Below are 56768 nucleotides of genomic sequence, written 5' to 3' on the forward strand. Positions count from 1 at the left end.
GGCCTGCTGAACCCGGCGTTCGGCAACGAGTGCGAGAACGACTGACGTCGTTCCGGATCCCCGACCGGCCGCCGTCCCGTGGGACTTCCCGCGGGAGGGCGGCCGGTTCGCGTTGCCCCGGACGGGGGCGGGGCTGCGGCCCGGCGGGCCGACCCGTGCACGCCGCCTCACCAGGGGGACACCGACGGCGCACGGATCCGGGCCTGACCTGGTGCGTTGCTCCGGTTGCGGGGCGTTCCGGTCACTCGCACGGTGGGCTCAGGATCAGGCCCACCACCGAAAGGAACCCCCTGCCCGCACGGCGAATCGCGACCTCCGCGCTCTGCGCCACGCTGCTGCTCGGGGCCGCCGGGGCCGCCGGGCCCGTGGCCCTGGCCGTCGCCGGCGACTCGGCCCCGGAGCGCGCCCACGCGGCGTCCCGGGCTCCCCTCCCCGACGCGGACGCGACCCTCGCTCAGGTCGAGAGCCTGGGCGGCCTCGGAGGCGCGCTCACGCCGGTCGCCGACCTGCTGACCGTCGTGCTCAAGGCGGACGACGGCCAACTGCCCCCCTCTCAGGCGGCCAAGCTCCACGCGCAGGTGCAGGACGCCGTCGACCAGGCGGCGAAGACGGCCCCGGCGACGGTTCCGGCGACGGGTACATCAGTCCCCAACGACCCCCTGCCGCAAGCCGGCACCCTGCCCGCGCCCCTGGAGGGCCAGGCCCGGCAGACCGAGGTGTCGGAGGGACTCACGGCCGAGGCGCTCGCCGCCCTGGAGGAGTCCGCCGGCGATCTGTTCACGGCCGTCACCTCCGGCGAGGCGGCCCGGGTCACCCCGGCCGTCGACGCGGTCATGTCCGGTGTCGTCAACACCGTCGCCGCGACGCTGGTCGGCAGCAAGCTGCCCGCCCCCGACCTGGCCGGGCTGTCCTCCCTGCCGAAGGCGCCCTGAGACCCCGGCGACCCGCCACCCCTGCCCTGCCGGTCCGCACGGACCGGCACGACGTCTGTTCAGCGACTCATATGAGGTTCTGCCGACGGGGTTTCCGCTCCGCGGGGGCATCGTTAGGCACGGCGTCGGACATTCCCCCCACAGGGTGACAGCGCTCTCCCAGGAAAGGACCACGATGACCACGATGAAGTCCCTCAAGGCCGTCGCCGTCTTTGCCGGTTCCCTCGTCGTCGCCGGCGCCGCAGGCCCCGCGTACGCCGGCTACGACCCGGCGCACGTCACGCCCACCAGCCTCAACGGCGCCGTCAACTCGCTCACCCGCGAGCCCGTCAACCCCATGCCGCTCAAGCACCAGTCGAACGCCCTCGACACCGAGAACGAGGACTCCGCCCTCAGCACCGTCAAGCGCGCCACCACCGACCTGAACCGCAACGGCGGGCTGCTCGGCGGTCTTCCGCTGGCGAAGTGACCCACCCGGCAAGGACACACCGCACCGAGTGCGGCGGGTGCCGGACGGGCGTTCGCCCTGCCGCCCGTCGTCACGGGAACGGCCGGGCTGCCGGCGTCCCGCGTCATCACCCTCGACGAGGTCAGCGGCTCGTGCCGACGCGCTGGAGGGCCTTCCGGGCGAGGTGACGGACCCGGCCGGCGGCCGGGGCGGTCGGTCGTATCACCGCGGCAGCCGGGGGAGTTGTGCGCTGGCGCGGTTCCCCGGCTCGTTACCCGGTACGCACGCCGAGCCCGACACGCGAGGGGGACCCGGTCACCAGGGGGGGACCGGATCCGCGTGGGCGCGGAACCCGGCAGGTCGGCATACCCCCGATGAAGTCGACCACTCGAGGAACCCTCGCCGCAGTGATGACGTGCGTGGCGGCCGCGACCCAGGCCGCCGCGGTCGGCACGGTCCCCGACCCCGTTCCGCCGGGCGGCGCCGACGAGGCCCTCGACGTGGAACTGCCCCAGGCGGCCGGGGAACTCCCCGTGCCGCTGCCGGGTTCCCCCGAGGAGCCCCGCTACGTCGAGGGCCGGATGATCCCCGAGGGGGCCGTCCCGCAGCGGCCGGTGCACGGCGGACTACCCGGCGTGGACGAGCGGGCGCCCCTGCCGCACCCCCTGGGCAGCGGCTTCGACCACGTCGGCGTCGACGCCCCCGCCTCCGGCCTGCGCACGCTGGCACCGGGCGTCTCCGTCGACGCCCCGCTCACCGCACCCGACGCGGACGGCTTCGGCATGCCCCGGGCGAAGCTCCCGCAGGCGGGCGTGCCGACCCCCGCGGTGCGGACCGTGCCGGCGGCGGACCTGGGCGTCGGCCCCGGTCTGCAGGCGGCCGGCGGGCACCTGATCGTGCCGGGAGTTCTCGTGTGGCCCTCGTGGTGGTGACCGCGAGGGCCTTCGCGCTGTTACCGCTGTGACAGACCGAGCGGAACGAGGAGCACAGGATGGTCGTAGGGGCAGGCGGAGTACCGGTGGGGGCCGAGCGGGGTCCGGCCGGGGACGGGGACGTGCGGCGCACGCGGCGGGGCGTGATGCGCGGACTCGCGGTCGCGGCGCTCGGCGCCGCGATCACCCCCGTCGTCGTGGCCACCCGGTCGCAGGAGTCCGGGCAGTCCGGCGCCAAGAACACGGACGTGCGGGCCGGGGACGGCATGTTCGAGGAGACCTATCGGGGCCGGCGCATCCGCGGCGTCCCGGTCCCCGCCCCGGACCGGGCCGCCGCGGGCGCGGAGTGGCACGTCACCGTCGACGGCCGGCCGCTGCACCTGATGCGCCGCGCCGACGGCAGCTGGCTGAGCATGGTCGACCACTACCGCTCCTACCCCACGCCCCTGGCGGCGACCCGCGCGGCCGTCGACGAACTGGGCCCCGGGCGGCACCTGCGCGACCTGCCCCACCGGGACCCGGTCCGGTACCCGCAGGAGGGTCCGCATGGCGTACATGCGTAAGGACGTCAGCACCCTGACGCGCAGCGAGAAGCGCCGGTTCGTGAAGGCGCTGCTGGAGGTCAAACGGCGCGGCGAGTACGACGAGTTCGTGCGCACGCACATCGAGTACTACACCTCCGACGGCGAGGACGGCCTGCGCACCGCCCACATGGCGCCCTCCTTCCTGCCCTGGCACCGGCAGTTCCTGCTGGACCTGGAGAAGGCGCTGCGCCGGGTCGACTCCTCGGTGTCCGTGCCGTACTGGGACTGGACCCGCAGCCGTTCGGCCACCTCGACGCCCTGGACCGCCGACCTGCTCGGCGGCAACGGGCGGCGCTCGGACCGCCAGGTGATGACCGGTCCGTTCGCCTACGCGGAAGGCGACTGGACCATCAAGGAGGGCGTGACCGACGAGGAGTTCCTCACCCGCGACCTCGGCCGCGCCCGCGACCCGATCCGGCTGCCCACCAAGAGCGAGCTGGAGCGGGCCCTGAAGGACCCGCTCTACGACGCCTCCCCCTGGGACTCGACGGTCCGCAAGGGCTTCCGCAACAAGCTGGAGGGGTGGGGGAGCGGGCGGGGCAGCGCCTCCTGGCTCAACCACAACCGGGTGCACCGCTGGGTCGGCGGGGCCATGGTCGGCGGCGCCTCCGTCAACGACCCGGTCTTCTGGATGCACCACGCCTTCATCGACCTCGTGTGGTCCCGCTGGCAGCGCCGCCACCGCGAGCACCGCTACCTCCCGGCGAAGCCGCCCGGGCGCGGCAGCGCGCGGCACGGGCGGGTCGTGGCACGCCACGAGAAGCTGCCGCCGTGGGACGTGACACCCCAGCAGTTGGAGGACCACAGCCGGATCTACCGGTACGCGTGAGACTCCGGGCGTGCCATGAGGAGAGCCCCGGCGCTCGAGGTGCCGGGGCTCTCCGCGACTGCACGGATGTGCGGACGATCAGCGGCCGTAGCCGTGACCACCCCGGTGTTCCTCGTGGTGGCCGCCCTTGTTTTCGCAGTGGTTGCCGAAGGCAGGGTTGAGCAGACCGGCCGCGCCGACGGTGTTGCCGCACACGTTGACCGGGATGTGGACCGGCACCTGGACGACGTTGCCCGACAGGACGCCCGGCGACCCGACGGCCGCGCCGTGGGCACCCGCGTCGGCCATGGCCAGACCGGCCCCGCTGAGCACCACGGCACCCGTGCCGAGCGCGACACCGGCCGCCTTCGCGATGCGAGACATCACGTTCTCCTTCTGACTCGATGAGCACGACGACAGGAGGCGCCGCCGCACTTCCCGTTCAACGCGCCGTGCCGGTCCGGGTCACGGGGATAACGGCCGGATCACCCGCTTATCACCCGGTTATCACTCGGCTGTGACCGGTCCGGAGCGCGCGTCAGCCGGGTGGCCGGTCGCGTGAGCCGCCACGCCGGCCGCGACGGCAGCCGTCGGGGGAGCCGCGCTGGCAGTCGGCAGGGAAGCCGAGCGGGCTTCCAGCAGGGGAGGCGCCAGCGAAGCCGTCAGGGAAGGCGTCAGGGAAGGCGACGTACCGGCGCGCCGTCGAGGAAGGCACGGATGGCCTCCACGGCGTGCCCGTAGTAGGTCGCGTAGTTGGCGCGCGAGACGTAGCCGAGGTGGGGAGTGGCGAGAAGACGCGGTGCCGTGCGCATCGGATGGCCGGCGGGCAGGGGCTCGACGTCGAAGACGTCGATGCCGGCTCCGGCGATACGTCCGGCACGCAGGGCGTCGAGGAGGGCGTCCTGGTCGACGATCGCCGCGCGGGAGGTGTTGACGAGGTAGGCCGTCGGCTTGAGCAGAGCGAGTTCGGCGGGCCCGAGCAGCCCCCGGGTGCGGTCGCCGAGCGCGAGATGGATGGAGACGAAGTCGCCGTCCGCGAGCAGTTCCTCCTTGGACGCGGCGAGTTCGACGCCGACCTCGTCGGTGCGCTCCCGCGTGAGGTTCTGGCTCCAGGCGGCGACCCGCATGCCGAAGGCGAGACCGACCCGGGCGACCCGGCTGCCGATCTTCCCGAGCCCCAGGAGCCCGAGGCGCCGCCCGTGCAGATCGGCACCGACGGTGCTCTGCCAGGGGCCGCCGGAGCGCAGGGCCGTGCTCTCCTCGACGACCCCGCGGGCGAGGCCGAGCAGCAGTGCCCAGGTCAGTTCGACGGGCGGGGTGGGGGAACTGGCGGTACCGCACACGGTGACGCCGTGGGCCTCGGCGGCGGTGTAGTCGATGGCGGAGTTGCGCGTACCGGAGGCGACGAGCAGCTTCAGACGGGGCAGCCGGGCGATCAGCGACCCGGGGAACGGCACGCGCTCGCGCAGCGTCACCGCGATGTCGAAGCCGGCCAGGGCGGCGACGAGGGCGTCCTCACCGTCGATGTGCGTGTCGAAGAACACGACGTCGACGTCGTCCGCGACCACCGACCAGTCGGCGGCCTCGGCCGCCACCCTCTGGAAATCGTCCAGCACAGCGCAGCGCAGCCGCACGTCACACCTCACTCACGGCACGGGGTCGTCCTGGTCGGGATCATGATCGCCTGTGGGTGGGTCGTGAGGAAAGGCCGCAGGGAGCCGGTGGCAGGGGCGTAGGGCTCCCGACTCGTCGACGACTGGACCGGCTGCCGTCAGCCAGGAACTCGCACCACGTCCTGACGCACAGGTCGCCCCCGGCGATGCCCGGCCCAGCGGCAGTTGCGTACAAGCAAGCGGGACCGGGCTGCCGCCCGCGAAGACGCGTCGCCCGGCCGCCCGGCCCCTCACCAGTGACCCACTCGCTCGACATGCGTGGTTGTGGACGCCGTGGGAACACGGCGTCCACAACGGCGATCAAAAGCGAAGGATCTCGACGCCCCGCTGTTCCAGCGGCGGCAGGACGGCGTTCAGGAACTCGGCCCTGTCCGCCGCTCCTCCGCCGACCACAGCGGCCGGAATGATCATCGGGTGGCCCTCCGGGGCTATGTGCACGCCCTCGGTCGAGAAGACGATGATCTGGACTACCTGGTCCCAGCGGATCGCCCTGATGCCGCGCCGGGCCGTGCCGACCAAGCCGTACTCGTAGACGTACACCGCCATCCGGGCCCGTACCAGCCCACGCACCGCACGGATCAGGCCTATCAGCACGCCGGCGACGAGGACGATGAGCAGGCCACGCACTATCTGCAACCAGCCCGAATCCCGGAACGGTGACAGGGCCATGTTGATCACGACCAGGGCGACCGCCGAACCGACCGCGAGAGCGATGCCACGCAGGCTCTCGCCCGGTCCGCCGGGCTCCCGCCGGGCCAGCCGCAACACCCCGAGGTCGGCAGCCGCCGAGCGAACGCGGTCGGTCTCGATCGCCGGCTGCCAGGTCGTCGGGTCGCTCCCGGCCCGCTGCGGCGCGTGCCGCGTCGCGGGCTGTTCTACTTGGTCTCTCGGACCCTGCTCTGCCATGAGTGTCCTCCCGGACATCGGAGTCGCGCGGCGATGCACCCCGAGGGTTCGGGTGCGCCCGCCATCGTGCGGCACCGGAGCTTAGCGTCGGCCATCAATGAGGGCCCATCAGTTTGTCGACGAACGAGGCGCGTTGACAGTGGGCGCGGCTGGCGGAGCCCGGGCTGGATGAGCGCCCCGGGTGTCACCTTGGATGGGCGCCGGCGCGAAACCGTATCCCGGCCCGCCGCTTCTGCATCCACGGCCGGCCCGATCCAGTGGTACAGCGGATTGCCGTTCACCCGACGCGGACAGCATCCTTGACGTGACCATGAAGTCGCTCTGGACAAGCCGGGAGATCTGCTGTCCGGCGAGTGACGGGGCGTTGCCGTCAGACACACGAAACGCCCTGGAGGAAGATCCCCTCTGGGGCGTTTTTGCTGGTAGGAGGTGGCGCCCCCGGCAGGACTCGAACCTGCGGCCAAGCGCTTAGAAGGCGCCTGCTCTATCCACTGAGCTACGGGGGCCGGTGTGGTGGCCTCGGTCGTGGTGCCCTGGTGCGGGCCGTTCCGTGACGTCGACGGGGACAAGGATAGGGCTCCCGCGTCCTTGCCCCTGTTGCCTCCCCTCCGTGGTTCGATGTGGAGGTTCGGTGAAGCGGTCCTGATAATCGCAGGCAGGTGCGAATCGTGCATCGCTTTTGGCGTCTGTCGCATCGGGTGTTGTGCACTCGTTATGCCTGGACTGTGCCCGTGTCCCAGTCGCCCCTTCCGTCCCTTGTGTTCAATCGGCGCGCAGACATGCTCATATGCTTCAGAATTCCCCTAAAATTGGGCATTCTTCACACGTGGTGACCTTGGACGTACGGCCTCAGCTACTCGACGCACTCTCCGCCCTGCGCGACCGTGTCGCCGCCGCACGCTTCCCGCTGCCCCTGGCGGGGGCCCCACGTGCGCGTGCCAACCGCGACGAACTGCTCGCGCAGCTCGACGACTACTTGGTGCCCCGTCTGCGGGATCCCGAAGCGCCGCTTCTGGCCGTCGTGGGCGGTTCCACCGGCGCCGGGAAGTCCACGCTGGTGAACTCCCTCGTGGGCCGGCGGGTCAGCGAGGCGGGCGTGCTGCGGCCGACGACACGGACGCCCGTGCTGGTCTGCCATCCGGAGGACCATCACTGGTTCAGCGGCATGCGGGTGCTGCCCGACCTCACCCGCGTGTGGGTCCCCCACCAGGAGTCCGCCGAGGACCTGCTGCTCCCCGGCGAGGACCCCGCGCGCGTGCTCCGCGTCGAGACCGCCGAGACGCTGCCCCCCGGCCTCGCCCTCCTCGACGCGCCCGACATCGACTCCCTGGTCTCCGACAACCGCGTCCTGGCCGCCGAACTCATCTGCGCCGCCGACATCTGGGTGATGGTCACCACCGCCGCCCGCTACGCCGACGCCGTGCCCTGGCACATGCTGCGCACCGCCAAGGAGTACGACGTCACTCTCGTGACCGTCCTGGACCGTGTGCCCCACCAGGTCGTCAACGAGGTGTCACGGCAGTACGGAGCTCTGCTCACCAAGGCCGGCCTCGGCCACGTGCCCCGCTTCACCGTGCCCGAACTGCCCGAGTCCGCCTGGGGCGGAGGCCTCCTGCCCGCCAGCGCCGTCGCCCAGCTGCGCACCTGGCTCATCCACCAGGCGCAGGACCCGGCCGCCCGTCAGCAGGTCCTCGCGCGCACGGCGTTCGGCGTCCTCGACTCCCTCAAGTCCCGGATGCCCGAGCTGGCCGGTGCCGCAGCGGCCCAGTACGCCGCCGCCCTGCGGCTCACCACCGCAGTCGACAGCGCCTACGACAGCGAGCACGCGCGCGTGCGGGGCCGGTTGCAGGCCGGAGGCGTGCTCGCCGGGGACGCCCTCAAGCGCTGGCGCGCCTTCCCCCTGGACTGCACCGCAGGTGAACTCCTCGACGCGCTCGTGGAGAGCCTGAGCACCGTGCTGCTGTGTGCCGTCACCGCCGCCGACGAACGCGTCGACGACGCCTGGCGGCGCGAACCGGCGGCCACCGCACCCGAGCTCACGGCGCGCGAGCCCGCGGCGGACAGCGCCGAACACCGGATCGGTCTCGCCGTACGGCGCTGGCGGCGCGAGCTCGAGGAGCACGCCGAGGACGAGGTGCGCGAACTCGACCGCAACCTCGCGCCCGACCCCGAAGTGGTCGCCGCCCTGGTCGCCACCTCCCTGCTCGGCGGCCGTCGCGGACGGATGGCCGGGGAGGGCCTCGCCGAGCGGATCGGCGCCCACGGCGCACTGCGGCTGCGCGACCGGGCCGGCCGGCTCCTCACCGAGCACGTGGACGGCGTCCTGCACGCCGAACGCGAGCGCCGGCTCGCCCCCCTGGACGCCCTCGACGTCCACCCCGAGCCGCAGGCCGAACTCATCGCCGCGCTGTCCGTACTGCAGAAGGAGAGGTGACCCGGTGACCGCCATCACTGACCAGGACCACACCGAGCACGCCGACCAGCCGGACGACGCGGACGGGGCAGGAGCGGGAGCCGAGGCCGGCCCGCAGAGGGAGACCGGTCGGCAGAGGGAGACCGGTCCGCAGCACGAGACCGGATCCCAGCAGGGGAACGGCCCGGGCGCCGGGGACCGCCCCGGCGACTCCACGCGCCCGCCCGGCTCCACCGATTCCGGCGGTTCCACCGGCTCGACCAGCTCCGCGTCTTCCGCCGGTTCCACGGACCGTCCCGGAAGCTGGGACGACGGGCTGATCGCCCGGCGGGTCGACGAGACCACCGAGGCCACCCGGTACTCCACGCAGGACCTCCGCTCCACCGCCCCGGCGGCCGTGACACCCCTCGTCTACGACGGACCGCTGGGCTCCCGGCTGGAGGCCCTGCGCGAGCTCGTCGGGCTCTCCCGCACCCGGCTCGACAACCGCACCCTCTCGGAGGCCGGCCGGGTGCTCGAGGAGGCGTCTGCGCGGCGCAGGCTCTCCGGGCAGCACACGGTCGTGGCCATCGCGGGCGCCACCGGCAGCGGAAAGTCGCAGCTGTTCAACGCGCTCGCCGGGGTCGCCATCTCCGAGACCGGCGTACGACGCCCCACCACCGCCGCGCCCATCGCGTGCAGTTGGAGTGACGGGGCCGCGAGCCTCATCGAGCGGCTCGGCATCCCGCCCCGGCTGCGCCGCCGTCCGCTGCCCACCGGGGACGGCGAGTCCCAGCTGCGCGGACTCGTGCTGGTCGACCTGCCCGACCACGACTCCGCCGCCGTGCAGCACCGCGAGCACGTCGACCGCATCCTCGGGCTCGTCGACGCGGTCATCTGGGTGGTCGACCCGGAGAAGTACGCCGACGCCGTCCTGCACGAGCGCTACCTGCGGCCGATGGCCGCGCACGCCGAGGTCATGTTCGTCGTCCTCAACCAGATCGACCGGCTCCCCGGAGAGGCCGCCGAACAGGTCCTCGACGACCTGCGACGGCTCCTCGACGAGGACGGCATCGCCCTCGGTGAGTACGGCGAACCGGGCACGACCGTGCTCGCCCTGTCCGCCCTGACGGGGGACGGCGTCGGGGAACTGCGCGAGGCGCTCGGACAGTTCGTGGCCGAGCGCGGGGCACCGGCCCGGCGGGTGGCGGCCGACGTCGACATCGCCGCGGCACGGCTGCGGCCCGTCTACGCCACCCAGCGCCGTACCGGGCTCAGCGAACAGGCGCGGGAGGAGTTCTCGGACCGGCTCGCGGACGCCGTCGGTGCCACGGCGGCGGGCGAGGCGGCCGAACGCGCCTGGCTGCGCAACGCCAACCGGGCCTGCGGCACGCCCTGGCTGCGGCTGTGGCGCTGGTACCACGACCGCGGCGAGCCCGCCACGGGGCGGCTCTCGCGCGCCCAGGCCGACGAGGAGGCCACCGCCCGTCAGCGGGTCGAGCAGGCGGTGCGGACGGTGGCGGACCGGGCCTCGGCCGGGCTGCCCGTGCCCTGGGCGCAGGCGGTGCGCGAGGCGGCCGCCCGCGGCGCGCAGGGGCTGCCCGAGGCGCTGGACGAGCTGTCCTCGCGCGCGGGAGTGCCGGCCGGGCGGCCCCCGCGACCGGGCTGGTGGCCGGTGGCCGTCCTGTCCCAGGCGTGCATGACGATCCTTCAGTTCGTGGGCGGGCTGTGGCTGCTGGGCCAGATCATCGGGTTCCTGTCACCGAACCTGGGCGTGCCGGTGCTGCTCATGGTGATCGGCATCGTCGGCGGTCCGCTCATCGAGTGGAGCTGCCGCATGGCGGCCCGCGGCCCGGCCCGGCGCTACGGCCTGGAGGCGGAGAGAGGGCTGCGGGAGGCGGCGGCCGGGTGCGGGAGGGCACGGGTACTGGATCCGGTGGCGGCGGAGCTGCTGCGGTACCGGGAGGTCCGGGAGCAGTACGGGAGGGTGGTGGGGGCGAGGCGGTGAGGCGCCCGGAGCCCTTCCTGGCCTTCCTCCCAGCGCTGCCACTCCTGTGAGTGACGGAGTTGTCCACAGGCTGGGGGCGATCCACAGCGATCGGCGGGCCCGGCCCGGCGGCGGCAGTCTGATGGGACGCAGCCGTACGGGACGGGCCCGTACGCGTGTCGGCCCGGTGTCGCAGTCCGGGCGAGGGAGGGGTAGACGATGAACGAGACGATGGTGTGCGCGATCGGCAGGGTGGCGACGCGGCCGGTGTACCGGGAGATGGCGTCCGGCCCGTCGGCGCGGTTCCGGATGGCGGTCACCGCGCGCTACTGGGACCGGGAGAAGAACACGTGGACGGACGGGCACACCAACTTCTTCACGGTGTGGGCCAACCGCCAGCTCGCGACGAACACGGCGGCGTCCCTGACCGTGGGTGAGCCGGTGATCGTCCAGGGCCGGCTGAAGGTGCGTACGGACGTGCGCGAGGGGCAGAGCTGGACCTCGGCCGACATCGACGCGGTGGCGATCGGACACGATCTGGCGTGGGGCACGTCGGCCTTCCGGCGCGGAGGCAGGCCGGAGACGGTGGCGGCGGCCCCTGCCGGACCTGAGCCCAACTGGGATACACCGTCCGAGGGTTCACCCCATCTGCAGAGTCCCGCTGCTCAAGTAGAGCCTCAAGAAGCAGCGTTGACGTAACGGCGATCACCCGACGGGCTTCGACGAACTGCGGCTTATCGGCGGCTGCGCACCGAACGACCGGCGGTAAAGCGCCGATAAGCCCTGCTCACAAAGGTCCTTGGCGATAACGATTCCGATTCGGATCACCCGTCGGACCGCCTGACCGGCGGGCGGGCTCTGTCGCCTACCTAGGATGCCGGACATGGCTCTCGAGGCTCCTGGGGCCTGAGAAGCGTCTGATTCTGCTGGTGGGACCGTCCCCCCACATCATGCCGGTCCTGCTCGGAAGGGAATGTGGTGTTTGCTTCGCTCTCGGCGGTGTACGTCCGCAGGCGAGGGGCGGCCCGCTCCGTCGCCACGACGCTGGTGGCCGGGCTCGTCGCCGCGGGCCTGCTGGCCGGTGCCGGCCCGGCGTCCGCCGACGAGGACGGGGCGACGCGGAGCCAGGGCGGTGCGACCGCGACGATAGCCGGGCTCAAGACGTACGGCAGTGCCGTCATACACGGCGACACCGGCGAGCAGCAGGTGTCGGCGGGCCTGTTCGAGATGTCCGTCGAGGGCGGCGGCATGCTGCAGACGTACTGCGTCGACCCGCACAACCCCACGCAACGGGACGCCAAGTACCAGGAGACGCCCTGGAGCGGCACGTCCCTCGGCGCCAACCGGGACGCCGGCAAGATCCGCTGGATCCTGCAGAACTCGTACCCCCAGGTCAACAACCTCGTGGCACTCGCCCGGGAGGCGGGCGTCCGCGGTGCGCTGACCGAGCAGGACGCGGCGGCGGGCACACAGGTGGCGATCTGGCGCTACGCGGACGACATGGCGGTCGACGCCCTCGACCCGCAGGCCGAGCAGCTCGCGGACTACCTGCAGAAGAACGCCCGCGACCTGCCCGAGCCCCGGGCCTCGCTCACCCTCGACCCACCCGCCGTCTCCGGCAGGCCGGGCGAGCGGCTCGGCCCCGTGACGGTGCGCACCAACGCCGGCAGCGCGACGATCACGCCGCCCGCGGACGCCGCCACCAGCGGAGTGCGGATCGTCGACAAGCAGGGCAAGGCCGTCACCTCCACGTCCGACGGCGGGCAGGTGTTCTTCGAGGTCCCGGAGGACGCGGCGGCCGGCTCGGCCGACGTGACCGTGCAGGCCTCGACGACCGTGCCGGTGGGACGCGCCTTCGCCTCCGAGAGCCGCAGCCAGACGCAGATCCTGGCGGGGTCCAGCGAGTCGACGGTGTCGGCGACGGCCGAGGCGACCTGGGCGGAGGAGGGCCCTGTCCCGGCCCTGTCTGCGGCGAAGAACTGCGCCGAGGGGGGCGTCGACATCATCGCGTCCCACAAGGGCGACGCGCCCTTCACCTTCGACGTGACCGGCCTGGAGCACACCATCGCCGCGGGCGAGACCCGGACGATCACTATCCCCCTGCAGGAGGACCAGGCCTACGACCTCACGATCCACGGCCCCGACGGCTTCAGCAGGCGCTTCACCGGCATGCTCGACTGCCGGACCCAGGCGGGCGCCCCGGACACCACGACCCAGACCCTCAGCGAGCCGACGCCCCTCGCGGGCGGCACCACGGTCGTCGACACCAACCTCGCCGAAACGGGCGACTCCGGCACGACGCCGCTGATAGCGGGCATCGCCATCGGCCTGGTCGTCATCGGCGGAGCGACCCTGATCGTGCTGCGGCGCCGGGAGACGCCGACACAGGGCTGACCCGGGGCGGACCGCCTTCCCGGCCTAACTCACACGATCTCGGGCTCGTGCCGCAGATGCACGAGCCCGCCGGCGGCCTCCAGCCGCGCCCGCAGGGCGGGGTCCCGGGACGGAGTGGCGGTCAGGACGAGCACGAGGTACTCCGGGTGTGAGTCCTCGTAGAGATCGTCCCCGTCCTCCCCGGGGATCGCGTGGGGCTGGACCTGCACCCGCAGGTCGCCGGTGTCGGCGAGGTGGTAGGCGCCCAGGAAGCCGCTCTCCCGCTCCACGAAGTCCACTCCCAGACGAGCGCCGAGGAGCCGTACGAGGTCATCGGCGGAGTGGCTGCGGGAGCCGTACGTGTTGTGGTCGGGCATGGTACGAGGATCCAGCCTTCCTGGGACATCCGGGGGTCGGTGCGGCTCTGCCCCCGGTTCGTGACCCGTCGGTTCGTGACACATCCGCTGGACCGGCGAGATGACGCCGGTGCGTGCGATTCCCGAGTTCACACGGCGAGCCGGGCATCCCGGCATCCGGCGAGTTCTCGGCCCGGATGATCGACCAGGTTCCCCGTACCCGTGTGGCGCAGCAGTACGCGAGGGCCTCTGCGCGGTGTGCCTAGCCTTGGCCTGGAAAGGAGGCCCCATGATGAACTCGTACCGCACGGCGGCCTTGTGTGTCGGCGCATCGCTCACCTTACTGGCCGGCTGCGGGGGAAACAGCACCGATACCGCTTCACCCGAGCGGGCCACTCCCGCGGCGGAACGGCGAGGAGTCGCCGTGTCGGCCGCCGACCTGGCGGCCGCCTTGCTCACTCCCCAAGAGGTGTCGAAAGCGGTCGACGGCCTCGACGGCCTGAAGGTCGACAGCAAGGAAAGCGCGGACGATCCGAACTCTCCCGGCGGCTGGCCCTTCCTGAGCTTCGTCGAGGGGGACCCGGTGTGCGAGAAGGTGGTGAGCGTGCATCCTTAGCCCACCGAGGCATGGGCGTGGGTCGTCATGACTCGTCAGAAGTCCGCTCTGGTGGGCGAGGAGATCGACGCGTTCGGGGACGAGACCCTCGCCCGGAACGTCATGAGGGAGAACAGCGAGCAGTCGAAGGACTGCCAACGGTTCGTGGGGGAGGACGCGAGTGGCACTCGCTACAACTTCACCTACGAGCCGATCGATCTGCCCTCGACGCTGGGCGACGAGAGCAGTGGCTACAAACTGGACGGTACGGCAGTCGACGACTCGTCCTTGACCTGGGACTTCCACCAGGTCGAGATCCGTCAGGGGTCCGATGTCATCTTCCTGAGCACAGGTGGGCCCAGCACGGATGAGGTGGAAACCTTCGACCTGGGCGAAGCGGCGCTCGAGAAGTTCTCGGCCACCACCACGTGACACGGCCGGACGCGCCGGCGGGGGGCCACCCCGGGGCCGTACCCGGATCGCGGGGGACCGAGGCCGGCCGACGGCGTCCGGCACTGGCGGGCGAGGCAGCGTCGGGAACCACAAACGCCCAGGTCACAGCCGCCCGCTTCCACGCGTTTCCACCCAGGGGTGGCCGTACGGCAAGATGGGGTGTATCTGCCCACTGCCAGTTTCAAGCTGCCGGACGGTTTCTCTTGGCTGAGTTCATTTACACCATGCGCAAGGCGCGCAAAGCGCACGGCGACAAGGTGATCCTCGACGACGTGACGACGAGCTTCCTTCCGGGGGCGAAGATCGGCGTCGTCGGCCCGAACGGCGCCGGAAAGTCGACGATCCTGAAGATCATGGCCGGGATCGAGCAGCCGTCCAACGGTGACGCCTTCCTCACCCCCGGCTACACGGTCGGCATCCTGCTTCAGGAGCCCCCGCTGACCGAGGACAAGACCGTCCTGGAGAACGTCCAGGAGGGGGTCGCCGAGATCAAGGGCAAGCTCGACCGGTTCAACGAGATCGCCGAGCAGATGGCGACCGACTACACCGACGAGCTCATGGACGAGATGGGCAAGCTGCAGGAGCAGCTCGACCACGCCAACGCCTGGGACCTCGACGCGCAGCTGGAGCAGGCCATGGACGCCCTGGGCTGCCCGCCCGGCGACTGGCCCGTCACCAACCTGTCCGGTGGTGAGCGCCGCCGCGTCGCGCTGTGCAAGCTGCTGCTGGAGCAGCCCGACCTGCTGCTGCTCGACGAGCCCACCAACCACCTCGACGCCGAGTCGGTGAACTGGCTGGAGCAGCACCTGGCCAAGTACCCGGGCACCGTCGTCGCGGTCACCCACGACCGGTACTTCCTCGACAACGTCGCCCAGTGGATCTGCGAGGTCGACCGCGGCCGCCTCTACCCCTACGAGGGCAACTACTCGAAGTACCTGGAGACCAAGGCCGCCCGCCTCAAGGTCGAGGGCCAGAAGGACGCCAAGCGGCAGAAGCGGCTGAAGGAGGAGCTCGAATGGGTTCGCTCCAACGCCAAGGGACGGCAGGCCAAGTCCAAGGCGCGTCTGGCCCGCTACGAGGAGATGGCCGCCGAGGCCGACAAGATGCGGAAGCTGGACTTCGAGGAGATCCAGATCCCGCCGGGTCCGCGGCTGGGCAACGTCGTCGTCGAGGTCAGCAACATCAGCAAGGCCTTCGGTGAGAAGGTCCTGATCGACGACCTCTCCTTCACGCTGCCGCGCAACGGCATCGTGGGCGTCATCGGCCCCAACGGCGCCGGCAAGACCACCCTGTTCAAGATGATCCAGGGCATCGAGGAGCCGGACTCCGGCGCCATCAAGGTCGGCGACACCGTCAAGATCTCCTACGTCGACCAGAGCCGCGAGAACATCGACCCCAAGAAGACCCTGTGGGCCGTCGTCTCCGACGAGCTGGACTACATCAACGTGGGCCAGGTCGAGATGCCCTCGCGCGCCTACGTCTCCGCCTTCGGGTTCAAGGGCCCGGACCAGCAGAAGCCGGCCGGCGTGCTCTCCGGCGGTGAGCGCAACCGCCTGAACCTCGCGCTCACCCTGAAGCAGGGCGGCAACCTGCTGCTGCTCGACGAGCCGACCAACGACCTCGACGTCGAGACCCTCTCCAGCCTGGAGAACGCGCTGCTGGAGTTCCCCGGCTGCGCCGTCGTCGTCTCCCACGACCGGTGGTTCCTGGACCGCATCGCCACGCACATCCTCGCCTACGAGGGCGAGTCCAAGTGGTTCTGGTTCGAGGGCAACTTCGAGTCGTACGAGAAGAACAAGGTCGAGCGGCTCGGCGCGGACGCCGCCCGTCCGCACCGCGCCACCTACAAGAAGCTGACCCGGGGCTGATCTTGCGGCACATCTACCGCTGCCCGCTGCGCTGGGCGGACATGGACGCGTACGGCCACGTCAACAACGTGGTGTTCCTCCGCTACCTGGAGGAGGCCCGTATCGACTTCCTGTTCCGCCCGGAGAAGGACTTCCAGCAGGGGTCCGTGGTGGCACGCCATGAGATCGACTACAAGCGGCAGCTCGTCCACCGGCACCACCCGGTGGACATCGAGCTGTGGGTCACGGAGATCAGGGCGGCGTCCTTCACCCTCACCTACGAGGTCAAGGACGGCGACGTCGTCTACGTCCGCGCCTCCACGGTGATCGTGCCGTTCGACTTCGAGGCCCAGCGCCCGCGCCGGATCACCGCGCAGGAGCGGGAGTTCCTCGGGGAGTACACGGACGACGCCGAGGAGGAGGCCGTCGCCGCATGACGGTGCTCCACCTCGCCGACGAGGGGGAGGCGGCGGATCTCGCCGCCTTCCTCTCCCGGCTGCTCCACTACGACCGCGGGGCGGCGGTGCGCCTGCAGGCCGCGGGTACCGCGCTCGCCGTCTTCGGGCGGCCGCCGTCCTTCGAGGTCCTGGCGATCCGCGCGGTACGGCTGGCGAAGCCGTACGAGAAGGGGCTCGAGGTCACGCTGGACGTGACCGTCTCCGCCGGTGAGTTCCTGGAGTCGGTGGACGAGAGGGCGGCCACGGTCGTCGTGCCGGAGACCGTGACGGGGCCGCCGTGGGCCGGTGTGCTGCCGCCGCGTGGCGGCTGGGCGCCCGAGCCGGGGCTGCCCGCGCCCGACGCGCTGCGCTCGCTCGTGGCCGCCGCCGTCGCCGAGTTCCGCACGCGCACCCGGGAGTTGTCGGAGGAGCGGCGCACCCGGGCCGAGCTGGACCGGATCGGCCGGGACATCTGGTCCCGCACGGTCGGGGACACCCGCCTGCCCGTCCGGGCCGTGCACGCCGCGCAGTCGCTGGGCTTCCTGCGGCCCGGAGCGCCCCTGGCCCTGTTCTCGTCGGGCGCCTGGCTGCGGCTGCGTACCCCGTACGGCTCGATCGCCGTACGGCACGCCGGGCTGGGGACGCTGGGCGTCAGCGTCCGCTGAGCCCGCCCCGGGCCGGTGTCAGCCCGGGGTGTTCACCATCGACGCCGCCGCGTACGTCAGGTAGTTCCACAGCGTGTGCTCGTGCTCCTCGGACAGCCCGAGCTCCTCGACGGCGACCCGCATGTGCTTCAGCCACGCGTCGTGCGCGGCCCGGTCGACCTTGAAGGGCACGTGCCGCATGCGCAGCCGCGGATGGCCGCGGGTCTCGCTGTACGTCGTGGGGCCGCCCCAGTACTGGACGAGGAACAGCGTGAGGCGCTCCTCGGCCGGGCCCAGGTCCTCCTCGGGGTACATGGGCCGCAGCAGCGGGTCCTCGGCGACCCCCTCGTAGAAACGGTGCACGAGCCGGCGGAAGGTCTCCTCCCCGCCGACCTGCTCGTAGAAGGTCTGCTGCTGAAGCGTGCCGCGCCGAATCTCTTTCACGCGCTCCATCGTCTCAGACGCACCGGCATAGGCCTCAAGACCTAGGACCCGCCCATGCCTCCCCCTACTGTGGAGGCATGGGCGGTCACGCACCCGGCAGGGACCTCGACGGCCTCGCCGCCTCCGCGCGGGCGGCGCTGGTGCGGCGTATCGACGCCGGCGGGGCCCGGACCGCGGACCCGCGGTGGCGGGAGGCCTTCGCGGCGGTCCCGCGCCACCTCTTCGTGCCGTACTACTACGTCGGTGTCGCCGGCGGCTACGAACGCCGCTGGGGCGGGAGCCCCGACCCGCTGGCGCGGGAGCGGTGGATGCGGGGCGCCTACGAGGACATCCCGCTGGCGACCCGGCTGCGGGACGGGGAACCGCTGTCCTCCAGCGATCAGCCGTCCCTGATGGCGGACATGCTGGCCGTGCTGGAGGTGGCGGATGGGCACACGGTCCTGGAGATCGGCGCCGGCACCGGCTACAACGCCGCGCTGCTCGCCCACCGGCTGGGCGACGACCGGGTCACCACCGTCGACCTCGACCCGGAGATCACCGAGTCGGCCCGCCGGCACCTGGCCGCGGCCGGGTACCACCCGGCCGTCGTCACCGGCGACGGCGCCCGGGGAGTGCCCGACCGCGCGCCGTTCGACCGGATCATCGCCACGTGCGCCCTGAGTACCGTGCCGCAGGCCTGGCTCGCGCAGAGCCGCCCCGGCGGCCGGATCCTCGTGCCGATCGCCACCGGCCTGATCCTGCTCACGGTGAGCGGCCCCGGGCACGCCGAGGGGCGTTTCCTGCCCACGCCGGCCTGCTTCGTGCCGCTGCGCGGCGGAGGCGGGCCCGGCCGTGAGCCGCTGAGGCTGGGCGGGGTGCCGGTGCGGGCCAGGGAGGACGACCTGTTCCGCTTCCTGCTGGCCCTGACCCGCGGCACGCTCGATCCGCAGGAGGCACACGCGCTGTGGGAGCACGAGGGCAGACCGCGCCGCGAGCGCTACGGCATCACGGTCAGCGGCGAGCGGGAGTGGGCCTGGCTGGACGACCCGGAGGGGCCGTACGCCTGGCCCCTCCCCGGCTGAGCGGGCCGCACCCGACGGAGGTCAGCTCCGGCGGACCGTGATCGTCGTCCAGGCGCCCACGTGCACCCGGTCGCCGTCCTGCAGCGGCACGGGGACGAACGGCTGGATGGGCTCCTCCGAGCCGTTGACCGTCGTGCCGTTCGTCGAGTTCTGGTCGACGACCGCCCAGCTGCCGTCGGGCTGCTGGACCAGCACCGCGTGCTGGTGCGAGACGCCCGGGTCCTCCGGCGGCACCGACAGGTCGATGTCGGGGGTGTCGCCGGTGGAGTGCCGGCGGCGGCCGATGGTGAGCTGGTTGCCGGTGAGCGTGCGCTGCTGCTCGGGCGAGTACGCGGGCAGGTTCAGGCCCGCGGCCTCTGGGCCGGAGCGCTGCATCATCGCCATGAAGTACTCGCGGTCCGGGCCGATCGTCACCGTCCACGTCGCCGGTCCCTGTGGCTGCTGCGGCTGCTGCGGGAAGCCGCCGTGGCCGGGCGGGGCCTGGGTCGCGCCGGGCTGCGGATAGCCGTAGCCGCCCCCCTGGCCGGGGCCGGGACCACCGGGGCCGGTGGATGGCGGGGAGATCACCCAGTCGTCGTCACCGCCGCCGAAGGGCGGACCGCCCTGCGGCTGCGGACGCCGCGTCTCCTGCGGGTATCCGGGCGGGGCCGGCGGACCGGACTGCTGGAAGGCCTGGGGACCACCGGGACCTCCGGGGCCGCCGTGACCACCGGGGCCGGGCGGCGGCGGGGCCGGACGTGACGGGTCGCCGAACGCGGGAGGGCCGGACGGACCACCGGGGCCGCCGAAACCGCCGGGGCCGCCGAAACCACCGGGCCCACCAGGGTCTGGGTTGCCGGGGCCGGGGTGGCCTGACGGGTCGCCGAAGGGCGGGATCGTCTCGGCCGGGCGGTTCATCTGGGAGGGACGCGAGCTGTGGTAGTCGTACGCGTCACCGCCGCCGTACGACGGGCCCCCGGGGCCGGGCGGCCCGCCCCGCGGCTGGAAGCGCACACCCGGGCCGGGTCCCTGCGGCGGGGCGGCGGGGGTGTACGAGGTCGCCGTGTTGGTCAGGAAGTTCCACCGGCACTCCTCGCAGAACGGCGCGCCGCCCTCGCGGGGCGTACGGCACTGCGGGCAGAGCTCCGGCTCGGCGTTCGGCACGGCGGACAGGTGGGGCGGACGCGCACCGGGTCCGCCCTGGCCGCCGGAACCGGCGGGGGGCGGGAAGCCGTAGCCGCCGGGCGGGGGCGGCGGGGGAGGAGGCGGAGGCACGGCACCCGCCATGCGGTGACCGCAGACCTCGCACCAGTCGTCGGAACCCGACTGGTGTCCGTTCGGGCAGGTCGGCATGTCGGCGCGTCCCTCCTTCGATTCCTTCTGGGTCACTTCTGCACGCGGACGGTCTTGGTGGACCGGGTCTCGAGCGTCATCTCGTCGGCCTCCGCGACCTTCGCCTTCAGTCGCACAGTACCGGTCGCGGCGTCGACCACGTCCACCACCTTCGCAAGCAGTTTCGCAGTACCGGCGTTGCCGGATGCACTCGCGAGCTGAACGGCCCGGCCCAGTTTGGCCGTCGCTCCATCCGTATCGCCCGCTTTGCGGAGGTCCAGCCCTTGCTGGATGACCTGTGCCAGTTCCGCCTGCCCGGTGTAGTGGGCGACCTGGGGGTTGATCGACGTGGAGGCGACCACGTCGTCCGTCCACACGGCCCGTACCAGGCCCTGCGCGCCCAGGCCCCGCACGCTGCCGTCGGGCTGCGGGACGACCAGCGAGACGCGGGCGGCCAGCATCTCCTGGCCGATGTGCGCGGCCGGGACCTCCACGCAAAGGTGGTAGTCACGCGACTCGTCCCCCCAGGAACCCAGGGGGTAGTCGCCCGCCCGGGGGCCCGCCTCGGTGCGCCGGCCGGTCAGTTCCTCGACGGTCGGGGCGACCTGCTTGACGAACCTCACCGTCGTGCCGACCGGGGTCCACAGCCGTAGGGAGACGTCCGCGACCTCCTTGCCCATGGCCGTCGCCATCATGTGCGTGAAGTCCGCGGCGAGGCCGGCCGGATCGGCCACGATGTCGGCGGTGCCGAGCAGGGCGGAGGCGATGCCTGTGACTTCTTTCACTTCCCAGTCGGTGCCCACGCCGCGCGCGTCACAGGTGAAACGCCCGGCGTACGCGTCGAGGGCGGCCTTCAGGTCCTGGGGCGACTCGTGCTCGTTGCGGCCGTCGGTGAGCAGGATGCCGTGCCGGATCGCGACGTCCGCGGAGGACAGCAGGCGGTCGGCCAGCCCCAGCCAGGTGCCGATGGCCGTGCCCCCGCCCGCACCGAGCGAGCGCAGCGCCTGCTTGGCCTGCTCGCGGGTGCCGGCGTCGGCGACCGCGAGCCGGCCGCCGCCCGGGTAGACCTCCTTCGCGACGTGCGTGCCGCCGATCACCGCGAAGTGCACGCCGTCGCGCAGGGTGTCGATCGCAGCGGCCGTGGCGTCGCGGGCGTTGCGCATCTTGGTCGGCGGGTAGTCCATCGACCCGGAGCAGTCGACCATGATCGCCACGGCCGCCGACGGGCCGGGGCCGGGCGTGTAGAGGTGGGGCGCCGCGACCGCGCCGCCGATCGTGCCGCCGCCGGTCGCCGTCACCGTGACGATCGCGCTGACCTCGCCTGCGCCCTCCGGCAGGTACTCGTTCTGGTAGACGTCCACCGAGAACCGGGGCACGTTCGACTTCGAGAAATTGGCCATGCCTGCTTCGATCCCCCTTCAAAGCCCCCGCCGCGGCGGGGTGATGACGATGGGCGGACCGGTCCCCTCCGGTCCGCCGAGGCGTCCCCGTACGTGGCCTCAGGCCGATCCTGCCCCCTGGGGGACGGCGGGGAACGGCACGAGGGCCACTGTTACGTTGTCGTGGCCCCCGCCGTCCAGGGCGTGGCCCACGAGAACCCGGGCGCTGTGCAGGGGATGCGTGGCCGCGTCGAGCGGGACGACCCGTGCCATCTCCTCGGCCGCCTCCGCGTAGTTCCACAGGCCGTCCGTGCAGACGACCACCACGCCCGGCCGGTCCGGCTTGAACGCGGCGGTGTGCGGCTCCAGTTCGTAGGCGTCCGCGCCGAGCCAGCCGGTGATCGCGTGGGCGCGCTCGTCGGCGTAGGCCTCGGCCTCGTTCATCAGGCCCGCGGCGACCATCTGCGCGGCCCACGAGTCGTCCTCGGTCAGCCGGGCGGGGGGAGCGCCGCGGTCGACCGGGACCCAGTAGGCGCGGCTGTCGCCGACCCAGCCCACGATCAGCAGCCCCGACGTCACCACCGCGCCGACGATCGTGCAGGCCGGGGCGTTCTGGTGCGGGGCCTGCTCACGGGCCGTCGCGGGCTCCTCGGCGAGCGCGTTGACCGCGTGCGAGGCGGCGACGATCGCGTCGTGCATCGCCTGCTGCGGGTGGGTGCCGCGCGGCAGGGCGGCCAGCAGCGACTCGCTCGCCGCCCGCGACGCGGCCAGCGAGGCGTCGTCGGGGCGGGTCGCCGAGGAGACGCCGTCGCAGACGATCGCCACGGAGGCGGGGGATCCGTCGGGCAGCGCGGTGGTGCCGACGGCGAACGCGTCCTCGTTGCGGTGGTGGCGCAGACCGCGGTCGCTGACCGCGGCCACCGGGCCGGACTCCTGCTCCATGTGGTCCCGTTCGCGCGGCTGGGCGTGGCCGCAGTTCTCGCAGTAGCCGTCGTCGTCCACGCGGCCGGCCCGGCAGGCGACGCAGACCTTGCCGCCGGCGCCCGCGGCCCGTGCCGCGGGGTCGGCGGACACCCGTGGGTCCGGTGCCTGGAGGACATACTCGTCGGGCTGTGTCGGATGAGCCTCCGGCGCGGCGTGGTCGCCGGGCTGCGGGGGCCGGTCGAACCGCACTCCCGCGGCCGGGGCCGGGGGGCTGCTCGGGGGCGGGGGCGCGTGCGGCGGCGGGGCCGAGCCGTCGGAGTCCGTGCCCGGCAGGTGCGCCGGGGCCGGGGCGTCCGGCCCGGGGGAGAGCCAGGCCGCGCCGGCGGGGGGCGCCGGCGGGGGCTCGGGGTACGCGCCGGCGGGCGCGCACTGGGCGGGCACCGCACCGTTCATGGCGATGGTCGGGTTGTCCTGAGGCCGTGCCGGCACGGCGGACAGGTCGTATCCGCACGCGCCGCAGAAACGGTCACCCGACTCGAGGGGTTCCTCGCAGCTCGGGCAGGCGGACAACTGGGGCATCTGCGACATCAACTACACCCACGTCCGGGGGCGGTAACGATTGGCACGTTCCACCAGGTCGATCCTCTCCTCGCCGCCGCGCGCCAGCCGGGCCAGCGTGCGGTACGAGCGTTCCAGTCCGAAACGCAGACCCCGCTCGTCCAGGCCGCTGCCGAGCAGCGTCCGTCCTCCTGCGGCGGGAGGAGCGGAACCCTGGCCCCCGGAGAGTACCCAGTCCAGGGCGCAGCCGAGGACTTCGGCGGACAACTGCTCGCGCCGCGCCGGATCCAGGCCGTACGCCTCCAGCGCCTCCACCTGCGCCGCGGCGGCCGACAGGTCCTGCAGGAACGGTACGTCGGACGCCGTCGGCGTGCGCCGGCGCAGCCGCGCCCGTACGGCCGCCACCCGCGCCGCCGTGTAGTGGATGGAGGACTCCGGCACGGACTCCAGCGTCCGTACGGCGCCGTGCCGGTCCCCGGTCGCCAGCTGCACACGGGCCAGCCCGAAGGCGGCGCTCACATGGCTCGGGTCGGTCGACCACACCAGCCGGTAGTACTCGGCGGCGTTGTCCAGCTGGCCCAGCACCTCCGCGCACAGGCCCAGCGCCAGCTTGGGCGCGATCTCGCCCGGGAAGGCGTCGTAGACCGCGTCGAAGGCCAGGGCCGCGCCCTCGTCGTCGCCCGTCACCAGCGAGGCCAGCCCCCGGTACCAGACCACGCGCCAGTCGTCGGGCCGTTCGCCCTTTAGCGCGGCCAGGGCCTCCAGCGCGGCGCCCGGCTCACCCGTCTGCAGCCGCGCCCGGACCTGCCGCAGCCGCGTCTCGGTCGAGGGGGCCGGGGCGGCGGCGAGCGCGCCGAGCAGCTCGGCGGGCGCCGAGGTCATCAGACCGGCCAGGAAACCGGCGTTGCGGTCGGTCGGGTCGACCCGGGGGACCGGCAGGGCGAGCGCGGCGGCCGCGGTGTCGACGGGCCTGACCAGGCCGCCGGTGGCCCCGGGGCGCTGCGCGCCGCCGGGTCCCGGCGCGGCCGTGCTGCCCGGCTGGCCGGTCCCCGCGGGGCCCGCTGGGGCCGGGACGGCGGCGCTGCCGGGGCGGCGCCGGCCGCGCACCACCCGCGCCCCCAGCCGGGACACCTCCCCGTCCAGCTTCGGGAACAACTCCGTCTCCGTGAGGCGCAGTTCGGGTCCGAACAGCGTGGACAGGGCCGGCCTGGCACGGCCCGTCTGCAGCGAGACGACCTCGCGCAGGACGCCCGTCAGCTGCTCGGTCATCTCCTGTGCGGAGGCGAACCGGCGGGCCGGGTCGGGATCCGTCGCACGCACCAGGAGGCGGTAGAACGACTCGTACTGCCGGAAGACCTCGATGTGGTCCGGGTCGGGCAGGGAGTCGGCGTAGACGTTCGTGTAGCCCTGGAAGTCGAAGCTCAGCACCGCCAGGGTGCGGGCGACGGTGTACAGGTCGCTCGCCACCGACGGGCCGGTGTCGGCCACCTCGGGCGCCTGGTAGCCGACCGTGCCGTAGATGGCCGACTCCTCGTCGTCCATCCGGCGCACCGCGCCCATGTCGATCAGCTTCAGCTGGTCCTCGGTCTGGATCGCGTTGTCGACCTTGAAGTCGCAGTAGAGCAGGTTCCGGCTGTGCAGATGCCCGAGGGCCTCCAGCGCCTCGATGCCGTACGCGCAGGCCTGCTCCACCGGCAGCGGGTCGCGCCGGCCCTGCGGGGTGCGGCGGGCGTTGGCGATCTCCTTCAGGGACTTGCCGCCGACGTACTCCATGACGATGTAGCCGTCGAGGGAGCCGGTGCGCTGGTCCAGGTGCTCCACGAAGTTGTAGATCCGCACGATGTTGGCGTGCTCGATCTCCGCGAGGAAACGCCGCTCGGAGATCGCCGCGGCCATCGCGTCCTGGTCGCCCGTGTCCAGCAGGCCCTTGAGCACCACCCAGCGGTCCGAGACGGCCCGGTCGACGGCCAGGTAGATCCACCCCAGCCCGCCGTGCGCGAGGCAGCCGGCCACCTCGTACTGGCCGTGCACCACGTCGCCGGCCCTCAGCTTCGGCACGAACGAGTACGGGTGGCCGCACTTGGTGCAGAAGCCCTCCGTGCGCCCCGGCCGGTCGCCGCGCGCCCGGCCCACCGGCGCCCCGCAGTCCGAGCGCGAGCAGAACCGCTTGCGCTCGGGCACCTCCGGGCGGTCCAGCACCATCGCGCGCGGGTCGGGGCGCGGGATCGGCGGCACCTGGACCAGCCCGGCGCCCAGCCGTCCCCGGGAGGACGAACCCGCCGCGGAACCGGAGCTGCGCACCGACACCGAGTGGCCCGTCGACCGGGCCGACGGGGACCGCGACAGCCGCCCCGACACCGAGCGGCGCGACTTCGACGACTGCGACGAGTGCGACGGCGTACTTGCGCTGCGGCTGCCGGAACCGGGACCGTCGCTGCCGGCCGACCCGTGCGAGCCGCCCCGGCTCCCCGCGGTGACACCGGTCGGCGGGGAGCCGACCATGCCGCCGGGCGCGACGACCGGAGCGAGGCCGCAGGTGTCGCAGTACAGCTCGCCGCCGCCCACGTCCTCGTAGCTGCCCTCGCAGGTGGGCCGCTGGCAGGCGCGGGTGCCGTGCCGGGCTTCCTGCGGCCCCCGGCTCATGGACTCCTCCTGTCTCATGCGCCCTGCCCCCTCCGGTCGTCCGCGGGCCCGCCCTGGTCCGGTACCCGGGGGGCGCCGAGCACTTCCGCCGCCGCCTGCTGGTAGCGCAGCACCGCCTGTTCGGCGGCGCGCAGGTCGCAGGGGGCGCTCCACAGCATGCGGCGCGCCCTCTCGTAGCGCTCCACCAGCAGCGCGTCCTCGGCGAAGCCGTGCCGGGCCACCTTCGCCTTGTACGCGTCGAGCCGCCCGCGCAGCTCGGCCCGGACCGCCAGGGGCGCGGTGACGGCGGTCAACGACTCGCGCGCCCGCAGCAGTTCGTCCTCCGCCTTCTCCTCCAGCGACTCCAGCAGCGGCGACAGCCGGTGCCACTGCGCCTGCCTGCGGTACTCCGCGGCCGCCGCCAGCTGCTCCTGCAACGCCGTCGGCGGACCGCTGACGACCGGCACCTCCGTCGCCGCGATCTTCGCCAGGACCTCGCCCCGGGCGGTGCGGGCCTCGGCGAGCGTGCGGTCGGCGCGGCTGAGGACGTCCCGCAGGTGCACGATCCGCTTCTCGGCGTCCTGACGCACCGTCAGCACCGCGTCGATCTCGCGGCGCACGTCCTCCAGGGCGCGGGCCTCACGGTCGTACACCGTCGTGTCCGGTCTGCCGCCGCCCGGGGCCGAACTGCCCTCCGCGGCCGACCAGAACGCCAGCGGGTCCGAGACGACCTGCTCGCGCAGCTTCGTCAGCGTGCGCGTGATGCGCTCCAGGTCGTCACCCGCCGGGTGCTCGCCGGGCCGCACGCCGACCGAGTGCGCGAGGCGGCGGGTGCGCTGCAGCTCGGCCGCCAGCAGGTCGATGCGGGCCGGCAGCGCCGACCAGACCGCGTCGGCGGCGACCACCATGTCCAGGCTCGTCGCGTACAACTCGTTCATCCGGTCGACGAGGGCGACGAGCGAGTAGCGCTCGCTCAGCTTGGTCGGACCGCCGTGCAGGGTGGGCGCGTTGGCCGTCGCCGCGGCGCTGCCCGCGAGCGTGACCGACTCGCCGTTCAGCAGCTCCGTCAGCTCCGTCAGGTCCTCGCGGCTGGACCAGCGGCGGCGGGAGCGGATCTCACGGGCGGCGCGCAACGCGTCCGTGTACGCGTCGAAGCACGTCCACAGCAGCGTGATCGACGCCTCCGTGGACGTCCAGCGCTCCCGGGTGACGCCGGTGAGCTCGGCTCCCTCCAGGAGTCTGCGGCCCGCGTGGTCCTGCAGGGCGAGGAGCGAGGTCTCGATCGCCTCGTGCTCCGCGCCGAGCCGCGCGAGCGCACGGTCCACCTCGTCCCGGTCCATCACCGGCCCGGTGGGTCCCGTGTCGCCCATCGATCACCTCTCGCTGCGGTTGTGACGGTCGGGGGCCTGGTCCACGTCGGGTTGCGTGCCCTCAGCTGGTGCGGAGGTACTCCGGTGCCGGAGGTTCCGACTTCTTCGCATCCTTGCCCAGTGTCGCCGACAACCATTTCTCGTACGACGCCTGCCAGCCGTTCGTGGTGTCCCTGCGGTAGTCCACCAGGATCCGGTTGACCCGGCGTACCAGATCGTCGGCGTCCTTCCTCATCGCCACGCCGTAGTACTCGGCAGTGAAGGGGTCGCCCTTGAGCTCGACCGTCGGATCCTGGGCCGCCTGGCTCGCCGCGAGCGCGCCGTCCGTGACGACCGCGTCGACCTCGCCGAGCTGGAGCCTGACCAGGCAGTCGAGTTGGTTCGGGACGGTCGTGGAGATGTCGGTGGACTCCGGGAGCGCGCCGGCCTTCTTGTCCGCCTCCAGCGCGGAGTACGCCGTGGAGCCCGCGGCCGTGCAGATCCTGCGGTGCGCGAGCGACTCGTCGTAGCCCCGGACGGGGCTGCCGCGCGGGGCGAGGACCTGCTGGCCCGTCCTGAAGTACGGCGCGGAGAAGGCGACGTCCGCGATCCGCCCGCAGTTGATCGTCATCGTGCGGACGACCATGTCCACGCGGCCGTCCTGGATCGCCGTGATGCGCTGGTCGGTGGGGATCGCCTTGAACTGCACCGCGTCCGGGTCGCCCAGGATGTCCTTCGCGATGCGGTGGACCAGGTCGATGTCGAAACCTTCCAGCTCCGCGGTCCTGCCGCTGTTGGGATCGCGGTAGCCCCAGCGGTAGCTGTTCTGGTCGACGCCGACGACGAGTCTGCGCTTCTCGCCCTCGCGGTTCTTGATCGCCCCGATGGTGGCCCCGTCGGCGGACGAGGGGGCGAGGGTCTGCTTCTCGGGGTCCTCGCAGTCCTCCGCCGCCGCGGTCACCGTCCGGGTGGTCTGGCCCGCCCGCGCGCCGGACCGGTCGGCGCCGGTCACCGCGGTGCGCGGGAGACAGAGCGCGACGACCGCCACCAGGGCGCAGACGACCGCCATCGCGGTCACGCCGCCCCAGCCCCTGAGCGCACTGCCGCGCATCGTCCTGCCTCCTTCCGCCCGTGCCCCGTTCACCGGTACTCCGAGAGCCTGCGGCCGATACCGAGGAGCGCGCCCGCGGCGCCCAGGACCGCCAGGCCCGTCGCGCCCGCCGGGAGGCCCGTCAGGGCGTCCCGGCCGTCTCCCGCCGCGCGCTGGAACTCGGTCTCCTCGTGGGCGAGTGCCGTGCGCAGGTTCGCGTCGACGCTGTCGAAGCACTCGCCCGTGGCGTTCCGGCTGCCGATCACCAGGTCCAGCGCCCGCTGGTAGTCGCCGTTCTCGTCCTTCTCGCGGGCTGCGGCGTGGCGCTTCCGCCACTCCTTCATGTTGCCCACGGCGGTCGTGACCGGCTTCTCGCCCGCCGCGTCGTCGGCGAGCGCCCCGGCCACCGCCAGGTGCCGGCCCAGGGCCTCGATGTCCCTGCCGAAGTCGTAGTCGTAGGCGTCGTACGTCGTGTCGCCGACGTTCTTCGTCTCGGCGCCCCGGGCCACCAGGGTGAGGTTCTCGTTTCCTCTTGCCTTGAGGGAGGCGATGCGGGCGTCGTGCAGCACGTTCAGGGAGCGGACGCCGTGGTCGTAGGAGTCGTTCAGGCCCGCGCGGGCGGCGCTGTGGCCCACCACGAGCCAGAGCAGGACCACGGCCGCCGCGGCCGTGGCGGCGACCAGGCCGTGGTTCAGGACCCGGTGCGTGCGCCGGTAGGTGCGGTGCTGGGCCCAGGCGAGGGCGGCCAGGGTGAGGACGCCGAGCGCGATGGCGGCCCAGGGGTAGGGGCGGGCGTCCGCGTAGTCCGCACGGAGGCGCTGGTTCTCCTTCGTGTAGAGGTCCTCCGCGGCCGGGAGCATCCGCGTCTGCATCTTCTCGTTGGCGTAGCGGAGGTAGGCGCCGCCGACGGGGAAGCCCTGGCGGTTGTAGGTGCGGGCGCGCTCGATCAGGCCCTTGTACTCGGGGAGGAGCCGGTTGAGTTCGGCGATCGTGGCCGTCGACGGGGAGTCCGGGTCGGCGTTGGCGGCGGCGTTGACCAGCTTGTCGGCCGCCGTGCGGATGTCCTTCTCGTAGCGGTCGCGGGTCGCCGCCGGCTCCTGTGCGCCGGCGAGGAAGCCGCTGGAGGCCGCGGTGTTGGCGTCCGCGAGGGAGCGGTAGATGTCCGCCGCGTCGGAGCTGAGGGGCTGGCTGCTGGTGAGGACGTCGTCCGCGGCGGCCGCGCGGCCGGTCATCTGCCAGGCGGCGACGGCGCCGAAGGCGAGGACGAGGGCGGCGAGGAGCGCACCGATGATCCGGAGGCGGCCCGGCTCGGTGGTGGCGGCGGTGCGGAGCTGGTCGAGGCCCTCGGCGAAGGCGGTGCGGCGGGGGGACTGAGGGGCCTGGAGTGCCCTGGGGGCCACGGGTGTCGGCGTGCTCGCGGGGTGCTTCGGCGGGGGTGCCGCCTGGGCCGGTACGGGCGGCAGGACGGGTAGGGCGGAGTGCGCCGGTGGTGTGCTGCTCTTCGGCGTCTTCGTCACCGTGACCTCCCCCATGGCCATCCGTCGCCGCAAGTATCGCTGCCGGGACCGGCATCCGCACCGGCCTTGCCACGATCTTGATCGGATCGCAGCGTGGAGCACCACCCCTGTCCAGGTACACGTTCGGGGGAACGGATCGGTTCCCGTGGGGGGTGGGGGTGCGGGTGGTGACGCCTGCGGCGGTTTCGGTGCGGGTGCGCGGGGGCTGTCGGGTGGGTCGTTGTGGAGTGGGTGCCTGCGGGGGCCTGTGGCCGGTTCGGTGGGGGTGCGCGTCGCGCCTGCCGGCTCTGAGTGGGGGCGGGGCCGCGCCGGGGGGTGTCCGTCCTCGAGTTCCCGGACCACGTCGTCGTGCGTGTGGTGGCAGCGCAGGTGGTACGACGGGACCACGCCCAGCGTGTCGAGCAGGCGGCGGGGAAGGCGCAGGTGGGGCCGCGCCGGGATGGCACATGCGGAGAGGGCGGCGCCCGGATCCGCCGGGTGCCGCCCTCCGGGAGGCGCTACTTCGTGGTGCTCGTCGGGGCGAGCGGGGAGGCCTGCAACGACTGGGGCGACGACGTGCTCGCGTACGCCGACGGGGCCGCCATCCCCGCGGTCGGGTCGGCCGGTGTCTCCTCCGCCGGTGCCGTCGCACCGCCGACGATCCGGATGTCCGCCGCGTCGAAGGCCCGCTTGATGCGCCAGCGCAGTTCGCGCTCCACCGTCAGCGACTTGCCGGGCATGGTCTTCGCCGTGACGCGCACGACCATGGAGTCCAGCAGCACGCTGTCGAGCCCCAGGACCTCGACCGGGCCCCACAGCAGCTCGTTCCAGGGCTCCTCGGCGGTCATCTTCCGCGCGACCTCGTCCAGGGTGGCCTTGACCTTGTCCAGGTCCTCGGAGGCGTGGACCGTGACCTCCACGTTGGCGGTGGCCCAGCCCTGGGAGAGGTTGCCGATGCGCTTGACCTCGCCGTTGCGGACGTACCAGATCTCGCCGCCGTCGCCGCGCAGCTTCGTCACGCGCAGGCCCACCTCGATGACCTCGCCGGAGGCGACGCCCGCGTCGATGGTGTCGCCGACTCCGTACTGGTCCTCCAGGATCATGAAGACGCCGGACAGGAAGTCCGTCACGAGGTTGCGCGCGCCGAAACCGATCGCGACACCGGCGACACCGGCCGAGGCCAGCAGCGGCGCGAGGTTGATCTGGAAGGTGCCCAGGACCATCAGCGCGGCCGTGCCGATGATGAGGAAGGACGCCACCGAGCGCAGCACCGAGCCGATCGCCTGCGAGCGCTGGCGGCGGCGCTCGACGTTGACCAGCAGCCCGCCGATGCCGGAGCCGTCCACGCTCTGGCCGCCGCGGTTCATGCGGTCGATCAGCTTGGTGATCGCCCGGCGCACCACGCCCCGCAGCACCACGGCGATCACCACGATGAGCAGGACCCGGAGGCCGATCGCGAGCCACGTCGACCAGTTCTGCTCGACCCAGCCGGCGGCGTTCGTCGCGCTCTCCTGGGCGTCCTGGAGCGAGGGCACTCTCGGTGTCTGCGTCTGCGTGGGGATCGGCGACGGTGACGGGCCCGCGGCGAGCAGGACGGCGGACAGGGACACGGCGGGAACCTCCAGGTGCAGCGGTCTGCCCCGGTGCGGTGGTCCGCGGATCAAGGTCACGGTTGGGTCACCGAGGGGGCAGAACCACCACACTAACGGGGCATTGTGGGTGCTCGCGCAGAATGTGCGAAGGAGAGACGGGCCTCACCTGGGCGTGAACAGGCCATGACCCTGGGGATGATGCACATGTGGTCGAAAACACTCCCAGCCCGTTACGGGGACATGGTGGCGCTTCCACCAGGCCTGAGGAGAGACTGACTACGGATCGTCCCGGCGCGAGCCACGCGCCGCCGGCGTACAAGGAGGCATCCGTGCCGCATGTCCTGGTCCTCAACGCGTCGTACGAGCCGCTAGGTGTCGTACCGCTCCGCCGCGCGCTCGTCCTCGTCCTCGAGAACAAGGCCGTCTGCCTCGAGGAGTCCGGCGCCTATCTGCACAGCGCGACCGTCACCGTCCCCGCACCCAGCGTGGTCCGGCTCAAGCGATTCGTGCGGGTTCCCTACCGGGGGCCCGTTCCTCTCACCCGCCGGGCGCTGTTCGCCCGTGACGGGGGCCGGTGCATGTACTGCGGTGGCGTCGCAACCAGCGTCGACCACGTCATCCCGCGCAGCCGCGGGGGGCAGCACGTCTGGGACAACGTGGTGGCGTCCTGCCGCCGCTGCAACCACGTCAAGGCCGACCGTCACCTGATCGAGCTGGGCTGGCGGCTGCGCCACAAGCCCGCCCCGCCCACCGGCCTCGCCTGGCGCATCATCGGGACCGGCCATAGGGACCCGCGCTGGCTGCCGTACTTGCAGCCGTACGGCGCGGACGACGCCCTGGCCCGGATCGACGGCATTTCCGCCTGACGACGATCCGGGCCTTCGTGTCTGCCGGCACGCGCGCGGCACCGGCCCGGCCCCGGGGGACCCCCGTTCCCCCGGGGCCGGGCCGGCGCGTTCCCTCAGGCGTACCGCAGCTCCCCGGGGCGCACCGAGCGGCGCAGCAGGGGCAGTGAGGTGGCGGCGGCCAGCAGGCAGGCGGCGTACACCGCGACGGGCACCAGGAGCGGCACCCAGGGCAGCGGCCGGCCGCAGAGCACGGCGTACCAGATGCCGACGGCCTGCCCGCCCAGGCCCGCGAGCAGCACGGCGGGGGCCAGCGGCAGCGCTGTCTCCAGCAGCAGGGCGCGCCCGAGCACCGGGCGCGGCACCCCGGCGGCGGCGTGCGCGGCCAGGCCCCGGCGGCGGGTGGCCAGGGACTCGCCGGTACCGACGGCCAGGCCGCACAGGGTGATCGCGAGGGCGACCGCCACGGCGGCGCCGGTGAGGTCGAGCCCGATGGCGTAGTAGGCCACGCGCCCGGTGGAGCGCCCCTCCTCGCGCACCAGGCCGAGGAGCACCTGCCTGATCCCCAGGAAGCCGGTCCCGGCGAGCGTCACCAGCAGGACCGCCGCATGCGTGCGGGCGGCGGCCCAGGGGTCGTCGCGCAGCCGCTCCGCCGCGATCAGGGTCGCCGCCGAGCGGGCCCGGCCCGCGAGGATCAGCCCGGCCGCCTTCGCCGCGGCCCCGGAGAGCCACACCGTGCCCGCACCGACCGCGAGGACCACGCCCGGCAACGTCAGCGGCAGGCCCCCGCCCGGCCGGCCCGGCCCGTCGGCGGACGGGGCGAACGCGGCCAGCAGCGCCGGCAGCCCCCCGAGGAGCAACCCGGCGAGGAACAGCAGTCCCGGGCCCCGCCCGGAGCGCGGCCCGGTCCGGCGCACCAGGCCGAGCGGCGAGGCCACCACCCGGCGCAGCGCCAGCGCGCCCGCCGCCGAGCCCAGCAGCGGCACGGCCACTGCGACGAGGGCGAGCGCCGTCCAGGCGGGCGCGGTGGGGTGCGACCACAGACGCACCAGGAGCAGCACCGCGAGGACGGTGGCCGCCGCCGAGCCCAGCAGGCAGGCCAGGCCCGTCTCCAGCGCGGCGATCCGCCGCACCTGCCAGGGCTTCGCCCCGGCCAGCCGCAGCGCGGCCAGCCGCCGGTCGCGGTGCACGGCGCCGATCCGGGCGCACTGCCCGAGGAACCCGAGGACCGGAACCAGCAGGAGCAGCAGGCCGGCGATCACGCCGGAACGGGTGCCGGGCTGGTCCAGCAGCCCCGCTCCGACGGACACCGCGACGCTGCCGTGCAGCGAGGCGAGCACGGCGGCGGCCAGGGCGAACCCGGTCGCGAGCGCGGCTCCCGCCGCCGTGAGCGCCACCCGCCACCACTCGCCGCGGTCGGAACCCCAGGTCAGCTCCCAGGCCAGCCGCAGATCGGACAGCAGGGATCTCATGCCGTCACCCCCAGCGGCAGCTGCGCGCCGTCCCGCAGCTGCACTTCCCGGTCCGCGTAGGCGGCCACCTGTGCGTCGTGCGTGACCAGCAGAACCGACGCCCCCGTCGCGCGCGCCGTGCGGACCAGGGCCGTCATGACCTGCTCGCCGGACAGCGAGTCCAGGGCCCCCGTCGGTTCGTCGGCGAAGACGACCCGCGGGCCCGTCACCAGCGCCCGGGCCAGGGCGACGCGCTGGGCCTGGCCCCCGCTCATCCCGCCCGGCCGCAGCTCCCCCTGCCCCCGCACCCCGAACCGCTCCAGCCACGCGCCCGCCCGGGCGCGTGCCCGGGCGCGGTCGGTGCCGGCCAGCAGCAGGGGCAGGGCGACGTTGTCCAGGGCCGTCAGCTCGGGGACGAGCTGCCCGAACTGGAACACCACGCCGAACTCCGTGCGACGCAGCTCGCTCAGCCGCTTCTCGGGCAGCTCCTCCAGGCGCCGGCCGTCGTACGTCACCGCGCCCTGGTCGGGGTGGACGATCCCGGCCAGGCAGTGCAGCAGCGTGGACTTGCCGCTGCCACTGGGGCCGGTCACGGCGAGGATCTCGCCCGCGGCCAGCTGGAGGGAGGCGCCGCGCAGGGCGGGCGTCCTGCCGTGCGTCTTGGTCAGGCCGCTCGCCGTGAGCAGCGGCACGGGTTCACTCATGCTCGGTCGACCTCCGCGGTCAGGGGGGTGAGCCGGGCCGCCGTGGTGTTCATCCAGCGGAGGTCGGCGTCGAGGTGGTTGAGGGCGTAGTCCGCCGAGAGCACGGTGGCCAGGTCGGCGCCCGGGTCGGCCTTCAGGGCCGTGAGTTCGCGCATCCGCTCCATGTGGGCGGCGCGCTGCGCGCTCAGGTACGCGGCCGGGTCGCCGCCGGAGAGGATGGCGACCACGACCTTGGCGAAGATCTCGTTCGCCACGAAGGGCGCGGGCGGCGCGATCTGCCCCGCCCAGCGGGACAGCTCCCGCGTCCCCTCGTCCGTCGTGCGGTACGTCGTCCGTTCCGGCCCGCCGTCCGAGTCCGTTCCCTCGATCTCGGCGAGGCCGTCCCGGACCAGGCGTTGCAGGGTCGTGTAGACCTGCCCGTAGGCCAGCGGACGGGCCCGCGGGAAGCGTTCGTCGTGGCGCCGCTTGAGGTCGTAGCCGTGGCTCGGACCCGTGGCGAGCAGGCCCAGCAGGATGTGGCGGGTGCTCATGACGATCATTATGCACTGAGTACATGTACTGAGTGAATAGTGGCTCCTGGCGGAGTTGCGCCGGCCCGCCGATCGGGCGGGGCCCTCCGCTTCAGTCCGTGACCGCGTACGCCTCCGCCGACCACAGCGAGTACCCGAACCGCGTCGCCCGCTTCTCGCCCTGGACCCGGACGAAGCGCACGCCCCGCTCGTCCATGCGGACGCTCTCCCGGCCGCCCCGGCCGTCCCGGACCGCGGCGGCCGTGCGCCAGCGGCGGCCGTCCGGCGAGACCTGGACGCGGTACACCGAGGGATGGGCGTCCTGCCAGTGGAGCACGACCCGGCCGAGCCGGGCCGGGCGGGGCAGTTCGACCTGCCACCAGGCGCCGTCCTCGACGGGCGAGGACCAGCGGGTGGCCGGGTCGCCGTCGTTCGCCGCCGACGCCGGGAAGTCCGGCGTCTCGTCGCCCGAGGAGCGGGCCGTGCCGGTGCGGGCCAGATCCGGGCCGCCGGCGGGCGGGAAAGCCCGGACCGTGAGGGTGCGGGCCGCGCCCCCGAACCGCAGCCGGACGTCGTAGGAGCGCATCGGCGCGCCGTCCTCCACGGTCACCTCGACCGGCACCTCGACGGTCGTACCGCGCGGCACGGTCAGCGCGCCCTTCGGCACCCGGACGCGCACGCCCTCCGGCGCCTCGGCGGTCAGTCCGCCCCGGGCGTCGGCGGGCCGCAGCGAGCCCAGCCGGGCCGTCAGCCGCTCGGTACGCCCGGTCTCCATGTCCGCGCGGTCCCGGTCCAGCTCCAGGGAGGTGGCCGGGGCGTCGGTGAACCAGGGGACGAGATGACGCACGCGGGCGGACGAGGGACCGGTGACGCGCACCGCGTCCACGAGCTGCCCGGCCGGCGCCCCCGCCGGGCCGTCCCGCCGGTCCGGCCGCCCGCGCGCGCCCGCCCCGGTCTCCCGCCGGTCCTCTGCCCGCAGGCCGGCCTCGGTCGCCCCCGACGCGTCCAGGCGGCCCGCCTCCCGCCAGCCCCGTCCCGGCACGTGCACCTCCACGGCGCCCTGCGTGCCCGGGTCCGTCAGGACCGTCACGGCCGTGACGGAGCGGGGGCGCCCGAAGCGCAGGCTGCGGCCGTCCCCGGGGTTGCGCGGAGGCTCGTGGGCGATGCCCGACCAGGACGCGTACGCCTTCTGCGCACGCTGCAGGAACGGGTCCAGGACATCGGTGCCGACCTCGGCCGGGGAGGACGCGAGACGGGACCGCAGCGAGCCCAGCGCGCGGTACGCCGCCCAGGCCGCCGCCGCGTCCCCGCCGCTCTGCGCGTCCAGCATGTCGAGCGCGGCCGTGCCCGCCTCGCCGTAGCGCGCCAGCTGCTCGGACCAGGGCGCGACCTCGGTGCCGAGGCCGGTGCCCGACAGCCGCCGGGGCAGCTCGCGCAGCACGGTGAAGGCCCGCCGCAGCCGCCGCGCGGCGTCCTCGCCGGCCTCGGCGCCGTCGGCCCCACGCGATCGCCAGTACGCCTCGGTCAGCGGGCGCAGGTACGCCGACTCCTCGTCGTCCAGGACGGATGAGGCGCCGTTCCCGGCGAGCGCGGCGACTGCCTCCTCGCGGCGCCGGTCCCCGCCCGCGAGGTCGGCGATCGCGGCGCGCCAGGACTCCCCGGGCCGGTAGGCGCGCGGGTTCCAGGCGTAGTCGGCGGCGGTGAACAGCGGGACGCGGGAGGCCTCCGGCTGCTGCATCGCGTTGGCGAGCAGGGCGGCCGAGCCGGTCGCGACGGCCGGCTCCCGGCCCCGGTAGGGGCCGAGGAAGAGGCGGCCGGGGTCGTAGTCGTTGACCGGGTAGTTGTCCATCGTGACCAGCGGATGCGCGAACGCCTCGCGCGCCTCGGCCAGTTCACGGCCCGTGATGGTGCGCGGCACCACCCCGACGCCGGTCCACGCCACCTCGACGTCCGCGGCCAGGGTGCGCGCCAGGGCCCGCCGGTAGTCGGTCGTGCCGTCCTCGTAGTACTCCGTCGGCATCAGCGACAGCCGGGCCGCGCCGGGATGCCGGTCCGCCAGGTGCCGGGCCACCGCGTCGGCCACCCGCGCCTGCGCCCGCGCGGCCGCCTCGGGACCGGAGCCGAAACGCCCGGCGTCCTCCTCGCAGTGCCACTCGCTGTAGCTGACGTCCTGGAACTGCAGCTGGAAGGCGCGGAAACCCAGCGCCCACATCGCGTCCAGTTTCCGGTTCAGCGCGCGCACGTCGGCGTCGGAGGAGAAGCACATGGCCTGGCCCGGCGCCACCGACCAGCCGGGTGTGACGTGGTTGCGGCGCGCCCGCTCGGCCAGCTCCCGGAACTGGGCCCGCTGCGCCGCCGGATAGGGCTCGCGCCAGCGGGCCTGCCGGTAGAGGTCGTCGCCGGGCGCGTACTGGTAGCGGTTCTGCTTGGTGCGCCCCATGAAGTCGAGCTGCGCCAGCCGCTGGCGGTGCGTCCACGGCGTGCCGTAGAAACCCTCGGTGATCCCGCGTACGGCGGTGCCCGGCCAGTCGCGCACGACGGCCGCCGTGATCGTGCCGTCGGGGCGCGTCAGCTGCCGGAGCGTCTGCACGGCGTGGAACAGGCCGTCCGGACCGGTGCCCGCGAGGGAGACGCCGCCCGGGCCGACGGACAGCTCGTAGCCCCCGGAGGGCAGGGCGTGCCGGTCGCCGGGGCGCACGGGTTCGGTCCGCGCGCGCACGGTCAGGGCGCCCGGCCGCGGTGAGTCCGTGAGGCGCCGCGCACCGGCCTGCCGCAGCAGCGCGCGCAGGGTCTCCACGGCGTGGGCGTCCGCCTGCGCGTCGGTGACGAGGGCGACCTCGTCCGGGACGGTGACCGGGGGGCCGCCCGGACGCAGCGACTGCGGGCGCGGCCAGACGGAGAGACCCGGGCCTGCCCGGTCGGGAACCGGTGCCGCGGTCGTGCCGGGCGGGGCCGGCGCCGCCGTCGCGGCGGGCGGCGCGGCGAGGCTTCCGGCGACGACGGCGACCGCGAGAACCGCCGCCCGCTTCCCGTGCCGCAGTCCCACAGGCCCCTCCGAATGCGTTCGACCGGCGGGACGAGCCCACCACCCGCCCGGTGAACGTGTCAATGACAGTGGCCGCCGTGACCCCTTTTGCCGGAATATGGAAGGGGCGGAGGGGAGGGGGATGTGAGCAGGACCACGATGTCCGGTCCAGGGCGCCTGCCTTCGCGCCGACTGGGTAGGCCTGCCGTAGCCCCTGAAGCCGTACCCGACGAGGAGGCCCCCGTGGCTGCGATGACGTTCCTCCCGCTCCCGGCCCCGTCCAAACCCGTGGCGGACACGTCCGCCGACCTCGCCCCCCACTACGACGATCCCCGCTACGACGACCCCCACTACTGCGTCTTCAGCGCCGAGAGCACCTGCGCCGAGCCCCCGCTCACCAGCGAGCCCCCGCTGCCCGACGCCGAGCCCCTCACCAGCGAGCCGCCGCTCGCCGACTCCGCTCCCCTGACCAGCGAGCCCTCCGCCTTCATCCCGGACTTCAGGTCGTAGCAGCCGTTCCGGTGGACCTGCGCGGTGCCGCGACGTCCGGAACGCTCACCCGTACCGCACTCCCGTCACTCCCGTCCTTCCGCTCCCGCAGACCCACCAGAAGGGCCCCTAGATGACCGCACCGCGGCCGGCCGTTCCGCCCTCCGAGGACCTGTCCCGCCTCGCCGCCCTGCACGGCGTGTCCACCTCCTACAGCCCGTCCCCGGACCGCACCGTCGCGGCCTCGGCCACCGCGGTCACCCTCGCCCTGGCCGCTCTCGGTGTGGACGCGAGCACGCCCGGCGCCGTCCGCGCCGCGCTCGCCGCCCGTGAGCACGACCTGGGCGAGCGGCTGCTGCCGCCCACCGTCGTCGGCTGGGGCGCGAACCCCCCGGCGGCCCTGGCCGCCCTCCCCGAGGGCACCCGGCTGCTCATCGACACCGAGCAGGGCGAGACCCGCGCCTCGGCCGGGCAGCTGCCGCCCGGCGTCCACCGGCTGACCGCCACCGCCCCGGACGGCCGCACCGCACACGTCCACCTGGTCATCGCCCCGGACCGCCTGCCCACCCCTGCGGGCCGCTCCTTCGGACTCCTCGTCCAGCTGTACTCCCTGCTGTCCGGCCGCTCCTGGGGCATGGGCGACCTGGGCGACCTCGCCGAGCTGGCCGGCTGGGCCGGGCGGTCGCTCGGCGCCGGGTTCATCCAGGTCAACCCGCTCCACGCGGCCGTGCCCGGCGCCCCCACCGACCCCTCCCCGTACCGCCCCTCCTCACGCCGCTTCCCCGACCCCGTGCACCTGCGGATCGAGGACGTCCCCGAAGCCGCCCAGGTCGAGGACCCCGAGCGCCTGCGCGCGCTGGCGCGGAGGGCCGGGCAGCTGCGCGACGCCGTGCTGGCCAAGGGCGCGCTGATCGACCGCGACGCCGTGTGGGAGCTCAAGCGCGAGGCGCTGGAGCTGCTCGGCGACGTCCCCCTCGGCCCCGGCCGGCGCGCCTCCTACTGCGACTTCCTCGCCGCGCAGGGCCAGGCCCTGGAGGACCACGCCACCTGGTGCGCCCTCGCCGAGGTGCACGGCTCGGACTGGCACCGCTGGCCCACCGGGCTGCGCGACCCCCGCTCCGCCGAGACGGCCCGGGCCCGCAACGGCCTGATGGACCGGATCGACTTCTGGTCCCGGCTCGCCTGGCTCACCGACACCCAGCTCACCGCCGCCCAGCGCGCCGGGCGCGAGGCCGGCATGCCGGTCGGCGTCGTCCACGACCTCGCGGTCGGCGTGCACCCCGGCGGCGCCGACGCCTGGGCCCAGCAGGAGTACTTCGCCTCCGGCATGTCGGTCGGCGCCCCGCCGGACGCCTTCAACGCCCGCGGCCAGGACTGGGGTCTGCCGCCCTGGCGCCCCGACCGCCTCGCCGCCTCCGGCTACGCCCCCTTCCGCGAGCTGCTGCGGGCGCTGTTCCGCTACGCCGGCGCCCTGCGCATCGACCACGTCATGGGCCTGTTCCGCCTGTGGTGGGTCCCTCAGGGCCATCCGCCCACGGAGGGCACCTACGTCCGCTACGACGCCGAGGCCATGCTGGCCGTGCTCGTCCTGGAGGCCTCCCGGGCCGGGGCACTCGTCATCGGCGAGGACCTCGGCACCGTCGAACCGGGCGTGCGCGAGGCGCTGCGCGAGCGCGGGGTGCTCGGCACGTCCGTGCTGTGGTTCGAACGCGACTGGGAGGGCGACGGCCGCCCGCTGCCCCCCGAGAGCTGGCGCGCCGACTGCCTGGCCACCGCCACCACCCACGACCTGCCCTCCACCGCCGCCCGCCTCACCGGCGAGCACGTCGAACTCCGCGACAGCCTGGGCCTGCTGACCCGTCCGCTGCAGGAGGAGCGCGCCGAGGCCGCCGCCGACACGGGGGAGTGGCTCTCGCTGCTGTCCGCCCTCGGGCTGCTGGACGGCACCGGCGGGGGCGGCGACACCTCCTCGGAGGAGGCGCAGATCCAGGCCGTCCACCGCTTCCTGCTGCGCACGCCCGCCCGTATGGTCGGCGTCTGGCTCCCCGACGGCGTCGGCGACCGCCGCCCCCAGAACCTGCCGGGGACCTGGGACCAGTACCCGAACTGGCGCCTGCCGATCGCGGACGCGGAAGGCCGCCCCGTCACCCTGGAGGAGCTGGCGGCCTCGCCGCGGCTGCGCGCCCTCATGGAGGTGCTCCGGGCCGGCGCCGCCTGAGTCCGGGGTCGCTTACGGCACCCCGGGCGCGCGGCCCCGTGCGGCGTTGGATACGTTGACACCGTGGACAAGAAGAACGCCCTGCGCGCCGGCGCCCTGGCAGCCGGTACGACGCTGATGATGCTGCTCATGTCGTCCCCCGCCTCCGCGCTGACCCGCGACGACGGTGACGACCCCGGCCCGGGCCTGAGTGTCATCGAGACGCTGGGCCTCTTCGTCGCGGCCCCGATCGTGCTGTACCTGGTCATCGCCGGTCTGGTGATGATCGGCGACAAGTCGCACGCCAAGAAGGACCCGACCAGCTCCAACCTCACCACCAAGTCCGACGCCAAGGGCGAGGTCAAGGCCTGACCGGTCTTTCCCGCCGAGGGCGCCGGCGCGGTCAGCGCGCCGGCGCCCTCGGTGTCGTCAGGGCCGTTCCGTCCCGGCCAGCAGGTCCCGCAGCAGGCCTGCCAGCAGGCGGGCCCGTTCGCCGTCCAGGGTGGACAGGGCCTCGGTCTGCGCCGTCAGCCCCGCCGCGACCGCCTCGTCGATCAGGGCGAGGCCCTGGTCGGTGAGCGTGACGTGCAGCCCGCGCCGGTCGTGCGGATCGGGTGAGCGGCGCAGCAGTCCCGCCCGCTCCAGCTTGTCCAGGCGTCCCGTCATCCCGCCCGTGGTGAGCATGAGGGTGGCCGACAGCTGCCGCGGCGAGAGCGTGTAGGGCTCCCCGGAGCGGCGCAGCGTCGCCAGGACGTCGAACTCCCCGCGCGAGATCCCGAACGGCGCGTACGCCTTCGTCGCCCGCTCCGCCATGGCGTGCGAGAGCCGGTTGATGCGGCCGAAGACCTCCATGGCGGTGGTGTCCAGATCGGGCCGGACGTGGGCCCACTGCTCGATGATCGCGTCGACGGGGTCCTTGCGCCGGTCCTGCCGCTGCTCCGGGCGTTCGCTCATGGCACGAGTATCCGCACCCTCTCGTTCACCCGCAAGCAAACGGGAATCAAGTAGGCCGATTGAAAGTTGCTTAAGGCTAAGCTACTTTCAACTGGCCTACTTGGAAGGGTGCCCGTCATGGCCGCCTCCCGCACCGCCGTCATCGCCCTCACCGCCCTCGCGCCCGTCAGCTGGGGCACGACCTACGCGGTCACCACCGAGTTCCTCCCGGCCGACCGCCCCCTGTTCACCGCTCTGGTACGGGCCCTGCCCGCCGGGCTGCTGCTGCTCGCGATCGGCCGGGTGCTGCCGCGGGGCGCCTGGTGGGGGAAGGCGGCGGCGCTCGGCGCGCTCAACATCGGCGCCTTCTTCCCGCTGCTGTTCCTCTCGGCCTACCGGCTGCCCGGCGGTCTCGCCGCGGTCGTCGCCTCGGCCGGGCCGCTGTTCGTGGCGGGGCTGTCGGCGCTGCTGCTCGGGCAGCGGCCGTCGCGGCGCACCCTGCTCACCGGAGCCGTGGCGGCGTTCGGCGTCAGCCTCGTGGTGCTGCGGGCGGCGGGGGCGCTGGACGGGCTCGGGCTGCTGGCGGCCCTGGCCTCCACGGTCTCCATGTCCGCCGGCACGGTCCTCACCCAGCGCTGGGGCCGCCCCGCCGGCCTCGGCCCGCTCGCCCTCACCGCCTGGCAGCTCACCGCGGGCGGCCTGATCGTCGCGCCGCTCGCCTTCCTGGCCGAGGGCGCCCCGCCGGCGCTGGACGGCCGGGCGGTGGGCGGCTACCTCTATCTCGCGCTCGCGAACACGGCCGTCGCGTACTGGCTGTGGTTCCGCGGCCTCGGCCGTCTCACCGCCACCCAGGTCAGCCTCCTCGGCCCGCTCTCCCCGCTGACCGCGGCCGCCGTCGGCTGGGCGGCGCTCGGGCAGGCGCTGACACCCGTGCAGGTGCTGGGCATGGCGCTGGCACTCGGGGCGACGGTGGCGGGGCAGTTCGTCACCCGCGGGCCCCGGGGGCGGGCCGCCGCCCGGAGAGCCGGTGCGAAGGCCCCGACGGTGGCGGCGGGACCGGCGCTGCGGTCGTAGACCGTCCCGGCCGGACGCGAGAGGCCGCGGGACGCCCGTGCGTCCCGCGGCCTCCTCTCTCAGGGGGTCACTTCGCGGCGGTGGCGTCCGCCCGCTGCGCCCGCAGCGCACGCTCCACGCCCGCGCGCGACTCCGACACCAGCCGGCGCAGGGCCGCGTTCGGCTCGGCCGAGCTCAGCCAGGCGTCCGTCCTGTCCAGGGTCTCCTGAGCGACCTGGAGGGCAGGGTAGAGACCGACGGCGATCTGCTGGGCCATCTCGTGCGAGCGGGACGCCCAGATGTCCTTGACCACCTCGAAGTACCGCTCCGCGTACGGGGCGAGCAGCTCGCGCTGGTCGGTCTGGACGAAGCCGCCGATGACGGCCTCCTGCAGGGCGTTCGGCAGCTTGTCGGAGTCCACGACCGACGCCCACGCCTCCGCCTTGGCCTCCGGGGTCGGACGGGCCGCCCGGGCCGTGGCCGCGTGGCGCTCACCGGCGGCGGTGCGGTCGCGGTCGTACTCGCCCGCGATCTCCGCCTCGTCGAACCGGCCGACCGCGGCGAGGCGCTCCACGAACGCCCACCGCAGCTCCGTGTCGACGACCAGGCCCTCGACGGTCTGCGAGCCGTCCAGCAGCCCGTCGAGCAGGTCGAGCTGCTCGGGCGTGCGGGCGGTCGCGGCGAAGGCGCGCGCCCACGCCAGCTGGTGGTCGCCGCCCGGTTCCGCCGTGCGCAGATGGGCCAGCGTCGCGTCGGTCCAGCGGGCCAGCAGCGTCTCGCGGGCCGCCGGGTCGGCGTACAGGTCGATCGCCAGCTTCACCTGCCGCTGCAGCGACTGCACGACACCGATGTCGGACTCCTTGCCGATGCCGGACAGCACCAGCGACAGGTAGTCGCGGGCCGCCAGCTCGGCGTCGCGGGTCATGTCCCAGGCCGAGGCCCAGCACAGGGCGCGCGGCAGGGAGGATTCGAAGTCGCCGAGGTGCTCGGTGACGAAGGCGAGGGACTGCTCGTCCAGGCGGACCTTCGCGTAGGACAGGTCGTCGTCGTTGAGCAGGATCACGGCCGGGCGGCGCCGGCCGGCCAGCTGCGGCACGGCGGTGAGCTCGCCGTCCACGTCCAGCTCGATCCGCTCCTCGCGCACCAGCTTGCCGCTGACCTCGTCCAGCTCGTAGAGGCCGACGGCGATGCGGTGCGGACGCAGCGTCGGCTCGCCCTTCGCGCCGGCGGGCAGCCCCGGGGCCTCCTGGCGGATCGCGAAGGAGGTGACGACACCGTCGGCGTCCGTCTCGATCTCCGGGCGCAGCACGTTGATGCCGGCCGTCTCCAGCCACTTCCCCGACCAGGTCTTCAGATCGCGGCCGGAGGTCTTCTCCAGCGCGCCCAGCAGGTCGGACAGGCGCGTGTTGCCGAAGGCGTGCGCCTTGAAGTACGCCTGCACACCCCGGAAGAACTCGTCCTCACCCACATAGGCGACGAGCTGCTTCAGCACGGAGGCACCCTTGGCGTACGTGATGCCGTCGAAGTTGACGAGCACGTCGTCCAGGTCGCGGATGTCCGCCATGATCGGGTGCGTGGAGGGCAGCTGGTCCTGCCGGTACGCCCACGTCTTCATCGAGTTCGCGAACGTCGTCCACGAGTGCGGCCAGCGCGAGCCGGGCGCGGCGGCCTGGCAGGCGATGGAGGTGTACGTGGCGAACGACTCGTTCAGCCACAGGTCGTTCCACCACTCCATGGTGACGAGGTCGCCGAACCACATGTGCGCCAGCTCGTGCAGCACCGTCTCCGCGCGCACCTCGTACGCCGCGTCCGTCACCTTCGAGCGGAACACGTACTGGTCGCGGATGGTCACCGCGCCCGCGTTCTCCATCGCGCCCGCGTTGAACTCCGGTACGAACAGCTGGTCGTACTTCTCGAAGGGGTACGCGTAGTCGAACTTCTCCTGGAACCAGTCGAAGCCCTGCCGGGTCACCTCGAAGAGGGCGTCCGCGTCCAGGTACTCGGCGAGCGAGGGACGGCAGTAGATGCCGAGCGGCACGGACCGGCCGTCCTTCTCGTACACGCTGTGCACCGAGTGGTACGGGCCGGCGATCAGCGCCGTGATGTACGTCGAGATGCGCGGCGTCGGCTCGAACTCCCAGACGCTGTCCTGCGGTTCGGGCGTCGGCGAGTTGGAGACGACGGTCCAGCCCTCGGGCGCCTTCACGGTGAACCGGAAGGTCGCCTTCAGGTCGGGCTGCTCGAAGCTCGCGAACACCCGGCGGGCGTCCGGCACCTCGAACTGGGTGTACAGGTAGGCCTGGTCGTCGACCGGGTCGACGAACCGGTGCAGGCCCTCGCCGGTGTTGGTGTAGGCGCAGTCGGCGACCACCCGGAGGATGTTGCGGCCGTGGAGCAGCCCGGGCAGGGCGATCCGGGAGTCCGCGAAGACCTCGGCCGGGTCGAGGGAGTCCCCGTTCAGGGTCACCTCGTGCACGGCCGGAGCGACCAGGTCGATGAACGACTCGGCCCCGTTCTCGGCGGACACGTCGAAGCGCACCGTGGTCACGGACCGGTAGGTGCCGCCCTCCTGCGCGCCGGAGAGGTCGAGTTCGATCTCGTACGAGTCAACGGCGAGCAGCATCGCCCGCTGCTGCGCCTCTTCGCGGGTCAGGTTTGTGCCAGGCACGCGGTCATCTCCTCGTTATGGGTGGGTTGCGCCATCCTTCCACGGGATCTCGGGATCGGGCGACGACCGAGCCGGGTCATGGGGATACCCCTGCATAGGGTCGGCGACATGGAGTAGCCACGCCTTTGCTACGGTCGGTAGCATCGTCGGTATGAAGATCAGTGTGAGCCTGCCCCAGGAGGATGTGGCCTTCGTCGACGAGTACGCCGCCCGTACGGAAGCCGACTCCAGATCGGCCGTGATACACGCCGCCATCGAACTGCTCCGCCAGGCACAGCTGGAGCAGGAGTACACGGAGGCGTTCGCCGAGTGGGACGCGAGCGACGACGCCGGCCCGTGGAACGGGACGAGCGGGGACGGAGTCACCGATGAGGCGTGGTGACATCTACCTGGTGGACCTCGAACCGGTACGGGGCGGTGAGGCCGGCAAGGGCAGGCCTGCGGTGATCGTGTCCAACGACGCCGCCAACGAGTCCGTGGCACGGCACGGGCGGGGGGTCGTCACGGTGGCACCGCTGACGTCGAACACCTCTCGTGTCCTGACGTTCCAGGTCCTCGTACGCTCCGAGGAGAGCCGTCTGCCGAAGGACTCCAAGGTGCAGTGCGAACAGGTCCGTGCCGTCGGGCCGGACCGGTTGCTGCACAAGGTCGGCGCCGTACCACGCCCGCGCATGGCCGAGGTCGACAGGGCGTTGCGGCGGCATCTCGCCCTCTGACCCGGCGGCGTGTCGCGCTCGTCCGCATGCCTGAGGGGCGCCCGGCCGGGCGCCCCTTCGCTGTGATCCGTGACTACTTCGCGAGCTCCGCCGCCACCAGCTCCGCGATCTGGACCGCGTTCAGGGCCGCGCCCTTGCGGAGGTTGTCGTTGGAGACGAAGAGCGCGAGGCCGTTGTCCACCGTCTCGTCGCGGCGGATGCGGCCGACGTAGGACGGGTCCTTGCCGGCGGCCTGCAGGGGGGTCGGGATGTCGGAGAGCTCCACGCCCGGGGCCTCCTTCAGCAGCTCCGCCGCGCGCTCCGGGGAGATCGGGCGGGCGAAGCGGGCGTTGACCTGGAGGGAGTGGCCGGAGAACACCGGGACGCGCACGCAGGTGCCGGAGACCTTCAGCTCGGGGATCTCCAGGATCTTGCGGGACTCGTTGCGGAGCTTCTGCTCCTCGTCGGTCTCGTTCAGGCCGTCGTCGACCAGGTTGCCGGCGAAGGGCAGCACGTTGAAGGCGATGGGGCGCTTGTAGACGCCGGGCTCCGGGAAGTCCACCGCCTCACCGTCGTGGGTGAGCTTCTCCGCGTCGGCGACGACCTTCTGCGTCTGCCCGTGCAGCTCGGCCACGCCGGCGAGACCCGAACCCGACACCGCCTGGTACGTGGCGACGACCAGGGCCTCCAGACCCGCCTCCGCGTGCAGCGGGCGCAGCACCGGCATGGCGGCCATCGTCGTGCAGTTCGGGTTGGCGATGATGCCCTTGGGGCGGTTCCTGATCGCGTGCGGGTTCACCTCGGAGACGACCAGCGGCACCTCGGGGTGCCTGCGCCACGCCGAGGAGTTGTCGATCACCACGGCGCCCTGGGAGGCGACCTTCTCGGCCAGCGCCTTCGAGGTGGCACCGCCCGCCGAGAACAGCACGATGTCCAGACCGGTGTAGTCGGCGGTGGCCGCGTCCTCCACCGTCACACCGTCCAGTTCCGTGCCCGCGGAACGGGCCGAGGCGAACAGGCGCAGCTCGGTGACCGGGAAGTTCCGCTCCGTGAGGATCCTGCGCATGACCGTGCCGACCTGTCCGGTGGCTCCGACGATTCCGACCCTCACGGTGACTCCCTCTCCTGCGTCTGTTCAGGTGCTCGTTGCTTGGCCGAGGCTTTTCCATCATGCGGCCGACCACGGCCCGTCTGTCCACTTCTTTGCCCGGTCCGCCCGGGGAGTGGGACGAGCTGTCTTGACCCGTGGTTGCGGACCTGCGGTCCCGACCCCGCTGAGCTGCAGGTCTTCATCCCGCAGGGGCCGTGCGCCGCAAGCTCGCCTGCCCATGCCGGTCTCGGCCACACGGAAGTGTGACGTACGCCTCTGCGGGTCCGGCGCACACGGGGCGGGCTCGCCGCCGAACGTTTCGGGCCGTACCGGCGTCCTGGGGGAAACACGGTGAGGGGGGTGGCTTGTGCTGCTGCGCGGAGGGGCCCGGCGCACCCGGGAGGCGCACGCCGGGAGCGGCGACGGTCCGCCGAGCGAGGCCGATCCGCTGGACGCGGCGCAGGAGCGCCGGGTGCGGGCGGTGCTCGCGCTGGGCGGGGTGCCGCAGGCGGACCTGCCGGACGGGGTGCGGTCCGCCTGCGGCTGCTGGAGCGGGCGGCCGGCGGCCGGAGGCGCCGCGGGACGTCTCGGCGTGGGCGGCGGTGGTCGCCTCCAACCTCGCGATGGACTGGCACCGGGCCAAGCGCCGCCAGGAGCGCCTCGGGGAGCGGCTGGCCGCCCTGCGCCAGCCGGCGGCGCACCCCTCCGGCGGGGACACCAGCGTGCTGTCCGTCGCCGTCGCCCAGGGCCTGGACGAGCTGCCCGACGCCCAGCGCCAGGTCGTCGTCCTGCGCTTCTGCGCCGACCTGCCGGTGAGGTCCATCGCCGAGCAGCTCGGCGTCCCGGAGGGCACGGTCAAGAGCCGGCTGCACACCGCGGTACGGCCCTGCGCGCCCGCCTGCACTTGGACGAGGTGGTGTGACGTGAGCGCGGAGCACGGCAGGGACGACGCGACGATGGCGGCGATCACCGGCGAACCGCCGGCGGACGAGGCCCTCGCGCACGACGCCTTCCTGGACGAGTACCGGTCCGCGACCGCCGACGTGGCGCTGCTGCGCGAGCAGCTAGGCCGAGCCCTCGCCGGGCTCTCGCCGCCGCCCGGGCCGGACACCGGCGACCCCGCCCGCGTGAGCGCGCTGCCGCCCCGGCCGTCCGCGCGGCGCACCCGGCCCGTGGCCGTCGCCCTGGTAAGGGCGCGGGCATGAAGAGGGCGGGCGCCCCCTGAGGGGACGCCCGCCCGAGCCGATGCCGCGAACCGCTACGGCACGACCTTCTCGATCTTCACGCTGCCCAGGCCCGCGACCGTGCCGCGCGCGTTGACCAGCTGGACCTGACCGAAGAACTCACGGCCCTCGGGAGCGGCGGCCGCGGCCGTGACGCTGGCCGTGACCGTCGCCGAGTCGCCCGTGCCGAGCTGCACCGGCGCCGCACCGTCGACGGTCACGCTGCCGAGCGAGGCGGAGAAGAACACGTCCAGGTAGTCGTAGGCGGTGGTGCCGGAGGGCACGCCGTAGCCGACGACCTCGACCGTGTAGGTACCGGCGGCCGGGGAGGGCACGGAGACCGACTCCTCCGAGTCGCCGTCGGCGGAGCTGCCGACCTGCTTGCCGTCGGCGTCGTAGACCGCCAGGTCCAGGTCGGCGGCGTTGTCCGAGACGTTGCCGATGGCGACGTCCAGGGACTTCGCGCCGGCCGGCACCTCGACCGTGGTGGTCTGCGTCTCACCCTGCTTGATCGACGGGCGGGCCGCCTTGGAGGAGCCGAGCGGGCCGCCGACCAGCTTGCCGTCGATCGCGGCGAAGCCGTTCGTCACCTTCCAGGAGGCGGCGGCCGGGGTCCCGACCTTCGCCTCGGGCACGGTCACGGTCTCCGGGTCGAAGGCCGCGCCGAGGACGGCGACGTCCAGCTTGAAGGGGTTGTCCAGCAGCGGCGACGTCCGGCGCGACTCGACCTCGATCTCCCACACGCCCGGCTGCGGGTCCGCGTAGGAACGCACGTCGGGACGGCAGGTGTTGGCCGGGTTGGAGTAGTTCGGGTAGCAGTTGATCGTCGACGTCGGGTCCGCCGGGACGCCGTACGGGTGGATGGAGATGAACCGGGTCTGGCTCTTGTCCTTCAGTCCGCTCATCGCGACCTCGAGCGACTTGGCGCCCTCGGGGACGGTGACGAAGTAGTGCTTGGAGCTGTTGCGCTGCACCGAACCCTGCGCCGCGAAGGTGTACTTCAGCGGCTCGGAGACGACCACCGTGTTCAGGACCTGACGGTCGATGCCCTCGGTCCTCGGGTCGTCGACCTCCAGGATCGCGCTCTTGATGCCCGCGGACTTCGGAGCGGCCTGGACCTTGACGGTCACCGGCTGGTTCAGCGGCAGCCTCACCTCGTCGGAGCCGACGACGCGGAAGGTGCGGCCCGCGTTGTTCTCGAAGTGCAGCTCGTGCCGGATCGCCTTGTCGGCGCCCGACGTACGGGTGATCGTGACCTCGTAGGTCTTCTTCTGGCCGGCCTTCAGGCCGCCCTCACGGTCGTACAGGCCCGTGCCGGAGCCCGGGGTCTTCAGGAACTGGTCGATCGCGGTGTCGACCGGCGCCTTGACCGTGTAGCCGTGCGAGGTGGCGCCGTCGCGGATGGCGTCCCAGGCGTCCTCGATGTTCATCAGGCCCGCGCCCTCCTCGTACGCCTGCACACCCTTGATGTGGTCGGCGGTCGAGGTGAGGGCCGTGCGCAGGGCCGCCGGCGTGAGGTCGATCTTCTTCTGCTTGGCGGCCGAGATCAGCAGCGCCGAGGCACCGGCGGCCTGCGGGGAGGCCATCGAGGTGCCCTGCAGCATGCCGTAGCCGGCCGGCAGGGAGTAGCCCGCCTCGGCGACCGGGGCGCCCGGCAGCCAGGTCTGGATCGTGTTGATCGCCGCACCCGGGGCGACCAGGGTCGGGGTGAAGCCGCCGTCCTCACGCGGGCCGCGCGAGGAGAACGGCATCATCGCGTACTTCTTCTCCACGGCCGAGCCGTAGTTGGCGGCCCAGGTCGCCTTGGAGACGGACGCGCCGACCGAGATGACCTTGTCGGCCAGGGCCGGGTCGCCGATGGTGTTGGCGCCGGGGCCGGAGTTGCCCGCGGAGATCACCAGCTGGACGCCGTAGGTGTCGATGAGACGCGTGTACAGCTCGGCGCGCGCGTTGTTGCCGTCGTTCAGCGCCGGCAGGCCGCCGATCGACATGTTGACGATGTCGACGCCGCGCTTGGTGACGAGGTCGATCATGCCCTCGGTGAGCGCGACGTTGGTGCAGCCGCCGGACCAGGTGCAGGCGCGGGAGGAGACCAGCTTGGCGCCGGGCGCGGCACCGTCCATCTCGCCGCCGAACAGGCCGTTGGCGGCGGTGATGCCGGCGACGTGCGTGCCGTGCTCGGACTCGATGACGCCGATGTTGACGAAGTCGGACTTCTTGCCGACCCAGGAGCCGCCCAGCGGGTCCATCGGGACGTCCTTGCGGATCTCCACGACGAACGGCTGCCGCTCGGCGACGTCGGTCTTCGGGTCGTCGGTGCCGAACCACCCGATCTGGTAGCCGTCCTTGTACGGCTTCATCGGGGTGTCGTCACCGAAGTCGTTGTTGTTGTTCAGGTCGACCCGGACCGTGCCGGCCGCGGCGTCGTAGAGCACGCCCCAGACGTCGGTGGTGTCGCCGTCGCGGTTGGCGTCGCCCTTGGCGTCACCGCCGGTGGTGTACGACTCCTTGAAGAGGCTGACGGAGTACGAGCCCGCCGGCGCCTTCCAGGACTGGCCCTGGTACGTGAAGTCCGTGCCGGACACGGCCGTCACCATCGGGCGCCAGGTGGCGTCGCCGTCGACGATCGGGTCCGTCGCCGTCACCCAGTCGACGATCTTCCGCTCGCCGGTGGTGGTCTTCTGCAGCGCCGGGTGGCCGAGGTCCACGCCGGAGTCCAGGATGCCGATGGTGACACCGCGGCCGTCGGCCTTGGGGTGGTCCTCGACGAAGTCGACCGCGCCCGTCTCGAAGGACGGGTTGTACGGGTTCTCCGCCGGGGTCTTCCTGCCCGGCGCGGGGTACGTGCCCCTCGCGGCTGCGCCCTTGGCGGCGTCCGCGCTCGGCGTCGGGTCGTCCAGCGGGATCTCCTCGCGCAGGTCGATGCCGTGCACGGAGGAGAGCTTGGCGGCGGCCGCGATGGCCGAGTCCGCGCGGGAGGTGGGGACCGTGGCGCGGACGTACCCCAGCTCGTCGTCGGCCCGGCCCACCGAGCCGCCCTTGACCGCGTCCAGCTGCCCGGCGACCTGCTCGGTCTTCCCGGGTGCGGTGGCGATCATCATCGTGACCGTCTTGTCGCCGTCGGCCTTGGCCTCCGCGAGCAGGTCCGCGTCGTCCGAACCGAGCTTGTCGTGAGCGGCCTTGACGTCGGGGTCGGCGGGGACGGAGGCGCCCGGCCCGTCGGCCGCGAAGGCCAGGGGGACCGGCGCGGCCGCGCAGAGGGCGGCGACGAGACCGGCGGCGACGGCGATACGTGCCGAGCGTCTGGCGCCCGATATCGGATCGCGGGGGGTGGGAGGGGTCATCGGCATCCCTTGTGAGTAAGGAACGAGCAGTGGGCGACCGGGGGTCGATCGGCCCTGGTCGCATCCGTCCGAAAACAGCCCGGACGATCGCACAGCTTTGCGCAAGGGGAAGTTCTTTGGGGAGGGTTGACCGAACCGCAATGGATGTATGGGGAAAACCCCCGGTGCGTTATGCCGGTATCGGTCCGGAAGGCGGCGAAATCGGTTAACGTCCGGGAGTGAAACAGAAGTTGAGGGTGGCGGCCTACGCCATATGCGTTCGGGACGGACAGATCCTGCTCGCCCGGTCACCCGCCGGATGGGGGTCCCCCCTGCTCGAGCGCAGCCGAGGGCTTGGGGGAGGCACTCCCGAGTGGGTCGTGCCGGGCGGCGGCATGGAGCACGGCGAGGACCCCTTCGACACCGTGCGCCGCGAGGTGGAGGAGGAGACCGGCTACCGCATCGAGGTGACCGGACTGCTCGGCGTGGACTCCTCGCGCCGCGTCCTGCGCGACCGCCTCGGACGCACCGTCGACCACCACGGCGTCCGGCTCGTCTACGAGGGCCGCGTCACCGGCGGCGAACTGCTCCCCCAAGCTCTCGGCTTCGCTCGAGCAGGGAGGTGCCCCCATCGAGGTGGGCGGCTCCACCGACCTCGCCGCCTGGCACGCCCTGGACGCCGTGCCCGGTCTCGTCCGGGTGCCGCTGGTCGACACCGCGCTGCGCCTGTGGCGGGAGCGCCCGGTCACGGGACGGCCGGCCGGCGCCCCGGAGTAGGTGCGCCACCCCGGAAGGTGAACGCCGCGTGACCACCTCCGGGCCGTTCCGGGAGCGGGCGGCGACACGCACGGTGGGCCGAGATCCACGTTCGGCGATCGGCGTCGCCCGTTGCCGCCGCGTTCACGCCCGGGACATTCCCGGTGCCAACGATCCAGTACGAGCGGGACGTTCGTCTGACGGACGCCCCGCGACCACTGCCGACGCGTTCGCACTCGGGGAGAGAAGCGCATGTCGCGCACACGCTCAGCCACCGGCTCCGGCCGGGGCGTCCACCGCCGTTCCGTCCTCGCCGCCACCGGGGCGGTCGCCCTGTCCGCGGGCGTCGCCCACGCCCTGCGGCCCAGCGACAGCCAGGCCGCCACGGCCGGCGAGACCACCGGAGCCGTTTCCGCCTCCTCCCGGCTGGCACCGGCCGCACCCCTCGCCCCGTACACCAGGGGCACGACCCTCGCGAACGTCGCCACCCCGCGCGGTGGTGCCGGGTACCGGCGCCTGGGCGACGGTCCCGGGTGGCGGCGGGTGGTGCGCTCGGAGCTGGCGGCGCCCAAGTCCGGCCGCGCCGGGCGCCGTACCGCCCTCGCCGCCTTCGTGCAGCTCACCGACCTGCACATCATCGACGCCCAGCACCCGCTGCGCCTGGAGTACCTGCGCTCGGCCGACGTGCACGCCTGGCGGCCGCACGAGGCGCTCACCGTGCAGGGCGCGATCGCGCTCGTGGAGCGGATCAACGCCCTGCGGGGAGGCCCCGTCACCGGCGCCCCGCTGCACTTCGCCATGACCACGGGCGACAACACGGACAACAACGCCAGGTCCGAGCTGGAGTGGTTCCTGACGGTCATGAGCGGCGGGCGCGTCACGCCCGGCACCGGCGACCCGCGCCGCTACGAGGGCGTGCAGAACAGCGGCCTGCCGCTGTACTGGCAGCCGGACGCCGCCCTCCGCGACCGCGACAAGCAGGCCGGCTTCCCCCGCCTCGACGGCTTCCTGAAGGCCGCCGTCCGCGAGGTGCGCAGCCCGGGCCTGAACCTGCCCTGGTACTCCACCGTCGGCAACCACGACTCCCTGCCGATGGGCTGCTACGCCTCGCACCGCGACCCCTACCTGACCGAGCTGGCCGTCGGCGGGCGGAAGCTGATGGACGTCCCGGCGGCCGACGCCCGGCGGCTGCAGACGCTCATCAAGAAGGCCCGGGACCCCGAGGGCGTGCGCTACCACGACTTCCTGAAGGCCCACGCCCGCTCCATGCGCCCCGTGACCCCCGACGAGAGCCGCGCCCCCTTCACCCCCGCCGAGTACGTCGAGGCGCACCTGGACCCGGCCCACCGCGGCATGGGCCCGGTCGGCCACGGCTACTCCTCCGCCAACCTGGACGCGGGCACGCAGTACTACTCCTTCCGCGTCTCCGACGACGTCGTCGGCATCAGCCTGGACACCACCGACCCGGCCGGCCACTACGAGGGCTCGCTCGGCACGGCCCAGCTGAAGTGGCTGGACCGGACACTGCGGCTGAACAAGGACTCCTACGCGGTGGTCTTCAGCCACCACACCAGCAGGACGATGACCAACCTGCGCCGCGACCCGGCCCGGCCCGGCGAGCGGCGGCACGACGGCCGGGAGGTCCTGGCCCTGCTCGGCGGCCACCGCAACGTGCTCGCCTGGGTGAACGGCCACGTCCACAAGAACGTCATCACCCCGCACTCCGCCTCCGGCGGCCGCTCCTTCTGGGAGATCTCCACCGCCTCGCACGTCGACTTCCCGCAGCTGGCCCGGGTCGTCGAACTGGCCGACAACAAGGACGGCACTCTGTCCCTGTTCACCACGCTGGTGGAGTCCTCGGCCCCGCACCGCACGGACTTCTCCGACCTCTCCCAGACGGGCCTCGCGTCCCTCTACCGCGAGCTGTCCCTCAACGCCCCCGGCGCGCGCACGACCCTGGGCGGCGACCCGGAGGACCGCAACACGGAGCTGGTGCTGAAGAAGGGCTGAATCGCGCTCAACGCGCCAAGCCGCGTCAACCTTCTCGTCCGCACCTCGCATCTGTCCCGGCGGCCCCTCCCCTCTCCCCTTCCCGCCCGGCACTACCGCGGCAGCACCACCACGTGCGCGGACGGATCGCTGTCCCCCGACGCCATCAGCGCCGTGCGGATCACCGTCGCCTGCTGCTCCGGGCAGTCGCGCAGCCTGCGCGGTGTGATGTGGACGACCGTGATGCCCAGCCGCTCCAGGTGCTCGCGCTTGCGGGCGTACTCGGACCGCAGGGCGTCGTCGTTCCGGCGGGGCGCCCGCGTGTCCAGTTCGAGGGCGACGGCCCGGTCGGGCCAGTAGGCGTCGAGCCCGCCGAGGTAGGGGCCGCCGGGCAGACGCAGGTCCACGTTCCAGACCGGGTCGGGCAGCCCGTGGTCGCGGACCATCCGGTACAGGCGGTCCTCCGCGATCACCCGGCCCTCGGCCAGCAGGGAGTCCACCGCGTCCACCACGTGCGGGCGGTTCAGCAGCCGCGCCTCGGTCAGCTCCCGGACCACCGAGGCCGGATCGCAGTGGGCACCCCGGACCGCCTCCGTCATCAGGCGGCGCACGACGACCGCGTCCGACAGCCCGGCCACCGCGTCGGCCAGCGCGCGGGCCACCGGCGCCACGGGAAGGCCCGTGACCCGCTCGGGCTCGGGCATGACCGGCGTGCGGACGATGCGCGCGCAGTCCGTCGAACGCAGCCGGCGCAGCCGCGGCACCAGGACGTCGATCACGTCCAGCGACGGCAGCGGGGGAGTGGACGAGAAGCCGTACAGCGTCAGCGCGGCCAGGCCCGTGATCATCGCCTCCGGGTAGGCGGCGACGTGCGGTCCCTCCGCGCCGGGCTGGGCCGGGACCGCGGTGGTGCGCTCCCGCGCCGCGTACAGCAGCACCGCGTGCAGCCGTTCCTCGCTGGTCGGTGGGCCGGGGTGGAGCAGGACGACGCCTGGCAGCAGCTGCCGCCAGGGGCCGCCGGAGCGGCAGTGCCCGTTCGTCTCGGCGGTGGAGACGCCGTGCGAGCTGAGCTGTGCCGCGGTCATCACGCGGAGCCGGCCGGTGCCGGACACCTCGTGCAGGGGGCGGGGGGTGAGTGGGGGGTTGTAGGTCATGCCCGGCAATTTCCCGTGTCCGGACCGTTCCTGAACCGCTGTTACAGCTCCGTCGACAAAGACGGACAAAGCGGCATGGAAGGGCGCGTGTTCGGATGCCGAAATCCCCTGGTCCGTTCAGGTGCGGACCAGGGGTTACGGCCTGCCGGGCACTCATCTCGTAACGAAGCCGGAACGCCTGAATCCCAGCCAGGGCTCCCGAATCTCAGGCCAAAGCTACTGCTCAGCGGCCTCGTCGCACGCCTGTCCGCGCAGGGCGCGCGCCAGATCGTCCCGGGCCTCCAGCACCAGCCGGCGCAGGGCCGGGGCCGCCTCCCGGTGGGCGTCCAGCCAGGCGTCCGTGGCGTCCAGGGTCTGCCGGGACTGCTGCAGCGAGGGGAACAGGCCCTGCACCACGTGCATCCCGATCTGGATCGACCGCTCGGCCCACACCCGCTCGATCGCCGCGAAGTACTTCTCCGCGTACGGCGCGAGCAGCTCGCGCTGCGAGCCCTGGGAGAAGCCCGCGATGGTCGCCTCGACCATGGCGTTGGACAGCGCGTCCGACTCCACGACCTGCGCCCACGCCTGCGCCTTGACCGCCTCGGACGGGCGGGCGGCCAGACAGCGGACCTGGTGGCGCTTGCCGGAGGCGGTGTCGTCCCGGGCGAGCTCCTCGGTCAGCGCCTTCTCGTCCACGACTCCGTGCGCGGCCAGCGGCTCCAGGAAGGCCCACCGCAGCTCCTGGTCGAGGTCGAGGCCCTCGACCGTCGCCGTGCCGTCCAGCAGTTCCCGCAGCAGCGCGAAGTCGCCCTCGGCGGTGGCCGTCCGGGCGAAGAAGCGCGCCCAGGCCAGCTGGTGCTCACTGCCGGCCTCCGCCGCGTACAGCTCGCGCCGGGCGCCCTCGGCGAGCAGCCGGGCCGTCGTCTCCCGCCGGCCGGGCGCCGCGTAGTGCGTGACGGCCGACTCGGCCCACGCGTGCAGCATCTGCAGCACGCCGATACCGGACTCGCGCCCCGCGAACCGCAGCACCAGGTCCACGAAGTCCCGCGCCGGGAGCAGCGCGTCCCGCGTCGTGTTCCACAGCGCCGACCAGCACAGGGCGCGCGCGAGCGGGTCCGTCATGGAGCCCAGGTGCTCGCGCAGGGTCGCCAGCGAGGTCGCGTCGAAGCGGATCTTGCAGTACGTGAGGTCGTCGTCGTTGACCAGCACCAGGTCGGGCGCCTCCTGGCCGGCCAGGTCCGCCACGACCGTCCGCGCGCCCTCGACGTCGGTCTCCACGCGCGCGTAGCGCTCCAGCGCCCCGTCCGTCACCCGGTACAGGCCCACCGCCACCCGGTGCGGACGCAGTTCGGGATGCGACTCGGCGGCCTCCTGCAGCACCGCCAGCTCCTCGACGCGGCCGTCCGCGTCCAGCAGCACCTGCGGCGTCAGCGCGTTCACCCCGGCCGTCTGCAGCCAGGACCGCGCCCAGGAGCTCATGTCCCGGCCG

The 56768-nt window shown here is 73.3% G+C and carries 47 protein-coding genes, 1 tRNA gene and 2 pseudogenes (1 of these 50 cut by a window edge); 26 read left to right on the forward strand and 24 right to left on the reverse strand.

What is annotated here, in order from left to right:
* The first annotated feature begins 365 nt into the window (after positions 1 to 365).
* The 5 genes from ACFW6P_RS23165 to ACFW6P_RS23185 all read left to right on the forward strand — a co-directional run bounded on the left by ACFW6P_RS23165 (position 366) and on the right by ACFW6P_RS23185 (position 3725).
* Positions 366 to 932, forward strand: coding sequence for a hypothetical protein (locus ACFW6P_RS23165; protein ID WP_386424568.1), 567 nt, complete (start codon positions 366 to 368; stop codon positions 930 to 932).
* A gap of 184 nt (positions 933 to 1116) precedes the next feature.
* Entirely contained in the window at positions 1117 to 1401 is a 285-nt protein-coding gene (locus ACFW6P_RS23170; RefSeq protein ID WP_386424609.1) for a hypothetical protein, read from the forward strand.
* Between the two features lie 353 nt (positions 1402 to 1754).
* The gene (locus tag ACFW6P_RS23175; protein WP_386424570.1) at positions 1755 to 2312 is read left to right on the forward strand and encodes a hypothetical protein; all 558 of its coding nucleotides are present in this window, start codon (positions 1755 to 1757) and stop codon (positions 2310 to 2312) included.
* 59 nt (positions 2313 to 2371) lie between these two features.
* A complete protein-coding gene (locus ACFW6P_RS23180) occupies positions 2372 to 2875 on the forward strand; it encodes a tyrosinase cofactor (RefSeq protein ID WP_386358107.1) in 504 nt (167 codons plus the stop codon).
* On the forward strand, positions 2859 to 3725 hold the full coding sequence (locus tag ACFW6P_RS23185; RefSeq protein WP_386358105.1) for a tyrosinase family protein: 867 nt from the start codon (positions 2859 to 2861) through the stop codon (positions 3723 to 3725). The genes ACFW6P_RS23180 and ACFW6P_RS23185 overlap by 17 nt, the downstream gene beginning before the upstream one ends.
* 78 nt (positions 3726 to 3803) lie before the next feature.
* Here the strand turns inward: ACFW6P_RS23185 and ACFW6P_RS23190 are convergent, their stop codons facing one another.
* From ACFW6P_RS23190 to ACFW6P_RS23205, 4 genes are all read right to left on the reverse strand, one after another.
* Positions 3804 to 4088, reverse strand: coding sequence for a chaplin (locus ACFW6P_RS23190; RefSeq protein ID WP_386358103.1), 285 nt, complete (start codon positions 4086 to 4088; stop codon positions 3804 to 3806).
* Positions 4089 to 4378: 290 nt separating this feature from the next.
* On the reverse strand, positions 4379 to 5338 hold the full coding sequence (locus ACFW6P_RS23195) for a D-2-hydroxyacid dehydrogenase family protein (protein ID WP_386358101.1): 960 nt from the start codon (positions 5336 to 5338) through the stop codon (positions 4379 to 4381).
* Between the two features lie 339 nt (positions 5339 to 5677).
* Positions 5678 to 6283 (reverse strand): hypothetical protein, encoded by a 606-nt coding sequence (locus tag ACFW6P_RS23200; RefSeq protein ID WP_386358099.1) that lies wholly within the window; start codon positions 6281 to 6283, stop codon positions 5678 to 5680.
* A gap of 430 nt (positions 6284 to 6713) precedes the next feature.
* Positions 6714 to 6789, reverse strand: a tRNA-Arg gene (locus ACFW6P_RS23205).
* 320 nt (positions 6790 to 7109) lie between these two features.
* On the opposite strand from ACFW6P_RS23205, the gene ACFW6P_RS23210 reads away from it, so the two are divergent.
* The 4 genes from ACFW6P_RS23210 (at position 7110) to ACFW6P_RS23225 (ending at position 13056) form a co-directional block, all read left to right on the forward strand.
* On the forward strand, positions 7110 to 8717 hold the full coding sequence (locus ACFW6P_RS23210) for a dynamin family protein (RefSeq protein ID WP_386358097.1): 1608 nt from the start codon (positions 7110 to 7112) through the stop codon (positions 8715 to 8717).
* 4 nt (positions 8718 to 8721) lie between these two features.
* Entirely contained in the window at positions 8722 to 10683 is a 1962-nt protein-coding gene (locus tag ACFW6P_RS23215) for a GTP-binding protein (RefSeq protein ID WP_386358095.1), read from the forward strand.
* Positions 10684 to 10881: 198 nt separating this feature from the next.
* Positions 10882 to 11361, forward strand: coding sequence for a single-stranded DNA-binding protein (locus tag ACFW6P_RS23220; RefSeq protein WP_386424573.1), 480 nt, complete (start codon positions 10882 to 10884; stop codon positions 11359 to 11361).
* Between the two features lie 279 nt (positions 11362 to 11640).
* Positions 11641 to 13056 carry a Cys-Gln thioester bond-forming surface protein gene (locus ACFW6P_RS23225; protein ID WP_386358091.1) on the forward strand — a complete coding sequence of 472 codons (1416 nt, stop codon included), beginning with the start codon at positions 11641 to 11643 and terminating at the stop codon, positions 13054 to 13056.
* 29 nt (positions 13057 to 13085) lie between these two features.
* On the opposite strand, the gene ACFW6P_RS23230 is transcribed toward ACFW6P_RS23225, so the two are convergent.
* On the reverse strand, positions 13086 to 13412 hold the full coding sequence (locus tag ACFW6P_RS23230) for a hypothetical protein (protein ID WP_386358089.1): 327 nt from the start codon (positions 13410 to 13412) through the stop codon (positions 13086 to 13088).
* Positions 13413 to 13680: 268 nt separating this feature from the next.
* Between ACFW6P_RS23230 and ACFW6P_RS23235 the strand changes: the two genes are divergently transcribed.
* From ACFW6P_RS23235 to ACFW6P_RS23255, 5 genes are all read left to right on the forward strand, one after another.
* Positions 13681 to 14007, forward strand: coding sequence for a hypothetical protein (locus ACFW6P_RS23235; protein ID WP_386424576.1), 327 nt, complete (start codon positions 13681 to 13683; stop codon positions 14005 to 14007).
* A 27-nt stretch (positions 14008 to 14034) separates the two neighbouring features.
* On the forward strand, positions 14035 to 14418 hold the full coding sequence (locus ACFW6P_RS23240; protein WP_386424578.1) for a hypothetical protein: 384 nt from the start codon (positions 14035 to 14037) through the stop codon (positions 14416 to 14418).
* Positions 14419 to 14642: 224 nt separating this feature from the next.
* Complete coding sequence (gene ettA, locus ACFW6P_RS23245) at positions 14643 to 16307, forward strand: energy-dependent translational throttle protein EttA (protein ID WP_386358086.1); 1665 nt, start codon at positions 14643 to 14645, stop codon at positions 16305 to 16307.
* A gap of 2 nt (positions 16308 to 16309) precedes the next feature.
* The gene (locus ACFW6P_RS23250; protein ID WP_386358084.1) at positions 16310 to 16723 is read left to right on the forward strand and encodes an acyl-CoA thioesterase; all 414 of its coding nucleotides are present in this window, start codon (positions 16310 to 16312) and stop codon (positions 16721 to 16723) included.
* A complete protein-coding gene (locus ACFW6P_RS23255) occupies positions 16720 to 17388 on the forward strand; it encodes a hypothetical protein (RefSeq protein WP_386358082.1) in 669 nt (222 codons plus the stop codon). Before ACFW6P_RS23250 ends, ACFW6P_RS23255 begins: the two co-directional genes overlap by 4 nt.
* Positions 17389 to 17406: 18 nt before the next feature.
* On the opposite strand, the gene ACFW6P_RS23260 is transcribed toward ACFW6P_RS23255, so the two are convergent.
* Positions 17407 to 17820 (reverse strand): globin, encoded by a 414-nt coding sequence (locus ACFW6P_RS23260; protein WP_386358080.1) that lies wholly within the window; start codon positions 17818 to 17820, stop codon positions 17407 to 17409.
* Positions 17821 to 17888: 68 nt separating this feature from the next.
* Here ACFW6P_RS23260 and ACFW6P_RS23265 point away from each other — a divergent pair, with 68 nt between their 5' ends.
* Positions 17889 to 18872 (forward strand): methyltransferase domain-containing protein, encoded by a 984-nt coding sequence (locus tag ACFW6P_RS23265; protein ID WP_386424581.1) that lies wholly within the window; start codon positions 17889 to 17891, stop codon positions 18870 to 18872.
* A 21-nt stretch (positions 18873 to 18893) separates the two neighbouring features.
* Here ACFW6P_RS23265 and ACFW6P_RS23270 read toward each other — a convergent pair whose 3' ends face one another.
* The 8 genes from ACFW6P_RS23270 to ACFW6P_RS23305 form a co-directional block, all read right to left on the reverse strand.
* Complete coding sequence (locus ACFW6P_RS23270) at positions 18894 to 20204, reverse strand: FHA domain-containing protein (RefSeq protein WP_386424584.1); 1311 nt, start codon at positions 20202 to 20204, stop codon at positions 18894 to 18896.
* Positions 20205 to 20236: 32 nt separating this feature from the next.
* A complete protein-coding gene (locus tag ACFW6P_RS23275) occupies positions 20237 to 21583 on the reverse strand; it encodes a VWA domain-containing protein (protein ID WP_386424587.1) in 1347 nt (448 codons plus the stop codon).
* Between the two features lie 99 nt (positions 21584 to 21682).
* Entirely contained in the window at positions 21683 to 23074 is a 1392-nt protein-coding gene (locus tag ACFW6P_RS23280) for a PP2C family serine/threonine-protein phosphatase (protein WP_386358073.1), read from the reverse strand.
* A gap of 3 nt (positions 23075 to 23077) precedes the next feature.
* Positions 23078 to 25705: a tetratricopeptide repeat protein gene (locus ACFW6P_RS23285; RefSeq protein ID WP_386424590.1), complete on the reverse strand. Its 2628-nt coding sequence runs from the start codon at positions 25703 to 25705 to the stop codon at positions 23078 to 23080.
* Positions 25702 to 27036, reverse strand: a complete 1335-nt coding sequence (locus ACFW6P_RS23290) for a hypothetical protein (RefSeq protein WP_386358069.1) — start codon at positions 27034 to 27036, stop codon at positions 25702 to 25704. The genes ACFW6P_RS23285 and ACFW6P_RS23290 overlap by 4 nt, the downstream gene beginning before the upstream one ends.
* A gap of 61 nt (positions 27037 to 27097) precedes the next feature.
* Complete coding sequence (locus tag ACFW6P_RS23295) at positions 27098 to 28126, reverse strand: glutamate ABC transporter substrate-binding protein (RefSeq protein ID WP_386358067.1); 1029 nt, start codon at positions 28124 to 28126, stop codon at positions 27098 to 27100.
* Positions 28127 to 28155: 29 nt separating this feature from the next.
* Complete coding sequence (locus ACFW6P_RS23300) at positions 28156 to 29637, reverse strand: hypothetical protein (protein ID WP_386424592.1); 1482 nt, start codon at positions 29635 to 29637, stop codon at positions 28156 to 28158.
* Between the two features lie 482 nt (positions 29638 to 30119).
* Positions 30120 to 31211 (reverse strand): mechanosensitive ion channel family protein, encoded by a 1092-nt coding sequence (locus tag ACFW6P_RS23305; RefSeq protein ID WP_386424595.1) that lies wholly within the window; start codon positions 31209 to 31211, stop codon positions 30120 to 30122.
* Positions 31212 to 31522: 311 nt separating this feature from the next.
* Here ACFW6P_RS23305 and ACFW6P_RS23310 point away from each other — a divergent pair, with 311 nt between their 5' ends.
* Positions 31523 to 32059: an HNH endonuclease gene (locus ACFW6P_RS23310; RefSeq protein WP_386358062.1), complete on the forward strand. Its 537-nt coding sequence runs from the start codon at positions 31523 to 31525 to the stop codon at positions 32057 to 32059.
* Between the two features lie 95 nt (positions 32060 to 32154).
* Here the strand turns inward: ACFW6P_RS23310 and ACFW6P_RS23315 are convergent, their stop codons facing one another.
* The 4 genes from ACFW6P_RS23315 to ACFW6P_RS23330 form a co-directional block, all read right to left on the reverse strand.
* Positions 32155 to 33510: an FtsX-like permease family protein gene (locus ACFW6P_RS23315; protein ID WP_386424598.1), complete on the reverse strand. Its 1356-nt coding sequence runs from the start codon at positions 33508 to 33510 to the stop codon at positions 32155 to 32157.
* Positions 33507 to 34193, reverse strand: coding sequence for an ABC transporter ATP-binding protein (locus ACFW6P_RS23320; RefSeq protein WP_386358058.1), 687 nt, complete (start codon positions 34191 to 34193; stop codon positions 33507 to 33509). Before ACFW6P_RS23320 ends, ACFW6P_RS23315 begins: the two co-directional genes overlap by 4 nt.
* On the reverse strand, positions 34190 to 34723 hold the full coding sequence (locus tag ACFW6P_RS23325) for a PadR family transcriptional regulator (RefSeq protein WP_386358057.1): 534 nt from the start codon (positions 34721 to 34723) through the stop codon (positions 34190 to 34192). Before ACFW6P_RS23325 ends, ACFW6P_RS23320 begins: the two co-directional genes overlap by 4 nt.
* A gap of 91 nt (positions 34724 to 34814) precedes the next feature.
* Positions 34815 to 37742: a beta-N-acetylglucosaminidase domain-containing protein gene (locus ACFW6P_RS23330; RefSeq protein WP_386358112.1), complete on the reverse strand. Its 2928-nt coding sequence runs from the start codon at positions 37740 to 37742 to the stop codon at positions 34815 to 34817.
* 228 nt (positions 37743 to 37970) lie between these two features.
* On the opposite strand from ACFW6P_RS23330, the gene ACFW6P_RS23335 reads away from it, so the two are divergent.
* From ACFW6P_RS23335 to ACFW6P_RS23345, 3 genes are all read left to right on the forward strand, one after another.
* On the forward strand, positions 37971 to 38237 hold the full coding sequence (locus ACFW6P_RS23335; RefSeq protein ID WP_386358056.1) for a hypothetical protein: 267 nt from the start codon (positions 37971 to 37973) through the stop codon (positions 38235 to 38237).
* Positions 38238 to 38349: 112 nt separating this feature from the next.
* Positions 38350 to 40434 carry a 4-alpha-glucanotransferase gene (gene malQ / locus ACFW6P_RS23340; protein ID WP_386424601.1) on the forward strand — a complete coding sequence of 695 codons (2085 nt, stop codon included), beginning with the start codon at positions 38350 to 38352 and terminating at the stop codon, positions 40432 to 40434.
* 63 nt (positions 40435 to 40497) lie between these two features.
* A complete protein-coding gene (locus ACFW6P_RS23345) occupies positions 40498 to 40785 on the forward strand; it encodes a hypothetical protein (protein WP_386358052.1) in 288 nt (95 codons plus the stop codon).
* Between the two features lie 57 nt (positions 40786 to 40842).
* Here ACFW6P_RS23345 and ACFW6P_RS23350 read toward each other — a convergent pair whose 3' ends face one another.
* On the reverse strand, positions 40843 to 41367 hold the full coding sequence (locus ACFW6P_RS23350) for a MarR family winged helix-turn-helix transcriptional regulator (protein WP_386358050.1): 525 nt from the start codon (positions 41365 to 41367) through the stop codon (positions 40843 to 40845).
* 117 nt (positions 41368 to 41484) lie between these two features.
* On the opposite strand from ACFW6P_RS23350, the gene ACFW6P_RS23355 reads away from it, so the two are divergent.
* Complete coding sequence (locus tag ACFW6P_RS23355) at positions 41485 to 42420, forward strand: EamA family transporter (RefSeq protein WP_386358048.1); 936 nt, start codon at positions 41485 to 41487, stop codon at positions 42418 to 42420.
* Positions 42421 to 42487: 67 nt separating this feature from the next.
* On the opposite strand, the gene pepN (ACFW6P_RS23360) is transcribed toward ACFW6P_RS23355, so the two are convergent.
* Complete coding sequence (pepN, locus tag ACFW6P_RS23360; RefSeq protein ID WP_386358047.1) at positions 42488 to 45067, reverse strand: aminopeptidase N; 2580 nt, start codon at positions 45065 to 45067, stop codon at positions 42488 to 42490.
* 151 nt (positions 45068 to 45218) lie between these two features.
* Here pepN (ACFW6P_RS23360) and ACFW6P_RS23365 point away from each other — a divergent pair, with 151 nt between their 5' ends.
* Entirely contained in the window at positions 45219 to 45449 is a 231-nt protein-coding gene (locus tag ACFW6P_RS23365; protein ID WP_386358045.1) for a type II toxin-antitoxin system ParD family antitoxin, read from the forward strand.
* The gene (locus ACFW6P_RS23370; RefSeq protein ID WP_386358043.1) at positions 45436 to 45783 is read left to right on the forward strand and encodes a type II toxin-antitoxin system PemK/MazF family toxin; all 348 of its coding nucleotides are present in this window, start codon (positions 45436 to 45438) and stop codon (positions 45781 to 45783) included. Before ACFW6P_RS23365 ends, ACFW6P_RS23370 begins: the two co-directional genes overlap by 14 nt.
* Before the next feature lie 73 nt (positions 45784 to 45856).
* Here the strand turns inward: ACFW6P_RS23370 and ACFW6P_RS23375 are convergent, their stop codons facing one another.
* Positions 45857 to 46873, reverse strand: coding sequence for an aspartate-semialdehyde dehydrogenase (locus ACFW6P_RS23375; protein WP_386358041.1), 1017 nt, complete (start codon positions 46871 to 46873; stop codon positions 45857 to 45859).
* Positions 46874 to 47222: 349 nt separating this feature from the next.
* Here ACFW6P_RS23375 and ACFW6P_RS23380 point away from each other — a divergent pair.
* Positions 47223 to 47774 (forward strand): annotated as a pseudogene (locus ACFW6P_RS23380) (sigma-70 family RNA polymerase sigma factor).
* Between the two features lies 1 nt (position 47775).
* Positions 47776 to 48057, forward strand: coding sequence for a hypothetical protein (locus tag ACFW6P_RS23385; RefSeq protein WP_386424604.1), 282 nt, complete (start codon positions 47776 to 47778; stop codon positions 48055 to 48057).
* A gap of 53 nt (positions 48058 to 48110) precedes the next feature.
* Here ACFW6P_RS23385 and ACFW6P_RS23390 read toward each other — a convergent pair whose 3' ends face one another.
* Positions 48111 to 51419, reverse strand: coding sequence for a S8 family serine peptidase (locus ACFW6P_RS23390; RefSeq protein ID WP_386358037.1), 3309 nt, complete (start codon positions 51417 to 51419; stop codon positions 48111 to 48113).
* Positions 51420 to 51655: 236 nt separating this feature from the next.
* Here ACFW6P_RS23390 and ACFW6P_RS23395 point away from each other — a divergent pair.
* Together ACFW6P_RS23395 and ACFW6P_RS23400 are read left to right on the forward strand one after the other, a co-directional pair.
* Positions 51656 to 52175: pseudogene (locus ACFW6P_RS23395) on the forward strand (NUDIX domain-containing protein).
* Between the two features lie 231 nt (positions 52176 to 52406).
* Complete coding sequence (locus ACFW6P_RS23400) at positions 52407 to 54164, forward strand: TIGR03767 family metallophosphoesterase (RefSeq protein ID WP_386424606.1); 1758 nt, start codon at positions 52407 to 52409, stop codon at positions 54162 to 54164.
* A 92-nt stretch (positions 54165 to 54256) separates the two neighbouring features.
* Here the strand turns inward: ACFW6P_RS23400 and ACFW6P_RS23405 are convergent, their stop codons facing one another.
* Positions 54257 to 55297, reverse strand: a complete 1041-nt coding sequence (locus ACFW6P_RS23405) for a hypothetical protein (protein WP_386358034.1) — start codon at positions 55295 to 55297, stop codon at positions 54257 to 54259.
* A gap of 216 nt (positions 55298 to 55513) precedes the next feature.
* Positions 55514 to 56768 carry the final stretch of an aminopeptidase N gene (pepN, locus tag ACFW6P_RS23410; RefSeq protein ID WP_386358032.1) on the reverse strand. Its footprint extends 1322 nt past the window's final position, so 1255 of the gene's 2577 nt are visible here — the last part of the coding sequence; the start codon falls outside the window, past its right edge; the stop codon is at positions 55514 to 55516.

This window comes from Streptomyces sp. NPDC058741 (assembly GCF_042746715.1).
Taxonomy (GTDB): domain Bacteria; phylum Actinomycetota; class Actinomycetes; order Streptomycetales; family Streptomycetaceae; genus Streptomyces.

Excerpts from the sequence above, each read along its gene's own strand:
- ACFW6P_RS23170 (WP_386424609.1), top strand. The coding sequence starts at position 1,117 with ATGAAGTCCCTCAAGGCCGTCGCCGTCTTTGCCGGTTCCCTCGTCGTC.
- ACFW6P_RS23175 (WP_386424570.1), top strand. The coding sequence starts at position 1,755 with ATGAAGTCGACCACTCGAGGAACCCTCGCCGCAGTGATGACGTGCGTG.
- ACFW6P_RS23180 (WP_386358107.1), top strand. The coding sequence starts at position 2,372 with ATGGTCGTAGGGGCAGGCGGAGTACCGGTGGGGGCCGAGCGGGGTCCG.
- ACFW6P_RS23185 (WP_386358105.1), top strand. The coding sequence starts at position 2,859 with ATGGCGTACATGCGTAAGGACGTCAGCACCCTGACGCGCAGCGAGAAG.
- ACFW6P_RS23190 (WP_386358103.1), bottom strand. The coding sequence starts at position 4,088 with ATGTCTCGCATCGCGAAGGCGGCCGGTGTCGCGCTCGGCACGGGTGCC.
- ACFW6P_RS23200 (WP_386358099.1), bottom strand. The coding sequence starts at position 6,283 with ATGGCAGAGCAGGGTCCGAGAGACCAAGTAGAACAGCCCGCGACGCGG.
- ACFW6P_RS23220 (WP_386424573.1), top strand. The coding sequence starts at position 10,882 with ATGAACGAGACGATGGTGTGCGCGATCGGCAGGGTGGCGACGCGGCCG.
- ACFW6P_RS23230 (WP_386358089.1), bottom strand. The coding sequence starts at position 13,412 with ATGCCCGACCACAACACGTACGGCTCCCGCAGCCACTCCGCCGATGAC.
- ACFW6P_RS23235 (WP_386424576.1), top strand. The coding sequence starts at position 13,681 with ATGATGAACTCGTACCGCACGGCGGCCTTGTGTGTCGGCGCATCGCTC.
- ACFW6P_RS23240 (WP_386424578.1), top strand. The coding sequence starts at position 14,035 with ATGACTCGTCAGAAGTCCGCTCTGGTGGGCGAGGAGATCGACGCGTTC.
- ACFW6P_RS23255 (WP_386358082.1), top strand. The coding sequence starts at position 16,720 with ATGACGGTGCTCCACCTCGCCGACGAGGGGGAGGCGGCGGATCTCGCC.
- ACFW6P_RS23260 (WP_386358080.1), bottom strand. The coding sequence starts at position 17,820 with ATGGAGCGCGTGAAAGAGATTCGGCGCGGCACGCTTCAGCAGCAGACC.
- ACFW6P_RS23265 (WP_386424581.1), top strand. The coding sequence starts at position 17,889 with ATGGGCGGTCACGCACCCGGCAGGGACCTCGACGGCCTCGCCGCCTCC.
- ACFW6P_RS23270 (WP_386424584.1), bottom strand. The coding sequence starts at position 20,204 with ATGCCGACCTGCCCGAACGGACACCAGTCGGGTTCCGACGACTGGTGC.
- ACFW6P_RS23275 (WP_386424587.1), bottom strand. The coding sequence starts at position 21,583 with ATGGCCAATTTCTCGAAGTCGAACGTGCCCCGGTTCTCGGTGGACGTC.
- ACFW6P_RS23280 (WP_386358073.1), bottom strand. The coding sequence starts at position 23,074 with ATGTCGCAGATGCCCCAGTTGTCCGCCTGCCCGAGCTGCGAGGAACCC.
- ACFW6P_RS23285 (WP_386424590.1), bottom strand. The coding sequence starts at position 25,705 with ATGAGACAGGAGGAGTCCATGAGCCGGGGGCCGCAGGAAGCCCGGCAC.
- ACFW6P_RS23290 (WP_386358069.1), bottom strand. The coding sequence starts at position 27,036 with ATGGGCGACACGGGACCCACCGGGCCGGTGATGGACCGGGACGAGGTG.
- ACFW6P_RS23295 (WP_386358067.1), bottom strand. The coding sequence starts at position 28,126 with ATGCGCGGCAGTGCGCTCAGGGGCTGGGGCGGCGTGACCGCGATGGCG.
- ACFW6P_RS23300 (WP_386424592.1), bottom strand. The coding sequence starts at position 29,637 with ATGGGGGAGGTCACGGTGACGAAGACGCCGAAGAGCAGCACACCACCG.
- ACFW6P_RS23315 (WP_386424598.1), bottom strand. The coding sequence starts at position 33,510 with ATGAGATCCCTGCTGTCCGATCTGCGGCTGGCCTGGGAGCTGACCTGG.
- ACFW6P_RS23320 (WP_386358058.1), bottom strand. The coding sequence starts at position 34,193 with ATGAGTGAACCCGTGCCGCTGCTCACGGCGAGCGGCCTGACCAAGACG.
- ACFW6P_RS23325 (WP_386358057.1), bottom strand. The coding sequence starts at position 34,723 with ATGAGCACCCGCCACATCCTGCTGGGCCTGCTCGCCACGGGTCCGAGC.
- malQ (WP_386424601.1), top strand. The coding sequence starts at position 38,350 with ATGACCGCACCGCGGCCGGCCGTTCCGCCCTCCGAGGACCTGTCCCGC.
- ACFW6P_RS23350 (WP_386358050.1), bottom strand. The coding sequence starts at position 41,367 with ATGAGCGAACGCCCGGAGCAGCGGCAGGACCGGCGCAAGGACCCCGTC.
- ACFW6P_RS23355 (WP_386358048.1), top strand. The coding sequence starts at position 41,485 with ATGGCCGCCTCCCGCACCGCCGTCATCGCCCTCACCGCCCTCGCGCCC.
- ACFW6P_RS23365 (WP_386358045.1), top strand. The coding sequence starts at position 45,219 with ATGAAGATCAGTGTGAGCCTGCCCCAGGAGGATGTGGCCTTCGTCGAC.
- ACFW6P_RS23370 (WP_386358043.1), top strand. The coding sequence starts at position 45,436 with ATGAGGCGTGGTGACATCTACCTGGTGGACCTCGAACCGGTACGGGGC.
- ACFW6P_RS23390 (WP_386358037.1), bottom strand. The coding sequence starts at position 51,419 with ATGACCCCTCCCACCCCCCGCGATCCGATATCGGGCGCCAGACGCTCG.
- ACFW6P_RS23400 (WP_386424606.1), top strand. The coding sequence starts at position 52,407 with ATGTCGCGCACACGCTCAGCCACCGGCTCCGGCCGGGGCGTCCACCGC.
- ACFW6P_RS23405 (WP_386358034.1), bottom strand. The coding sequence starts at position 55,297 with ATGACCTACAACCCCCCACTCACCCCCCGCCCCCTGCACGAGGTGTCC.